Annotated in this window: 39 protein-coding genes and 2 tRNA genes; 24 read left to right on the forward strand and 17 right to left on the reverse strand. The window is 42.0% G+C overall.

What is annotated here, in order from left to right:
* Nucleotides 1-643 precede the first annotated feature (643 nt).
* Both FRX45_RS13905 and FRX45_RS13910 read right to left on the reverse strand, forming a co-directional pair.
* Complete coding sequence (locus tag FRX45_RS13905) at nucleotides 644-1,378, reverse strand: hypothetical protein (RefSeq protein WP_152269043.1); 735 nt, start codon at nucleotides 1,376-1,378, stop codon at nucleotides 644-646.
* Between the two features lie 353 nt (nucleotides 1,379-1,731).
* Nucleotides 1,732-1,805 (reverse strand) — tRNA-Asp (locus FRX45_RS13910).
* 254 nt (nucleotides 1,806-2,059) lie between these two features.
* Between FRX45_RS13910 and FRX45_RS13915 the strand changes: the two genes are divergently transcribed.
* The gene (locus tag FRX45_RS13915) at nucleotides 2,060-2,368 is read left to right on the forward strand and encodes a DUF3592 domain-containing protein (protein WP_152269044.1); all 309 of its coding nucleotides are present in this window, start codon (nucleotides 2,060-2,062) and stop codon (nucleotides 2,366-2,368) included.
* 140 nt (nucleotides 2,369-2,508) lie between these two features.
* Here the strand turns inward: FRX45_RS13915 and FRX45_RS13920 are convergent, their stop codons facing one another.
* From FRX45_RS13920 to FRX45_RS13930, 3 genes are all read right to left on the reverse strand, one after another.
* The gene (locus tag FRX45_RS13920) at nucleotides 2,509-5,367 is read right to left on the reverse strand and encodes a PVC-type heme-binding CxxCH protein (protein ID WP_152269045.1); all 2,859 of its coding nucleotides are present in this window, start codon (nucleotides 5,365-5,367) and stop codon (nucleotides 2,509-2,511) included.
* A gap of 180 nt (nucleotides 5,368-5,547) precedes the next feature.
* On the reverse strand, nucleotides 5,548-7,923 hold the full coding sequence (locus tag FRX45_RS13925; RefSeq protein ID WP_152269046.1) for an outer membrane beta-barrel family protein: 2,376 nt from the start codon (nucleotides 7,921-7,923) through the stop codon (nucleotides 5,548-5,550).
* A 261-nt stretch (nucleotides 7,924-8,184) separates the two neighbouring features.
* Nucleotides 8,185-12,015, reverse strand: a complete 3,831-nt coding sequence (locus tag FRX45_RS13930) for a PVC-type heme-binding CxxCH protein (RefSeq protein WP_152269047.1) — start codon at nucleotides 12,013-12,015, stop codon at nucleotides 8,185-8,187.
* Between the two features lie 191 nt (nucleotides 12,016-12,206).
* On the opposite strand from FRX45_RS13930, the gene FRX45_RS13935 reads away from it, so the two are divergent.
* On the forward strand, nucleotides 12,207-12,479 hold the full coding sequence (locus FRX45_RS13935) for a DUF4342 domain-containing protein (protein WP_152269048.1): 273 nt from the start codon (nucleotides 12,207-12,209) through the stop codon (nucleotides 12,477-12,479).
* A gap of 68 nt (nucleotides 12,480-12,547) precedes the next feature.
* Here the strand turns inward: FRX45_RS13935 and FRX45_RS13940 are convergent, their stop codons facing one another.
* From FRX45_RS13940 to FRX45_RS13955, 4 genes are all read right to left on the reverse strand, one after another.
* A complete protein-coding gene (locus FRX45_RS13940) occupies nucleotides 12,548-12,979 on the reverse strand; it encodes a hypothetical protein (RefSeq protein ID WP_152269049.1) in 432 nt (143 codons plus the stop codon).
* A 148-nt stretch (nucleotides 12,980-13,127) separates the two neighbouring features.
* Nucleotides 13,128-15,473 carry a glycoside hydrolase family 95 protein gene (locus FRX45_RS13945; RefSeq protein WP_193311700.1) on the reverse strand — a complete coding sequence of 782 codons (2,346 nt, stop codon included), beginning with the start codon at nucleotides 15,471-15,473 and terminating at the stop codon, nucleotides 13,128-13,130.
* 310 nt (nucleotides 15,474-15,783) lie between these two features.
* Nucleotides 15,784-16,389 carry a GTP cyclohydrolase I FolE gene (folE, locus tag FRX45_RS13950; protein ID WP_226805377.1) on the reverse strand — a complete coding sequence of 202 codons (606 nt, stop codon included), beginning with the start codon at nucleotides 16,387-16,389 and terminating at the stop codon, nucleotides 15,784-15,786.
* A 5-nt stretch (nucleotides 16,390-16,394) separates the two neighbouring features.
* Nucleotides 16,395-16,769, reverse strand: a complete 375-nt coding sequence (locus FRX45_RS13955; protein ID WP_152269052.1) for a hypothetical protein — start codon at nucleotides 16,767-16,769, stop codon at nucleotides 16,395-16,397.
* A 106-nt stretch (nucleotides 16,770-16,875) separates the two neighbouring features.
* Between FRX45_RS13955 and FRX45_RS13960 the strand changes: the two genes are divergently transcribed.
* A complete protein-coding gene (locus FRX45_RS13960) occupies nucleotides 16,876-17,517 on the forward strand; it encodes an RNA polymerase sigma factor (protein ID WP_152269053.1) in 642 nt (213 codons plus the stop codon).
* Between the two features lie 36 nt (nucleotides 17,518-17,553).
* Here FRX45_RS13960 and FRX45_RS13965 read toward each other — a convergent pair whose 3' ends face one another.
* Nucleotides 17,554-18,204, reverse strand: a complete 651-nt coding sequence (locus FRX45_RS13965) for a response regulator transcription factor (RefSeq protein WP_152269054.1) — start codon at nucleotides 18,202-18,204, stop codon at nucleotides 17,554-17,556.
* Nucleotides 18,205-18,241: 37 nt separating this feature from the next.
* Complete coding sequence (locus FRX45_RS13970; RefSeq protein ID WP_152269055.1) at nucleotides 18,242-19,084, reverse strand: sensor histidine kinase; 843 nt, start codon at nucleotides 19,082-19,084, stop codon at nucleotides 18,242-18,244.
* 423 nt (nucleotides 19,085-19,507) lie between these two features.
* Between FRX45_RS13970 and FRX45_RS13975 the strand changes: the two genes are divergently transcribed.
* On the forward strand, nucleotides 19,508-19,870 hold the full coding sequence (locus FRX45_RS13975; RefSeq protein ID WP_152269056.1) for a hypothetical protein: 363 nt from the start codon (nucleotides 19,508-19,510) through the stop codon (nucleotides 19,868-19,870).
* Here FRX45_RS13975 and FRX45_RS13980 read toward each other — a convergent pair.
* Entirely contained in the window at nucleotides 19,826-20,206 is a 381-nt protein-coding gene (locus tag FRX45_RS13980; RefSeq protein ID WP_152269057.1) for a hypothetical protein, read from the reverse strand. The two genes, FRX45_RS13975 and FRX45_RS13980, sit on opposite strands and share 45 nt — an antisense overlap.
* Before the next feature lie 769 nt (nucleotides 20,207-20,975).
* Here FRX45_RS13980 and FRX45_RS13985 point away from each other — a divergent pair.
* From FRX45_RS13985 to FRX45_RS13995, 3 genes are all read left to right on the forward strand, one after another.
* Entirely contained in the window at nucleotides 20,976-21,641 is a 666-nt protein-coding gene (locus tag FRX45_RS13985) for a response regulator transcription factor (RefSeq protein ID WP_152269058.1), read from the forward strand.
* Nucleotides 21,642-21,799: 158 nt separating this feature from the next.
* Nucleotides 21,800-22,474, forward strand: coding sequence for a response regulator transcription factor (locus tag FRX45_RS13990; protein ID WP_152269059.1), 675 nt, complete (start codon nucleotides 21,800-21,802; stop codon nucleotides 22,472-22,474).
* Nucleotides 22,475-22,514: 40 nt separating this feature from the next.
* Nucleotides 22,515-23,360, forward strand: coding sequence for an aminotransferase class IV (locus FRX45_RS13995; protein ID WP_152269060.1), 846 nt, complete (start codon nucleotides 22,515-22,517; stop codon nucleotides 23,358-23,360).
* Nucleotides 23,361-23,366: 6 nt separating this feature from the next.
* Here FRX45_RS13995 and pnuC read toward each other — a convergent pair whose 3' ends face one another.
* The 3 genes from pnuC to mqnB are packed head-to-tail and all read right to left on the reverse strand — an operon-like array spanning nucleotide 23,367 to nucleotide 25,626.
* Nucleotides 23,367-24,056 (reverse strand): nicotinamide riboside transporter PnuC, encoded by a 690-nt coding sequence (pnuC, locus tag FRX45_RS14000; RefSeq protein ID WP_226805379.1) that lies wholly within the window; start codon nucleotides 24,054-24,056, stop codon nucleotides 23,367-23,369.
* Nucleotides 24,057-24,079: 23 nt separating this feature from the next.
* Nucleotides 24,080-24,937, reverse strand: coding sequence for a 1,4-dihydroxy-6-naphthoate synthase (locus FRX45_RS14005; protein ID WP_152269061.1), 858 nt, complete (start codon nucleotides 24,935-24,937; stop codon nucleotides 24,080-24,082).
* Nucleotides 24,938-24,966: 29 nt separating this feature from the next.
* Nucleotides 24,967-25,626, reverse strand: coding sequence for a futalosine hydrolase (gene mqnB, locus FRX45_RS14010; protein ID WP_152269062.1), 660 nt, complete (start codon nucleotides 25,624-25,626; stop codon nucleotides 24,967-24,969).
* Between the two features lie 100 nt (nucleotides 25,627-25,726).
* Between mqnB and FRX45_RS14015 the strand changes: the two genes are divergently transcribed.
* The 6 genes from FRX45_RS14015 (at nucleotide 25,727) to FRX45_RS14040 (ending at nucleotide 30,280) form a co-directional block, all read left to right on the forward strand.
* Entirely contained in the window at nucleotides 25,727-26,137 is a 411-nt protein-coding gene (locus tag FRX45_RS14015) for a 6-pyruvoyl trahydropterin synthase family protein (protein WP_152269063.1), read from the forward strand.
* A gap of 6 nt (nucleotides 26,138-26,143) precedes the next feature.
* Nucleotides 26,144-26,560 (forward strand): 6-pyruvoyl trahydropterin synthase family protein, encoded by a 417-nt coding sequence (locus FRX45_RS14020; RefSeq protein WP_152269064.1) that lies wholly within the window; start codon nucleotides 26,144-26,146, stop codon nucleotides 26,558-26,560.
* 39 nt (nucleotides 26,561-26,599) lie between these two features.
* Nucleotides 26,600-27,196, forward strand: a complete 597-nt coding sequence (gene folE, locus FRX45_RS14025; RefSeq protein ID WP_152269065.1) for a GTP cyclohydrolase I FolE — start codon at nucleotides 26,600-26,602, stop codon at nucleotides 27,194-27,196.
* A gap of 74 nt (nucleotides 27,197-27,270) precedes the next feature.
* On the forward strand, nucleotides 27,271-28,206 hold the full coding sequence (locus tag FRX45_RS14030; RefSeq protein WP_152269066.1) for a glycoside hydrolase family 43 protein: 936 nt from the start codon (nucleotides 27,271-27,273) through the stop codon (nucleotides 28,204-28,206).
* A gap of 115 nt (nucleotides 28,207-28,321) precedes the next feature.
* Nucleotides 28,322-29,212: an ACP S-malonyltransferase gene (fabD, locus tag FRX45_RS14035; protein WP_152269067.1), complete on the forward strand. Its 891-nt coding sequence runs from the start codon at nucleotides 28,322-28,324 to the stop codon at nucleotides 29,210-29,212.
* 51 nt (nucleotides 29,213-29,263) lie between these two features.
* On the forward strand, nucleotides 29,264-30,280 hold the full coding sequence (locus tag FRX45_RS14040) for an LLM class flavin-dependent oxidoreductase (protein ID WP_152269068.1): 1,017 nt from the start codon (nucleotides 29,264-29,266) through the stop codon (nucleotides 30,278-30,280).
* A 77-nt stretch (nucleotides 30,281-30,357) separates the two neighbouring features.
* Here FRX45_RS14040 and FRX45_RS14045 read toward each other — a convergent pair whose 3' ends face one another.
* Entirely contained in the window at nucleotides 30,358-30,792 is a 435-nt protein-coding gene (locus FRX45_RS14045; RefSeq protein WP_152269069.1) for a helix-turn-helix domain-containing protein, read from the reverse strand.
* Between the two features lie 518 nt (nucleotides 30,793-31,310).
* On the opposite strand from FRX45_RS14045, the gene FRX45_RS14050 reads away from it, so the two are divergent.
* Entirely contained in the window at nucleotides 31,311-31,784 is a 474-nt protein-coding gene (locus FRX45_RS14050) for a hypothetical protein (RefSeq protein ID WP_152269070.1), read from the forward strand.
* Between the two features lie 32 nt (nucleotides 31,785-31,816).
* A complete protein-coding gene (locus FRX45_RS14055) occupies nucleotides 31,817-32,689 on the forward strand; it encodes a HEPN domain-containing protein (protein WP_152269071.1) in 873 nt (290 codons plus the stop codon).
* Between the two features lie 85 nt (nucleotides 32,690-32,774).
* Here FRX45_RS14055 and FRX45_RS14060 read toward each other — a convergent pair.
* A tRNA-Arg gene (locus tag FRX45_RS14060) sits at nucleotides 32,775-32,846 on the reverse strand.
* Between the two features lie 66 nt (nucleotides 32,847-32,912).
* On the opposite strand from FRX45_RS14060, the gene FRX45_RS14065 reads away from it, so the two are divergent.
* The 9 genes from FRX45_RS14065 (at nucleotide 32,913) to FRX45_RS14105 (ending at nucleotide 46,446) form a co-directional block, all read left to right on the forward strand.
* Nucleotides 32,913-33,362, forward strand: a complete 450-nt coding sequence (locus FRX45_RS14065; RefSeq protein WP_152269072.1) for a VOC family protein — start codon at nucleotides 32,913-32,915, stop codon at nucleotides 33,360-33,362.
* A 79-nt stretch (nucleotides 33,363-33,441) separates the two neighbouring features.
* Complete coding sequence (locus FRX45_RS14070) at nucleotides 33,442-34,092, forward strand: tetratricopeptide repeat protein (RefSeq protein WP_152269073.1); 651 nt, start codon at nucleotides 33,442-33,444, stop codon at nucleotides 34,090-34,092.
* A gap of 289 nt (nucleotides 34,093-34,381) precedes the next feature.
* Nucleotides 34,382-37,585: an ATP-dependent helicase gene (locus FRX45_RS14075; protein WP_152269074.1), complete on the forward strand. Its 3,204-nt coding sequence runs from the start codon at nucleotides 34,382-34,384 to the stop codon at nucleotides 37,583-37,585.
* 95 nt (nucleotides 37,586-37,680) lie between these two features.
* Complete coding sequence (locus FRX45_RS14080) at nucleotides 37,681-39,126, forward strand: Ig-like domain-containing domain (RefSeq protein ID WP_152269075.1); 1,446 nt, start codon at nucleotides 37,681-37,683, stop codon at nucleotides 39,124-39,126.
* An 85-nt stretch (nucleotides 39,127-39,211) separates the two neighbouring features.
* Entirely contained in the window at nucleotides 39,212-39,829 is a 618-nt protein-coding gene (gene recR / locus FRX45_RS14085; RefSeq protein WP_152269076.1) for a recombination mediator RecR, read from the forward strand.
* A gap of 243 nt (nucleotides 39,830-40,072) precedes the next feature.
* Nucleotides 40,073-41,077: a homocysteine S-methyltransferase family protein gene (locus FRX45_RS14090; protein WP_152269077.1), complete on the forward strand. Its 1,005-nt coding sequence runs from the start codon at nucleotides 40,073-40,075 to the stop codon at nucleotides 41,075-41,077.
* A gap of 160 nt (nucleotides 41,078-41,237) precedes the next feature.
* Complete coding sequence (locus FRX45_RS14095; RefSeq protein ID WP_152269078.1) at nucleotides 41,238-41,774, forward strand: ORF6N domain-containing protein; 537 nt, start codon at nucleotides 41,238-41,240, stop codon at nucleotides 41,772-41,774.
* Nucleotides 41,775-41,925: 151 nt separating this feature from the next.
* On the forward strand, nucleotides 41,926-44,601 hold the full coding sequence (metH, locus tag FRX45_RS14100) for a methionine synthase (RefSeq protein ID WP_152269079.1): 2,676 nt from the start codon (nucleotides 41,926-41,928) through the stop codon (nucleotides 44,599-44,601).
* A 201-nt stretch (nucleotides 44,602-44,802) separates the two neighbouring features.
* Nucleotides 44,803-46,446, forward strand: coding sequence for a UxaA family hydrolase (locus tag FRX45_RS14105; protein ID WP_152269080.1), 1,644 nt, complete (start codon nucleotides 44,803-44,805; stop codon nucleotides 46,444-46,446).
* Nucleotides 46,447-46,602: the final 156 nt, after the last annotated feature.

The following is a 46,602-nucleotide window of genomic DNA, read 5'->3' on the forward strand; positions in this document are numbered from 1 at the left end:
GCAGTATGGCATAAATCTTATGCGTTTAAAGTAAAGGTTGAATCAAAATTGAATGGATTTAAAGGACGCTGGCAGGGATCACTGGCCAGCCAGATTAAGGACTTACCGGAGTTTGATTTGGTGGTGAGAGAGTTAAATAAACATTTCGGAAAATATAGAACATCGTCATACTAAAGAAGTTTCCCTTGTTAAATGTACCTTGTCGAGGCACGGTCGTTGCTAAAAGCGTTTTTTACTTACCCTGCTCCAGTCTACACTAAAATTACGAGCATCTTAATTGGCTCAGAGCCCGCCGTTAGTTGTTTATCCAGTCTGTTGTGGTGTATTCACAACCATATAAGTAGTTTGAACAACCATAAAATTTATATGTATTTCCGTTTCTAGCAGTTCCTGATTTTCTTAATACAATGTCAGCAGTTTTACAAGTTGGACATTTTTTATTCGGAGATTGCTCACTTTCAATTTCTAACTCAGCAATGAATTTTGATTTAAAGGAACTGTCTGCTATACAAGCCTCTATAGTTTCCTGATGATCTTTGTTTTATGAGTAACAGTGCGGCATTTTTTATCGCATGTTCGTCTGAACATATGGTAGCTTTTCAATAAATTATTGTTCTATGTTTCGAAAGAAGTCGAATTAGATTTATTTCTCTTGATAATATACTGATTCTAACGACCTTAGTTTTTTATCTATTTCATTACTTAAAAACCGAAATTTTGCTTTTCTAAAAATACCTGCCAAATTTGTAAGGGTTACAATTAACTGCTTGCGTTCTCCTTCATTTTTAAATTCATACAACCCTTTATTCCGACAATCTTTCAATTGCTCAATCCAGGAATCTTTGCTCTTACCAGTAATGGCACATAAAAGTTCAGCCATGGAATCAAATTTATTAGGCCTGGTAAAATCAATTTTCTCCACCTTACCAGTTTCTGCAAGCAGATCAAAAAGGATAAGTATTTGCTTTTTGGAAAATACTCCTTTCTCCTTGCCCTTTATTCCAGCAGCTGCATTAACCGTCGTGTACTCATTAAAATAATGAGAGCTATTATGATAGTTATTGAATTCATTCCGGATTTGGAGAATAACAGCGGATTGATTTACTTGATAAAGGTTATTCCCTGATTTCTTTCCAAAATCAGGAGATATGATTTGCCGGACAACATGGGACAATGCTTCTTCAAAATTATTATCTGCTTCAGTTAAGAATGACTGTAGAATATGCGCATAGTTATTAACCAGTAACTTATTAATCCCTTCCGTTTGCAAAGGATAATAAGGCTTGCCAAACGATCCTATGTAATACAAAATGCCGGTAATCCGGGAAAGCAGGTATTTAAAACTATGGGAAGCCCGGTAATTTACAATATAGGCCAAGGGTTGAGGCAGCCCAGTATTGGCTTTGCTTTCCTTTTTAAATAGCTGATAAAGCCTGTAATGACCTAATAACCGCTGATAAATATCCTGGTTATACCAACCTGTCCACTCGAGGAACCGGCAATCCAGATGGCCGGTTAAACTGTTCAATTTGTCTTTCCATACATAATCCCTGTCCGGCAGCGGATGCCGGTGCAACACACTCAAATCCATACTCACGATTTTCTACTTAAATTTACGGAAAGTCGTGTGAAGACGCGTAGGGAAATGCCAATAAAATGATCGCAGATAGAGTAAAAAATAGAGTAAAAACAAGAAACCCGCGACTATCGCGGGTTTGAGGTCTAATTATGCGGACCGGACGGGACTCGAACCCGCGACCTCCGCCGTGACAGGGCGGCATTCTAACCAACTGAACTACCGATCCAAATTAACCATCCCCAAACTTTGGTATTGCTACCTCATTTTTCAGGACGGCAAAGATAGGATTTTTGGCTTCTTCCCAAAAAGTTTTTTAAAAAATAGGACAAACCGGCAACAGCCGAAAAGTTATCCAAAAAAATACCCACGGTATATTGTAGTTAAAGCACTTTCGGGAGATATAACATTTTTTTACCTCCCGACTGTATTAATTTGGCAGGATTGAGTTTGTTCCTGCCGCTTACTCCCAACAAATGCTATATGATCATCAAAAGAAATCATTTCTTTCTTATGCTCTTTCTCCTTATGGTAGTACCCATTATTGCAGCTAAACTTTACTGGGTATCCTCATCATCAAAAACAAAGGGAGTGATGGCATTTGAAGGCAAGGAAATTTCCGGGCAACTCCGGCGTACCTATGCTGTAATAACGTTCTCTGCAACAGGTAAGGATACCGTTTTTTTTAATTCCGCCGATGATGAGTCTTTCAGCCCGGGGCAAAGCGTACCGGTGTTGTATCAACGCAGTCGGCCCACCGAGGCTAAAGTGGATACATTTACCGGTTTATGAATGGACACCGTTATCTACAGTGGTTTATTTTTTCTTTTCATTGCTGTTGTTTTCTTTCATCCCCAAATTATTCCCTACCGGGCCAGGGTTCAGTTGCTGTTGAAGCGGCCTTTTATAAAACTGGTATAAGCATTCTAAAATTATTTTTTCAACGCCTTCCCAATCAACATCAGTTCCTCATGATAGCGGTGCTTACCCGCAGGAGTATTTAATTTTTTTGCCAGCGCTGTCAATATTTCTTTGGATTCAGTACTGCCAATCGCACCGACACGTTGTATGGTAAACGCCAATGCTTTTGGCAATTTTGAACGCATCGTAATATCAATAGCTTTGTTCATATCAGTCGGGACAAGCGGCTCAAGGGCGTACCAGCACATAAAAGGCAGGTTTTGATCGGTAGAATCTTCATCGTGCCCGTATAAACCATCAATGATATCCCAACGTTTTACCAGTGGCGTACGCTGCAGTGCGGATCCTAAGTAGAGTCTTACCATTGCAGATTCATCCGACTTCGCCATCACCGAAAATTTTGTCAGTGCCGCATCGGAAGGATTGCTGTCTTCTGTGAGTAGTTGTATCGCCCAGCTCCTGATGTATTCACTTTCATGATCCAGCAAGCCGGTCAGCTCGCTTTCACTTAGTCCTTTTGTAACATGCAGGGCCCACAACGCACGTAACTTACGGGTAACATCGGGATTTTCATGGAGCATTTTTTTAAGCGCTGCGTGTACCGCTGCATTTCCGCCACGCTGCTGTAAAATAATTCTTGCCTGGCGTACATACCAGTCATTGCGGCTGAGTTGGTATTCCACCAGTTCCATATCTGTCGCTTTCTGCAAATCCACCTGTACCCACTGATCCTTTGTATTGCTGATCCTGAAGATGCGCCCCATGGTCTTATCGTGTACATCGGGGTTTGGACTATGACATTGATTTTTATCATACCAGTCAATCGCATATACGGAACCGGTAGGGCCATAGCGGAAGTTCAACCACTGCGACCATGCATCATTGGTGAGCAGGAAATCTTTGCCATGGGTGCCGGTGTAACCCGAGCCTTTCCGGATGAGATGATCGGTATTAACCCTGCTGCCATGAATGCTGTTCATGAAGATATCATTGCGGTATTCCGCCGGCCAGTTATCGCCTCCAAGATAGATCATGGCGCCGGCATGCGCATGTCCGCCGCCCTTGCTTGCCGACCGGAAATTGCCGGCATGAGGTCCGCGGTCGCCGATCCAATGCACATGATCTGCCATCGTTTTAATATCGTCAAATGTATATTCCGGATGCGGACGGGCCTGGCGGGTATACCTGCCGCCCTGGAAAATATGGTACAAATGCGGAACCACGCAGGCGGTGATGAACGCATGACCGTAATCGTTGAAATCAATACCCCATGGGTTGCTGGTACCTTCGGCAAACAATTCAAATTTTTTGGTTACCGGGTGCACGCGCCATACTCCACCATCCAGCTTCACCCGCTCTTTATCGGGTGCACCTGGCCGGCCCACATTTGAATTGGTAAACACGCCATGCGTACCATATAACCAGCCGTCCGGTCCCCAATGCAAACTGTTGAGTGTTTCATGGGTATCGTGGTAACCCCATCCGTCAAGGATAACCTGTGCAGGGCCCGCGGGCTTGTCGGTTTTTTCATCAATAGGAATAAACAGCAGGTAGGGCGCAGCGCCTACCCACACTCCGCCCATTCCTACTTCAATGCCGCTAACAAGGTTAAGCGTATCTGTAAATATTTTTTTACTGTCCAGCTTCCCGTCGCCATCGGTATCTTCAAAAATATAAATGCGGTCTTTACCCTGTCCTTCGGGTGCCCGTACAGGATAGGTATGTGATTCCACTACCCAAAGCCTCCCGCGCCAGTCTAAAGTAAAAGCAATGGGCTTTATGATCTCCGGTTCAGCGGCTGCCAGTGTAACCGAAAATCCTTCGGAAAGACTCATTGCCTGAGCGGCCTTTTCTCCCGAAAGTCCAGCATAAGGGGTTACATCCAATGGTGGAAGTACAATAACATCGCTGGGTTTGAGTTCATTTGAAAATACAGGCCGTTTAACGTAAAATTTAAAGTCATCAAAGTTCAGGTGCGCCCATGTATCCTTACCAATATAAGGTATAGGCGAAACCCCCGTTTCATTATCAATGAGCCGGATATATATTTCTTTGTTCAGCAGCTTTCGCAGGTCCGCTACCACCGGCCGCAATGGAGCGCGACCGGTACCGGGAATCTCGAAGAAAACACTGTCGTTATCCGCACGTACCAGCTCAACCCTTGTATCCTGTAATGCCCCGCCGGATATTTTAAATGCCGCCCAGGGTTGTGTTACTTTAAAAGAGACAGAGGTTAATGTACCGGTTTTATCATGTTCCGTATTGCCGCCGCTGCTTACAAAAAAACGTCCTTCCTTACCAATGCGTGTATCTTTTGCATGTTTTGGGGAAGGATCTAAGGAGATAAGCCCATTCTGAAAGGCATCGCCTTCGGCTGTCCAGTCCTTTAAGGTGCCGGTTTCAAAATTCAGGTTTAGCGGTTTGCCGTTCTTTACCGGCAGCAGGCCTTTTGCCGTTATTACCCGGGCATCAGCGCTGGCGGTGACCACAAATTTTCCTACCATGCCTGCCTGTCTGTGACCAGGAATCGTGCAATAATAAGTATCACTGATGCTGGCTGTAAAGCTGATGGATGTACGCTGTCCTTTTTCGTTCAGCACCTTGCTTTTGGTTTTCCCTTTCTCCATCGCAATATCATGCGTCATCAGTTCGGTATTTACAATCGTTATGCGCACCCTCTCGCCCTTTTTGGCTTTCAGTACAGGATTCCGGGTTCCGTCTTTTGCTATATAACCCAGCATGGTAGCTTCCAGAACAAATTCACGATCCATTTTAACGGGCTTTTTGACTGGGGTTTGTTGTGCAGGGCTGAGGTTCACGATCAGCATACAAAAGAAAAAATGAACAGTGGATAAAGCGATTTTCTTCATACAGCTTAAAATATGAAAAGATTAATTTTCTAAAAATAATGTTTTTCATCCGACTTATTGTGATGTGATGTCTTCCTTTATTCAGTGTGGCTCCGGTATTAAAATGTTTTTACAAAATGCTCTTTTCTGTAAAAGGGGCGGCTGGCAAAAGGATGTTATTTGATATGCCATTTTCTGCAATCAATCATCATGTTCCACCTGCCTTATCTCCTGGTTTTTGATTTGGGTCTTGCCCAGCTTCCACGAAAAACCCAGGCTGATATACCGGTTCTGGTAACGAAAGGTTTGCAACTGGCGAAAGGAATTTGTTGCCAGTTCTTCATCAATATAGGTGAAAGGCGTAAGGAAAGCATCCATCTTCAGACTAATATTAAACCGTTCATTTTTCCACTTTTTGCTGACCGTTATGCTGTAATATTTCCAGCCTGAACGGTATCCCTGCAAACGCAGGTTCCTGTTGTTGAAAAAACCGTAAAAATAAATGCTATAGCCTTTCTGAAATGCATAGGTGCTTCTTATCACCAATTCTCCTGTGAGGCCTTTATTGGTAATACCCAGCGCCCTACTTTTTAACCATGTATACCGTGCAGTAAAAGTGCCTCCTATATCGAGTGCCGCTGTTGGTTTACAGGTAAGTGATGCAACCAGTCCCAACTGTTGGTTTTGCCCGATATTTTTCCAGGTGCTTTCAAAAACGCTGCCGGGTAATGCGGTGCGGATATTTTCAATCGTATTGCGGTTGTCGTTAAAAAACAATGTAAGGTCTTTAAATCGTTTCGTATCATTTGCGGTGAAGCTCAACTGGTAACGATTGGTGATTTCAGGTTTTAAATATGGGTTTCCAAACTGGATGGTAAGTGAGTCGCTGTTGTTAACCGTAGGGTTCAGGTACGAAAAATAAGGACGCAATATTTTCATGTTGTAAGATAATTTCAAGCTGGTCTTTTCATCGAACATTCTGCTCACCAAAATTTGGGGTACCATGTTACTAAAAGCAGGAATGCGGAGTGAGACCTCTTTGAAAACAGCATCCAGCTCTGTTCTTTCATAACGGACCCCACCTGTGAGACCCCATTTTTTTAGTTTCAGGGTGAGATTATTGTACAGCGCATAAATATTACTCCGGTAAGAAAAATGGGTTGACCTCAAAGCATCCGGTATATAATGCGCATCCAAGAAATCGTACACGTTAAACCGGCTTTCGCTTTTCAATTGTTTCAGTGTTAGTTTTATCCCGGACTCCCACTTCCAACGCTTATTAAAGGATTGGGAATAATCGCCCTGAATGATAAAATCATGGTTATGCGTTCTGCTGCCAAAATTTTCAAGGTAGTCAATAACATCATTGCGTACCTGCTCAAGCTGGTAATCGTTGGTCCCTTTGAACAGAAAATACATAGCCAATAAAGAGAATTCTTTTTTGCCATTTTTTGAAGTTCGGGTATATCCTGCATTAAAAGTATTGCCCTTGTTTGTATTTGGCGTTCGTGTATGACGTAAAAAGGAAAGGAATGGCATTTCATTTTTAACCTCGTAGCTTTCTAAAACATTGCTGGTAACATTGGGTGATATTCGTGCCCGGTAGCCTATGCTGAGCGTATTAAGTGAATCGGGGCTATACAGTATATTGGCTCCTCCAAAAAAATAATCTCCCGATTGTTTGGATTCGTTCTTCTGAAGAAGCTCCGAACTGCCTGTTTCCCGTTCCAATACAGATCCATTCCTGTTCCAATATTTTTGATAAAGGGCATCCGCATTAAAAAGCCATTTGCCATATTTGCTAAGCATATCGCCCATTGTATTTTCACTGCGATTGCCTAAAGCCACACTTAGATTCCCGCTGCTGCCATTGGTTTTTGGTTTTCTGGTAATGATATTCACAACGGCATCCGTTCCTTCCGCATCATATTTGGCAGAGGGATGTGTTATCACTTCAATTTTTACAATATTTTCCGCACTTATTGCTTTAAGGGCACCTGCTACTGACGGGGCATACAGCTCAGATGGCTTACCATCTATAAACACCCTGATATTTGAATTTCCGTTTACCGAAAGCCCCCCGGAAGGGTCAACGCTTATCATCGGCACTCTTTTAAGTACATCCGAGGCATTTAAGCCGGCGATGGATGAAAGACGCTCTGTATTGAATACAATACCATCAACCCGCTGTTCAATCAGCGGCTTTTGACCCCGGATAATGACTTCTTTAAGATTTACCAACTCAGGTATAACCCATATCGTTCCAAAATCTAAAACTGTTTCATCGTCTCGCAGCACTTTTGGTTTACTTTGTAAAGAATGATAACCCACCATACTGAACCTGATTAAATATGTGCCGCATATAAGGTGTCGCATCTCAATCCGGCCAACACTATCGGTGAATGTTCTTTTTATAAGCTTATTGTTTTTATATAAGGAAACAGATGCAAAAGGCACTGTTTTTTTTGTGAGGGAATCTAAAAAAACAGCTTTTACCGTAATATGGTTATCGGGCGACTGTGCTCTTAAAGCGGGAAGAAAAATACAGCAGAACATTATGAAGAAAATGTATTTCATATGCTGTTGATTTGATGATCAGAACAAACCAACTGAATCGTTTCATCTCTTCAAAAAATAGTATATCAACAACAGGAATAATAGACATGCGGCATCTTGCCTGCATTACCTGTTAAATTGCAGGTGCATTGGAATTGCAAAGCATTTATATATATTGAACTGCTGACAACTTAGCAATTCGAATTATATTCGTATTTCTATTTCAGGATAGCATGCTAAAATAATTTTTTGAAGACCGATTATTTTAATTGCTTCTAAAATCTATTTGCTTGCTTTCTGCAGGTAAGATAGCAGGTCAATTATCTCCTTATCCGTTAATGTGTTCAATAATCCCTGGGGCATCATGGAAACAGGGGTTACCTCTTTAGACTGAATAGAAGATTTATTGATCACTACATCATTCTGTCCTACCACGCGCATGGTTACCTGGCGTTGATTCTCTCCAACCAGGTTTCCGGAATAAGTTCTCCCATCGCGGGTGGTAATCACTACCATTTTATAAGCATCCTGAATTTCCTCGCTGGGACTTAATATGTTGAAGAGCAGGTAATCAATATTAGACCTGTTTGAACCCGTAAGATCAGGGCCGATTTCGCCTCCCTGTCCATATATGGTATGGCAACTTCCGCAGGTTCTCATAAACAACTTACCGCCATTATTTAGATCGGGGTTTCCTGCAGCCTGGCTGCTTAAAAGATTTTTATATTTGGCATATTCTTTATTATCGCGGGGCTTATCGTCAATAGGTCCCCACACTTCCACAAAGCCGCTTCCCACAACTCTTCGCAACTGCCTGGCTACATTGGCAGATACATCCCTTTTCGGCACTGCATTTTCTTTCAGCGCCCGGGTAAGTATCCACCCATACACCGGACGGGAGGAAAGCGTTTGAATAGCGGAGGATTTTTCCGTCTCATTGAAATTTTTATATTTTTTGATCAGTAGTGATCCGAGATTTTTATCGTCAAAAGCTGCAATGGACTTTATAACGTCTATGCGTAATGGTGGTTCTTCCAGCAGGGCGGGAAGCTCAGGTAATAATTCCTTTCGTTGCTGCGCCGCAAGCGCCTGTAATGCTTTTTTTCTCAGGTCAATCCCTTCATTCTTATTTTTAAGTGTGGCCAATGAACGCTGCGCGGCTTCCGTATCACCGAAGAGCCCGGCAATCTCAGCCGCCAATTGTGCAGTCCGGTCATTTCGTTTTTTTAATACAGCATATACCTGCTGCCACGCGGCTGGTGGTTTGAGATCTGTGCGGCCCTCCATTCCATTCCGCATTCCTTCCAATAAACTACCAAGGGTTTTCGGTTGGGTTGCTATTGTTTTAACCAGGTCGTCCATTGCACCGCCATCCACAGCACGGCGTGCAGTATAACGGGCAATCAATGGAATATTTGATTCAGATGCGATTTGTAGCGCCCGTGCAGGTTCTTCTCCGGCCAATGGTTCAAATCCATACCAGATCATTTTGGGAAGATTGTGGTCACTGATATCTTCTGAATGTTTTACCAGTTCGCCGGCTATCTTCCAGCTTGTGGTTTTTGCAAGCCGTTGCATCGCTGAAGCCAGGTAAAGTCTAACCACAGGAGACTGATCCTTTGCAGCCATTGCAATAAATTGATCAGCAGCTTCGGCAGTAGGTGAGCGGTCTTCACACAATAGTTGTATTGCCCAGGCGCGGATATATTGATCTTTGTCGCCAAGCGCTTTTAAAAGCATACCGGGGTTTAGTCCTTTTGTTATGTGCAGGGTCCACATGGCTTTCAACCGCAGATCAGTATCAGGGTTGGACTGGTAGATTTCACTCAGCAGGCTGTATGCTGCTGCATCTAAGTTTCCTTTAGCAGCCCTGCCCTGCAGTATAACTCTTGCCCGGCGCGCATGCCAGTCGCTCTTACTGGTTTGAAGCGCTGCCAGTTCCTTATCGCTCATTTTGGTGAGGTCCGAATACCTGCCCGGCCAGTTTACGGCTCCCGATTGCTCCGGAACAATCCTGAATATGCGGCCTGTTTCACTATTCAATACCTGTTGTCCGCATATATCGGCATCATGCCAGTCAAGAACATAAAGCCCGCCATCAGGACCAACTTCCATACTAAATCCAACCCACTGTGCATTATTGGCCATCATAAAATCATCACCATGGCTTGCCACAAAACCTGAACCCTGCGGTTCCAGTATGTCGGAAAGAACAGCATGTTCGTGTATATTGGCCATGAATATCCTTCCTTTCTGTGATGCCGGAAATGCATCGGATTGATAAATGCGTGCGCCGCCATGGGCAGACCTATGGCTGTGGTTGGTTATTGTTTTGATATCATCATACACATAGGGGTTAAAATGCTGGCCACCCTGGCGGTGGTAAATGCCTCCGGGAACTACATGCCACATGTGCGGAATTACACAGGCGCTGATAAACAACTGGCCTTTGGCATCATAATCAATTCCCCAGGGGTTACTGAATCCATGGGCAACTACTTCAAATTTATCTTTGGTTGGATGATACCGCCAAACGCCTCCATTGATATCGGTTCCTTCTCCTTCAAGGATATCTTCAGGAAAAGGATCTTTATGTTTGTACAGGCGACCCTTTCCTTTTGGCTTTCTTACTTTCGATGGTGTTGCGAATCCCTGGCAGCCATATAACCATCCGTCAGGCCCCCAATGCAAGCTGTTAAGGGTTTCATGGCGATCGCGTATACCCCATCCTGTTAGACGGACTTCTATGTCTTTTATATCTGCAACATCATCGTGATTGCGATCCGGAACAAAAAGAAGGTTGGGAGGAGCGCCAATAAAAACGCCGTCAAACCCTGCAGCAATGGCCGAGGGGAAGGCTATTCCCTCCATGAACACCTTCCGGGTGTCGGCTGTGCCATCGTGGTTGGTATCTTCCAGGATAAGTATCCGGCTTTCACCTGAATTTGAAAATCCATGTCCTCTCGATTCATAATCCTTATTTTCTGCGATCCACATCCGACCCCTGTCGTCCCAGCAAAAAGCCATAGGCTGGGTCATCAGTGGTTCTGCAGCCCAGGCATTTACCTTATAACCCGCTTTTATCGTCATAGCTTTAACAGCCTCTGCAGGTGTCAGGAATTTAGCCCTGAGCCCTTCCTGCTGCGCAATTTTCCACATCTCCGCACCGGCATAAAGAGGATTCCCGTTGCCGGAAAATGCAACCCACTCTTCATTTAGTTTTACATCATTAAGATCACCCGTGTAAACAATTAATTGGTGGCGGATCACTTCCGTTTCGCCATTTTTTATTTGCCAGTCCCCTTCCCTGGAGCGTGCAGGACCAATGCCCAGTTGACCATCTACACGCCAGGGCTGCGGGTAACCTTTATTTTCGGGATGATCAAATACTGCAATGTGCGCAAGATCATCCCTTCCTTCTACCTGCATACCAACATCCACCCAGGTGGCGTGTTGACCTTCTGCATGCTCATTGCGTTGCCTCGCCCCGTTTATTACTTCCCCTTTGATTCCTTCTTTCCATGGCATCCTTATAAATAATCCGCCATAATCATATTTTCCGATCGTAATATCGGTTTTAGCTTCTCCCCTCCATTCAAGAGTGATCACAAACTTTCCACTGTCATTTCGCATACTCCATTTCTGGGTTTCAGTAAGCATTGCATTGCCCTTCTCATCCAGCATGTCATATACAGTTTGCCATTTCACTTCGCTTCCTTCCTTTTCTGTTATATAGGCTGAAACTTTTTTCCAGTAATCACTGCCAGGGTTATGAAAAAAGTCACGGCCATTAACACGGGTGAAGCCCCAGTAAATACCGGTTTGATGCTTATGATGTGCCGGGCTGTATTCGGTTAGCACCCCTTTGCCATCGGGGGCAGAAAGCGGATGAAGATAGGGACGGAAACCTTCTTTTGCATTTTGTACCAGGACAGGTTTTTTTGAACCTTCCCGAAAAACGGAAATGGCCCCGGATTGTTCATCCTGGCTTACAAAAAGATTACTGCTGCCGGTTGTCGCACTTCCCCCCTCAGATTTTTTATCAGCATCCGCGCAGGCTATAAAATAAAATGCCACTATACTCAGAATGATTTTCCAACACTCTTTTTTCATATTGAATCAATAAAAATTTTATGGTAAATGGAAGGCAATGCATGTATTTTAGCCGGGTATCTTTCATCAGCGCATGTCGCTGCTGTTAAGATACACAATCTCATCCGGATCAAAAGCAACGTCTCCCAACTTCTTTATTCGCCAGGTTGATTGAAGTTTTTAACTTTACTTCATCTAAATACCGGCATTATATGACAACAAAAGAAACCTTCACCCTGCATGGTGAAAATTTGCTTAAAAAAATAAAGGAACTAATAGCTGAAGGAAACATCAGGAAGATCACCATTTCTGATAAATCCGGGAAAGAACTGCTGTCTTTCCCGTTAACGATAGGAGTGGTAGGCGCTTTGCTGGCGCCCGTGTTTGCCGCTATTGGCGCATTGGCGGCTTTAATTGGCGAATGCTCCATTACGGTGGAAAGAGAGGAAGCCAAAGATGAAAACGAGCCCGGGCCTAAAGCTTAGGTTATTGAAAAGGGGTGCAAAAGCACCCCGAGAGTAGTATTATATATATATATATAACCGGCTTGCTGTTATTTAAAAAGTTCTTTAAAATCAGTCTTAAATTCCTGCCATTGCTTATCTGCCTTGTCCAGTGCTTTATCAACGCCTTGTTTGGTTTCTTCCCAGGCTTCTGCCGAACTATTTTTTATTTCTTCTAATTTTTTATCAAGATCAGCACGCGTGGCTTCCAGCTTTTTACGGGCCTCGGCACTTTTCTTATTGCTGTCTTTTTTAAGCGCTTCAATTTTTTCGTCTATTTCTTTTTTGCGGGCATTAATGGTTTCCGATGCTTTTTCTTTTTGTTCTTTGAGGTATGCGCCTGCGGTATCCGCTTTCATCTCAGCTCCTTCCCTGATATCTTCTGCACCTTCTTTTAATTTTTTATCTGCAGCATCATTATTGGTATTGTTGCAAGCCATAAACACCATCGCGGAAAGCAGGAAAAAATATTTTTTCATCATCGTGTTTTTAGTTTAAGAATGAAAGGTTTAAAACTGCTGTTTTCGGAAGACAAACATCGTTCCAAATTAAAAAGAAATTACCGTTTGGCAGAGGGTCGTTGTTTCGTCAGCATGCCTTGGATGAATTATTGTTCATGAAAATGTTGAGCTAATCAAACGAAATCGCATTATCCCCTTTCTTTAAAAGCGTTTTCAATACTTTGGTTCCATAACGGATGCTGTGTGTTCCTGCTTTGTCGGCAGTAACGATAAGCTGCGTTAGTTTACCCGATTGCCAGCTTATAGTTATGGTATAACCACCCCTTGCACGCAGCCCTTTTATATTTCCGCTTGACCAGGAGGAGGGGAGTGCCGGTAGTATCTGTATCTCATCGTTTTGTGATTGCAATAGCATTTCGGCGATCCCCGCTGCACCGCCAAAATTACCGTCAATCTGAAAAGGCGGATGTGTACTTAACAGGCTGATCAGGGTACTGTTTTGGAGCAATGACTGCACCTGTTCACCGCATTTTTCACCATCCTGTAAACGGGCATAAAAGTTAATGATCCAGGCCTTGCTCCATCCCGTATGTCCGCCACCGTTAGCCAGCCGGCGTTCAATCGTTTTTTTAGCGGCGGTATATAAGTCTGGCGTTTGCGGCGATATAAGGTTCAGGGGATATAGTCCGAGCAAATGCGACATATGGCGGTGACCAGGTTCTGTTTCTTCAAAGTCTTCTATCCATTCCTGTATGGTACCGTTAGCGCCAATTTTAATGGGAGGAAGCTGCTGTTGTGCTGCTTTTACCTTATTCACGAGGTCGGCATCAGCATGCAGCAGCGTGGCGGCATTAACAAAATTATTGAACAGGCCGTGAATGATCTCTATATCTATAGTGCTGGCATAGCACAATTGTGAACTTTCTTTGCGGTTGGTGCCGGGTATAAAAAAAGAGTTTTCAGGCGAGTGGGAAGGATTGGTGACCAAATAACCCTTTGGAGACCGGATTAAGAAATCCAGTACAAATGCTACGGATCCTTTTATAACCGGGTAAGCAGTATTGCGCAGGTAATTTGTATCGCCAGTAAATTCGTAATGGCGGTACAGCGGAAATGTCATCCACGGGCCGGCCATGGGCGATACCCCCCAAACGCCGTCTGCTACACCGGTTCTGCCAAATGCATCGGTTAAATGATGCAGCGTCCATCCTTTGGCATCATACATCTCTTTGGCTGTAACCCCGCCGGGAACAGTAAGCTTTTCCATAAAATGCGCAAGGGGTATAGTGGTTTCAGAAAGATTACCGGTTTCCGCTGGCCAATAATTCATTTGCAGGTTAATATTGGTATGAAAGTCGGCATTCCAGGGCGCATTATACGCTTCATTCCAGATGCCCTGTAAATTTGCGGGCAGCCTTCCGGGCTTGCGCGATGAACCCATTAGCAGGTAACGGCCGTACTGGTAGTACAGTACAATAAGACCATGATCTGTTGTGCCGGACTTTACACGTTCCAGTCGTTCATTGGTGGGTATTGTCTTCAGTGCATTTTCATCTTCACCCAGCGTAAAGCTTACGCGGTCAAAAAATGACCGGTGATCTTTTACATGTACTTGTTTTAAAGTGGCGGCAGAAAGGCCGGCAGCCTTATTGATTTTTGTTTTGCAAACAGCCAATGGATCAATGGCAGCATCAAAATTTAATTTATCAAAATTATAATCAGTAGCACCCGTTACCAGCAGCACAATATTTTTTGCTGACTTTACCCGGTAGCCTGCAGATGAATCGGTTACCAGTGAACTCGTTTTCCCGTCAGTATGGATGATCTTCATAGTGCCTGAGAAACGCATGTGCTTTCCGCCCGGGCCTGCAAGGGAATCCTCTTCGTCTTCAATTTGCCCGCTGAACCAGGCCATATTTTCTTCACTTTTATATTCATGCGTATCCTGCTCACGCGAAAGGAAAAATTCCGTATCAAAAGGGCGGGTAGCGCTAATACTTACTACGATAACATCCTGCGGGGCAGAAGCATATACCTCCTGTACTATTTTATTGCCATCCACTATATATTCCGTTGCCGCTATGCCTGTATTAAGGGTTAAGGATCTTTTATATTGCTGCACTTTTTCTTTCCAGGCATAGTTAATAAAGAGGTTGCCCAGGGGTTGGTAAGAACGCACCCTTGGTGGTGTGCCTACAAGGTATTGGGTTGAAAGATCGAGCGCATCTTTATACGCTCCTTTAAATAAAGCCGCTTGTATTTGTGGCAAATGCGCTGATGCCCGGGGATTGTTGTTATTGATTTTACTTCCGGCCCACACGCTTTCTTCATTCAGTTGAATGCGCTCATGATCATATTTTCCAAATACCATGGCCCCTAAACGGCCATTGCCAATGGGCAGGGCATCTGTCCATTGTTTTGCCGGGCTGTTGTACCATAATTGCAGATCTTGCTGGGCTATACCGGGGAGTTGAGAGAAAAGCGCTGCAAAAATCAATAATTTTTTGAATGACATGTACATGATTTTAAAGGAGGTGAGCTATTCCTGTTGGTAAATATTTTAAGGAACAATATAATGAATTAATCAAACTACAGTATGGACGCCTGTAATAATAAAAGACCGCGGGATTGAAAAGCCGGTTTGCTTATTAAAATGTGGAAGAACTATTGACTAAGAAGTGGAAATACAGTGCGAATCCCAATACCGTATTGAAAATGGTAAGAAATAACCAGGCAGATAAATAGTTCCGTACCTGGTTACTGTAAAATGGAAGGATAATGTATTAACGTTACGTGAATTTTAGGAACAGGATGTATTTTGCTGATCAAAGTTTTAACAGTTGAATCAATTCACTTTTTTTCTCAGCTCCCAGCCTGCCATGATAGCTGCCGGTAATAGTAGTGCTGCCTGCATCTCTTATACCGCGTGAAGCGATGCACAAATGTTCGGCTTCAATAATAACAGCCACATCTTCTGTATGAAGCCTGGCTTTTAAAAAATCAGCGATTTCCGTAGTCAGGCGTTCCTGTACCTGTGGACGCCGGGAAAAATAATTGACCACCCTGTTGAGTTTAGATAATCCTGCTATTTTACCATTGGCAATATAGGCCACATGTGCCTTGCCAATGATTGGCACAAAATGATGTTCGCAATAGGAATATACCGGAATATTTTTTTCCAGTATGATCTCATTGTAGTTGTATTTTTTTTCAAAAAGGGTAACCTGCGGTTCATTTGCAGGGTCAAGGCCGCTGAATATTTCTTTTACATACATTTTGGCTACCCTGCCGGGTGTATCTTTCAAACTGTCATCGTCCATATCAAGTCCCAGTAAGCGCATGATCTTTTCAAAATGCTGTGCAATAAGTTTTATTTTGCTGTTTGCAGACAGATTTTGTGTCGAAATAACCTGCTCAAGCATATCTTCCATTTCCATTATTTGTGTTTTTGGCTTTTGATGATAGTGAGTTGCGACAGGGTATATGCGCCAATGGCCATTACCAGGTCGCGAACTGCTACATCAAAATATTGCCCGCTGATAATGAGTTGTAATGCAATGCAAATCAACCATATCATTACTATATAAGCGCCTTTAAGCGGGTTAACCAGTACGATGATCCCTGCAATAATTTCTATAATTCCCACTATTTTCATAAACAACATCGGATCTACCGGCAGCATGCTGGCATTGCGGCCTAAGTAATCCGCCCAGTTTGTGAGCAGATTGGTAAATTTGTCTAACCCCGCAACCACAGGCACGATGCCATACGTAATTTTTAATGTGTTTTGTAATTGATTGATCGTTGACATAATAATGTTTTTGTATACAGGTTAGATTCATAAGTGACGAAAGGGTTACAAAAATATTTTTGATAAAAATTGTAACGTTTTATTGTTTGCGTAATCTAATAAGCAAATGAATCATCAAGCCACTTTGCCGCCAGCCCAACTTTCCGATACGGAACTGGTAGACAGGATACTTGCCGGGGAGAAGCAATTTTTTGAATGGATCATGCGACGCTATAATCAACGCCTTTTTCGCGTGGGGGTAGCCATACTGGGCAATGATACGGAAGTAGAAGACGCTATGCAAAACGCATACATAAAAGCGTATCAGCATTTGAATAAGTTTGAGCAAAGAGCCTCATTAAGCACCTGGCTTGTAAAAATATTAATGAATGAATGCCTGGCGCAGAAAAATAAAAAAGCACGTTTCAAGCTCACAAATATTGAATATCATCCCGAAAATATGGGCAGTATGAAAACTCCCTCTAATATTTTAATGAACAAGGAGATGGGTATTGCGCTGGAAACGGCTATTGCGCAGCTTCCCGAAAAATACCGTCTTGTGTTTATGCTGAGGGAAATTGAAGAACTGCCTGTAAAGGAAACCGGGAATATACTTGGCATTGAGGAAGCGAACGTAAAAGTGCGCCTCAACCGTGCCAAAGCCATGCTGCGTCAAAACCTGGGCAATGGAATTAAAGAACATGTATACGCTTTTCACCTTACCCGTTGCGACCGCCTGGTAAACCACGTGCTGAATTGCATAGTGTAGCCTGTAATAATGTACGCTGTACTAAGCATAAAATACTCAATCAATTAAATTATTCTTCACTGCAAAAAATACAAGGCCGGCGGTATTTTTAACGTTGTATCTTTCCATCATCCTGTCTTTAATGGCTTCTACTGTACGGGGGCTGATCTCCATTTTTTGTGCGATTTCAGTGGCTGTAAACTCCATACACAATAGCCGCAGCACTTCTCTTTCTTTGTCGCTTATTACCACTTCATTGGTTAATGAAGGGATGGATTTCGTGCGGGCATGCGATTTTTTTAGCAATACCTTATTCACGAAATTGTTCAGGTAATAGCCCCGGGCCATTACTTCCACAATGGCTTTTTTAATTTCAGCCGGGTCGGCACTTTTGAGCAGGTAACCATTGGCGCCATTTTCCATAAGATGAGATACAAATCTTTCATCTTCATACATGGTAAGCACAATTACATGAAGGTTGGGATACTGTTTGCTTATTGTTTTCGTTGCCTCTATGCCGTCTTTAACCGGCATGCGCAGGTCCATGAGTACAACATCCGGTTCTGCCGCGGGCAAACCCATTAGCAGTTCCTCACCGTTTTCGGCCTCCAGTACAAATTTGATATTGGTATACTGCCGTAAGGAAAGGATCACACCTTTTCGGAATATTTTATGATCATCAGCAATAGCAACTTTAATGATACTCATGACTTAGCTTGGTTTTAACGATAAAGGATGAACTTTTTTACGTAATCATTTCATATTCCTCCACAGGAACTTCCAGGGTAACTTTATAATAGGTTTGCGACATATCTTTCTCAAAATCAATCTTGGCCTGCAATACCCGTGCCCTGCTTTGAATATTCTTTAGACCAAGACCCAGGGCGCTTTTGTTAAGCCTTTCTACATCTGCCTGTGTAATACCTCTTCCATCATGATGCAAACGAATGAAAAATTTGTCGGCATTATAATTTTGTGTGACATGGATAAAACTGGCATTACTGTGTTTTAAAATATTGTTTACCAGTTCCTGTATAACCCTAAACACCAGCAATTCCTGCTCTGGTCTTAGCCTTTGCCGGTAATCATGAAACCTGCTGCTGGCATTCATGCTGCCCGAGCCGGTGATCTTTTGGAACAAATCATTTACAGCAGACTCCAGTCCAAAGTTTTTTAAGGTGGGCGGCATCAGGCTGTGTGAAATGTTACGGATAAGCTGTATGGTATCATCAATGATCTGTTTGGCATTGTAAATGGCCTGTAACTGGGTATTAATGTCCTGTTTCACCAGGTTTTCATTTAAATACAAGCGGGCTGTAGCCAGTAAGGGCCCGGCATCATCATGCAAATCGGCGGCTATTCTTTGCCGCTCTTCTTCCTGCCACCTGATAGAAGCATTCAACAGTATTTTTTGCTGTTCTTCTTCCATTTCCTTCAACTGCAACTGGTACCGGATCACCCTGCGCTGGTGAAAGATAATAAAAAGCACCAACCCTATGGCAAGAGCCAGCATCCCCATAGTGCCAAAAAACAGCACACCGGAGATATTCAGCGGGTTGGATTGATTTTTTATCTGTAGGAGTATCATTGGTTCATCAACGTGAGTTTAGGGACAAAATTATTTTACTTTTTTTTATTCATTGTATAAGAAGATTTAACGGTCTTGTCGCTAATAAGCATGGCAGCACCAAACAGAAAATTTTTTATAACGTAAAGTGTTGAATGAATTAACTTATATTCCTGATTAAAATCCGGTTTATTTATATAATTCTGAGCATAAATAAATGGGAAAAAAGTACCTGCCGAATAAATAATAATTGCTACAACTACCCAAAACGCAGGTGAGGAGTATAAAAAAAGCGAGGTGGGGTCCTTTACCCTTTCAAAAAGATAGAAAATACAATAGAAAAAAAATAGCATTGCGGTAATGCCTGATGGAACAGAATCAAAAGAATTATTTGAAAAGGTGATCAGGGAGTAAATCAGGTATACAGCCATTAAAACTGATATAATGAGCATTCCTTTTTTAAAAATCCTGGATTCAATTATCCTGAAAAAAAATAAAGAGAATAATGAAAATTCAACAATAGTGGTTATTCGGCCAATTAAAAAGGAATATTGCCATAATTGCCTGTTGGATAAAATGAAGAAATTGACAAAAATGCTATATATAGCAATGAAAAAGACCACCCTTAACCCAATATTTTTTTTTGACTTTGCAAAGAAAATAAAGAGGATTAAGGGTAGCAGATCGGATAGAATAGCGATATTTCGCAGAACAGTTGTTATAATGGTATGTTTTTCCAAATATAACAACTATAGGGGGAAATTAAAAACTCCATTCAAACCAGCCTTCTCCTGGTTCAGGAGGTAAAAACTTATTAGCTACCATGCCGATTTCTTTAGACAGCGTGCCATTATCATTTACAACAGTATATTCCAGGATGGCTTTACCGCGGTTATCAACCCCTACAAAAACATAGGTTTGTTCGCTTTTGGCGTTAAGGGCTTTATACATGTTTATACCTATGCAATCGGGCTGTGCAAGTATTTTTTCAATAATATTACGTCCAACAAAATGGCAACTGTTTTCGCCAAAGCTGTCGTAATAGTCTTTTACCATTTTGGCTCCCATTTCAAAGCCGATGTGTTCGCCAATGTTTTCGTGTAAGCGTTGGTTTTGTTGTACAAGTACATCATTTTTTGTCATAGTTGTAAAGTTTTGTGGTTTAAGAAAAATAAGGATTGATGTATGTCAAAAATGAACGCTAACGAGCAGATTCCCAAGGGTCTGGAAAATGTTAATAACTAATTTTTATCCTGAAATATAGGTGGGGATTGAATTTGACGGAGAAACACGAATCTGTTTTCTGGGAAAATAAGGTAATTTTACTTTTGTAAATTAGTATTTTTACTATATTTTTAGACGTAAAATTTCCATTTTTGGGGAATGCAACTTCTTACAACCTGCTTTTGAGAATCAGGAAACAAGAAGATTTACTTCTGTAAGGGAATGTTTAATTGGTAAGGAGTAAAAGAAAATAAAAATAAAAAAACCAGTTTAAAATTAGGTTAATGGATTTAAAACGGGGCCTTATATAATTTGTTTAAAAAAAATGAAAGTTGATTGGACATTGGATTTTGCGTTTGGTTCTTCACAGACATTGGAATAAATTATTGGACGGTTTCAGGACATTGGATTCATTTGAGGTTGCTGAATCCCCGCCAATCAACTTCAAAACAAATGTAAGACAGCCTCTTTTCTTTTACAAGAGCAGTTTTGCTCTTTTTGTTTCTTTCGGTAAATACTTAATGATTGATTGTTATACTTGGGCTGTGCACGTGGAATAAATTAGGACACCCGTATTTTAACTAAGTGCAATTACTATAGTATAGTTCTTGTGATTTACGAAGTTTGCAAGTAATTTAATTCAGTATCAGGCGTTAATAAAAAGTAACTTATACCAATTTAATATCCCATGGCGATAACCAACAATTATGAGATTAAAGTAGCTATTGCTGATGATCATAAAATTTTCAGGGATGGTATAAAAATGGCCATGGGCGGTAAGAATTATCTTAAGATAATTTGGGAAGCGGAAAATGGAAAGGATCTGATGCACAAAATGAAAATTAAAATGCCGGATGTGCTGCTGATGGACATCCGAATGCCCGAAATGGATGGGGTAAACGCCATTTCACTGATCAGAAAGGAGTATGAAGTTGTAAAGATTATTGTGCTTACCATGTACGATGACCAGGAAATGATCTCTAAAATGATGGAAATGGGAGCCAATGCCTATCTCACCAAAACTACCGACCCTGAAGAAATATATAACGCCATATTAACCTGCATGAATGATGATTTTTACTTTAATGATCTTGTAAACAAAGCTGTTTTATTAAAGCTTCAGCATAAAAAGCAGGTAAAGCAGTATTATCCCAATCCTGTTAAATTCAATGAAAAAGAGTTAAAAATATTGAAATTGATCTCAGAAGATAAAACAACAGAGGAAATATCGAAAGAAGTATATCTCAGTCCGCGTACCATTGAAACTGTAAGACAAAACATGAAAACCAAGGTGGGTGCTAAAACCATAGCCGGGTTGGTCATGTATGGAATGCGTAACAGGTTGATTGATTGATACTTGAGGAAATACAAATTTTGGGGAGGGAAGGGATGAGTAAATTTACGGTAAGTTTAATTGAGTACTTATACAATAGTAGTTTTCCTTTTTTGTTATAAAATTGCACATATACTTAAACCTGCACCTTAAAGAAAGAAAGTAAAAGAAATATTTGAATGAAAATCCAGGATTCCGAAGCCAGCCTTAAAGTAATTATAGCCGATGATCATGTTTTGTTCAGGGCCGGCGTAAAAACAGCACTAAGCCTTAAAAAAGACATCCGTATAATAGGTGAGGCAGATAATGGCCAGCAGTTATTGCATCTTCTCAAACATCTTCAACCCGATGTTATTTTGCTGGATATTCAAATGCCGATAATGGATGGTATTACCGCACTTCCGGAAATAAAAAAATTATATCCCGAAATCAGGATTATCATGCTAACCATGCATAATGATCATTCTATGATTTCCAGGCTAATGGAATTGGGTGCCAACGCCTACCTTACCAAAAATTCGGATTCTGAAGTCATTTACGAGGCTATTAAAACCTGTTATACCAACGAATATTATTTTAATGATCTCACCAATAAAGCGCTTCTTGACGGGCTGCGTACCAAGCGTAATGCAGATACTTTTGCTCCTGCAGAAATAAAATTAAGCGACAAGGAAAAGCACATATTAAAGTTAATGTGCGAGGAAAAAAGTACGAAAGAGATCGCTGATATGGTAGATCTCAGTCCGCGTACAGTTGAAGCAATAAGAGATAAGCTCAAATCTAAAACGGGCGTAAAATCAATGGCCGGACTGGTAATATATGCTATTAAGTCTGGTATCATTGAGAATAAGTAATTTTATCTTTTTTTGGATACTTACTTAATTGCTTTGTAGTATGCCTGGTTATTTTGTTCATAATGGTCAGCTTTTCCGGGAAGGGAAAGCCGTTATTTCCCCTGATAACCGTTCTTTCAGGTACGGCGATGGGCTATTTGAAACCATACGCATCATTAACGGTAATATCCTGCTGAAGGAATTACATTTCGAAAGATTATTGCGGGGCATGAAGTTGCTGCAATTTGATATTCCTGAATTTTTTACCGCAGCTCAGCTTGAAGAGGATATTATATCGCTGTGCACAAAGAACAGGATAGAAAAAGCCGCTGTTATACGACTGGTGGTATTTCGCAGTGATGGCGGAATATACGACCTGGAAGATATGCGCCCCAATTATATTATACAGGGGATGGCTTTGCAACGATATCCGGCAGTGCCCGATGACAATGGCGGGCTTGTTGTGGATGTGTATCCCGATGCATCAAAGGCATGCAATATTTTTTCTGAGGTTAAGTCTAATAATTTTTTGCTGTATGTGATGGGTGCAATGTACGCACGGCAAAAAGGATTGGGCGATTGCTTTATTCTGAACCAGTACGGGCGGATAGCTGATGCTACCGTGGCTAATATTTTTTGGATTAAGAACGAGCAAATACATACACCTCCGTTATCGGAAGGGGGTATAGCGGGTGTTACCCGTAAATTTTTGCTGCAAAAACTTCCAGGTGCTGGTTATACGGTAAATGAAAAAGCATTAAAGGTGGATGATATTTTATCGGCCGATGAAATATTTCTCACAAATGCAGTGAGGGGCATCCGCATCGTGGGTAAATTCAGAGATCAAAGCTATTCATCCACCATCACCAAAGAAGTTCGTCGCCTGCTGATGGATGAATGGACCTGAGACCGGTTATTCAATTTGTTGTGGATTCCGCACTGCGGCAACCGTGTAGCTTTTGTATTCTTTTATCCAGTGCCATAAGCCAAATGCAGCAATTAAAGTAAATATAAAATACTCCACACTGTAAAACTTTACTCCTTTTATAAAATAAAGGCAGGCGGCCACCATATCCACCAGTATCCATATTATCCAGCATTCGATCTTTTTCTGTATCATGTAAAAAGTGGTTACAATACTCATTACTGTAATAAATGAATCAACATATGGATATGCACTGGGTAAGGCAAAAGCAGTGGGAAACCAATGATGCAGGTTGCTGGCTAAACTTCCCAGGATAAAAGTGCCGGCAATGCCCACAATTACTGTTAACAGGATCTGACCCTTTTTCATATAGCTCACTTTCAGTTCCTGCTTCCGGTCTTCTTCTCCCGGTTTGGGGTTATCCCAGCGCCACCACCCCAGGATATTGGTTACAAAAAAAAAGGCTTGTAAAAACATATCGGGGTAAAGCTGTACCTGGTAATAAAGCAAAAAGGCCAAAACAACATTAACAATGCCAACCGGCCAGCTCCAGATATTGGCCTTTGCCGAAAGCCACACTGCAAGCAAACCAAATGCCACTCCAAAAAATTCTATATAGCTCATGGAATAGCCGAGCACCTTAAAAAATTCGGTGTTAACATTAAAGAGATGGTTCACGCGCAGTAATATTTTATAGGTGGTTAGATTTTTATAAAGATATCATTCACTCCTGTTGATACATTCTTTCCCTGTTCGTATATTTCAATGAATCGCTCCACGGCCATCCTGCCGTTTGCTCCCAAATCCAAAGAATAATCATTTACATACAGGTCAATATGCTGTCGCATGATGGCTTCCTCCATTTCCTGTGCATGTTGAATAACATAAGGGGGCAGTAAAGGATAATTATTGAATGCATACTCAATACTTTTTCGGATCAATGTGTTGATCTTTACCTGTAATGCCGGGCTAAAATTTCTGCGCATAACAATGCCGCCTAACGGAATGGGATAACCGGTTTGTTTCTCCCAGTATTCACCCAGGTCCATTAGCTTTATCAACCCCTTTTTTTGATAGGTAAAGCGATTCTCATGAATAATTACACCGGCTGTTTTGCCTGCCGGATGAGGGCTGTTCAGGACGAAGTCTTCAATTTCACTGAAAACCTTAAATATTTTTTTCTTTGCATTGGGAAAGGCCAATGAAAAAAGCAAATGAGCTGTAGTGTTTTCTCCCGGGATAGCTATTGTATAATCATTTATGTTGGGATAATCTTTACCGGGTGCGGCAGGCTGAGCGGATATTAATAGCGGCCCAACGCCCTTTCCAAGTGCGCCGCCGCTTTGCAGTACCCTATAATGTTGCAGCATCAGGGGCAATGCGCCATAGCTTACCTTGGTCAAATCCAATTTGCCTTCCATTGCCCACCGGTTAAGGGTTTGTACATCTTCCAGCAGTACCTCAAAATTCAGCCCTTCTGTATCAATTTTGTGATTGACCAATGCATCAAAAATAAAGGTATCGTTGGGACATGGAGAAAATCCAAGTGTAAGTTTCATCTGTAGTGTGGTCTTAAATTAACTTTTGCTCAGCTCAGGAGCTGATGTATCAATAAAATCAGTTCGCGGTTTAAATGATCAACAGCTTCTTCCATCCGCCACTTTGTTTTATCTCTTTCGCCAACAAAATTGGAAACGGATCTTAACTGGATAAACGGAATGGCCTCCTGCAGGCAAACATAATGCAAAGCGGCGCCTTCCATAGATTCAATCATCACACCATACTTTTCTATAAGTTGCTGCATCCTTGTGGCATCTGTGGTTATTTCATTAATGCTTACGCCTCTTACCGCGGGCAGTTTTATTTTTTCCAATACCTGCCGGTGGGGGTTTACCAGCATTTTTCCTGAGAAAGGGAATATATTTTCTTCTGCCAGGTTCAGATCAAAAATATCATTGAAGCCGTTGTCTTCTTCTACTCCCAGATCCCCCATTACTTCTTCGCGGATAATAACAACAGAACCCGGCGGATAAAAGGGATGCAGGCTGCCGCCAATGCCTGCCTGGATAACGATGTTGGGTTTGGTTTTACTTAGATGCTTGGTAAGCGTATATGCGGTATTCAACAAACCCGCGCCTGTTATCAGGATACTGGTATTACAGTTTTTGCGGTAATACATTTTTTCGGCGAGATATTCCCTGGTGATTTGAATTTCGCCCGGGGTAGCCGCTGTTAGCAGGATATTCATTATGCAAATGTCTGCATTTCAGTAATGCAATATGAGCATAATGCGGAGTTTTTACCGGGCTTGCCTGCTATGTCCTAACTTTGCCAAAATTTTTGAAGCTATGGTGTATCTCACCCGTGTGGAGCATTTTAATGCGGCTCATAAGTTATTTAATCCTGCCTGGAGCAGGCAAAAGAATGAAGATGTATTTGGTAAATGCGCTAATGAGAACTGGCATGGCCATAATTATGAATTATATGTAACCATTAAGGGGCAGCCCGACCCTGAAACCGGCTTTGTGCTTGATGTTAAAAAATTAAGCGAAATCATTAAAGAGCAGGTACTGGAAAAATTAGATCATCTTAACCTGAATGTGGATGTAGATTTTATGCAGGGTAAAATGTGTTCAACCGAAAACCTGGCAATAGCCATATGGGAACAGTTAGAACAATTTCTTCCGGAAAGTGTACAATTGCATTGCGTTAAATTGTATGAAACCCCACGGATATTTGTAGAATACTATGGAAAATAAATGTATATGAATAAAAAAAAAGTAGCGGTATTCCGGAAAGAGCATTTTAATGCAGCTCACCGTTTGTATAATCCTGATTGGGATGATGCGACCAATTTCCGGATATTTGGCAAATGCAGTAACCCGCATTATCACGGCCATAATTATGAGCTGGAAGTAAAGGTAACCGGGGAACCGCAGGCAGATACGGGATTTGTGATGGATATGAAAGTGCTTTCTGACCTTATTCAGCAATACGTAGTGGAACGCTTCGATCACAAAAATCTGAATCTTGATACCGTTGAATTCAAAAACCTTAACCCCACCGCAGAAAATATTGCGGTGGTGATCTATGACCTGTTGCGGCCTCATGTTAACGAAAAGCAGGACCTTCGGATAAGGTTATATGAAACACCACGGAATTTTGTTGAATACCCTGCGTGAGCTTCAATGTATTTTTGATTGAAATTTTTAAATTAAGATATGGGATATAAAAAGGTTGAGCAGTACGATGAAGAATCTACTTCATTATTGACAGAAAATTACAAAAGAACATTGGCATTATTGGGAGAGAACCCGCAAAGAGAAGGATTGTTAAAAACACCCGAGCGCATGGCAAAAGCCATACAATACCTTACACAGGGCTATAGCATGAACGCTGAGCATATTCTTAATTCTGCCAAGTTTCATGAGCCGATCAGCGAAATGATCATAGTAAAGGATATTGAAATATACAGCATGTGCGAACATCATATGCTGCCTTTTTTTGGTAAAGCGCATGTTGCCTATATACCCAATGGCTGGATAACCGGACTGAGTAAAATTGCAAGGGTTGTAGATGTATATGCCCGCCGCCTGCAGGTGCAGGAAAGACTGACTACACAAATTCTGGATGCTATTAAAACCGCCCTGCAGCCTTTGGGCGTGGCCGTGGTTATTGAAGCTTCTCATTTGTGCATGATGATGAGAGGGGTTCAAAAACAAAATTCTGTAACCACCACATCGGCATTTTTTGGTGAGTTCGAAAAAAACGAAACCCGCAGCGAATTCATCAGGCTGATAGGTTCAACGCTGCATTAAATCTGCATTTTGGTAAATTATAAACCAGGAACTTTCTTGTGATGCACCTCAGTATCCCCGATTTCAAATCCATTATGAAGCAGCTTGTAATTTTTTGTAACATTATTGTGCTGAGTATTTCTTTTGCAAAAGCGCAGGACAATGAAGTGTATATATTTTCTTATTTTAAACACAATGGAGAAGACGGCTTACACCTTGCATATAGCAAAGACGGATACCGGTTTACCGCGCTCAGCAAGGACAGTTCCTTTTTAAGGCCCCGGGTGAGTAAAGATAAACTCATGCGCGACCCCTGTATTATACGCGGGGCAGACGGGTTGTTTCATATGGTATGGACGGTAAGTTGGGGTGACAAGGGGATTGGTTATGCCTCATCGCCCGACCTGCTGCATTGGAGTGAACAGCGGTACCTGCCTGTAATGCAGCCCGAACCCGGTGCGCTCAATTGCTGGGCGCCCGAAATTACCTATGATGCAAAGCATAAGCAATACATGATTTATTGGGCAAGCACTGTACCCGGTCGTTTTGCGGCAACCGATTCTTCCGGCGATGAAAACTATAATCATCGCATATACTACACAACTACAAAAGATTTTATTGAGTTTTCTCCTTCAAAAATATTATACGATAAAGGGTTTAATGTAATTGATGCTACTGTTCAGCAGAGCGGCAAAAAGTATATCATGTTTTTGAAAGATGAAACAAAAAGACCCACACCGCAAAAAAATATCCGTATAGCCCTGAGTAATAAGATCAGTTCGGGGTATAGCGCTCCATCAAAATCCATTACAGGTAATTATTGGGCAGAGGGGCCAACCGCTGTAAAAATTAAGGGGCAATGGATCGTGTATTTTGATAAGTATACCCACCACCGGTATGGAGCTGTTATTTCATCCAACCTGGAGCATTGGACCGATATTTCCGATAAGATCTCTTTTCCGGAAGGCGCAAGGCACGGAACGGTATTTGTTATTACGCAAAAAGAATTCGAATCTTTTTTTGTCCGGTAATTTTATATTATCCGACACCCAATAAGTTCAGTATAGTTTACAAAATCCCTTTATTTTTGGAAGGTCAAACCGATACAATTATTACCGCCGGTTAAAACCTGTAAAATATTTACCAATGAAGCATGCTTATGTATTTCCCGGACAGGGGTCGCAGTTTGCGGGAATGGGGAAAGAATTATACGAAACAAATGCCACTGCAAAAACATTATTTGAAAGCGCCAACGATATAGCCGGCTTTCGCATTTCAGACATCATGTTCAATGGCACCGATGAAGATCTGAAGCAAACCAAAGTAACCCAGCCTGCGGTATTTCTGCATTCGGTTGTACTGTTTAAAACATTAGGGAACATTAGGCCGGATATGGTTGCCGGTCATTCGCTGGGCGAGTTTTCGGCATTGGTGGCCAATAAAACCCTGTCGTTTGAAGATGGGTTGAAACTGGTTATCGTTCGTGCACAGTCTATGCAAAAAGCATGTGAACTGCAGCCTTCGGCAATGGCGGCGGTGCTGGCCTTAGATGATGCCAGGGTAGAGGAGGTATGTGCCCTGATACAGCAGGAGACCGGCGAAATTGTTGTGCCGGCCAATTACAACTGCCCCGGACAAGTGGTAATAAGCGGATCGGTTAAAGGAATTGAAATAGCCTGCCAGCGCATGAAAGAAGCCGGGGCTAAAAGAGCATTGCCCCTGCCTGTAGGCGGCGCATTTCACTCCCCCTTAATGGAGCCGGCCAAAGCAGAACTTGCCGCGGCTGTTGAGGCTACGGTTTTTAATAACCCCTCCTGCCCGGTATACCAGAATGTAACCGGTTTGCCGGTAACAGACCCGGCAGTAATTAAAAGAAATCTCGTAGATCAACTAACCGGCGCCGTTAGGTGGACGCAGAGCGTACTGAAAATGATAGCCGATGACGCTACGGAGTTTACCGAAGTAGGGCCCGGGAAAGTATTGCAGGGATTGATTGTAAAAATTGATAAATCGGCAGTAGTAAATGGACAAAGCTAAGCCATAGTACCTTTGCGCAGGAACTGAACAACAGTATATAAATTGTAGCGCATGGCAAAGATCAAATTAAGCATACTCGATCAATCGGTTATTCATCATAATGGAAACGCCAGGCGGGCAATTGACGAAACCATCGCTACAGCAAAATTGGCCGATCAATTGGGCTATACCCGGTTTTGGGTTTCGGAACATCACAACTCCACTTTTATAGCGGGCACCGCCCCCGAAGTGCTGATGGTTAAGCTGGCCGATGAAACAAAGCATATCCGCATTGGCTCGGGAGGAATTATGCTGCCTAACCACAGTGCTTTTAAAGTTGCAGAAAACTTTCGGATGCTGGAAACGCTGTTTCCCGGTCGTATTGACCTTGGTATGGGAAGAGCCCCGGGCGGCGACCGCATTACCGCGTCCATTCTTAATCCATCCAACGATTTTAGCGAGGAAAGCTATTTGCGTCAACTGGAGCATTTACAACATTTTTTCAGGGATACGGCCGGAACACAACACGGTCCTGTAATTGCCGGTCCGCAGGCTCCGGGTGTGCCACTGCAATGGATACTCAGTTCAAGCGGTGGAAGCAGTTTAATTGCGGCAAAGTTTGGTATGGGGCTGGCAGTTGCCCGTTTTATTAACGGACTGGCACAGCCGGATGTGGTGGAAACCTATCGTAAAAACTTTGTTCCCTCTTCGCAATTTGAAAAGCCTCATGCGGTTTTATCTATCGCCGTACTTTGCGGTGAAACGGAAGAAACCGCCGCTCAAATGCGCAAATACCTTAATTATATTCATCTTCAGTTTGAGAAAGGTAATTATCAGAGCTTCGGTGATTATAACTCCATTAAAGAGTATGAATTTTCACCGGCAGAGCTGGAACGCATCGGCTATAACAGCGGCAGGGTGGTTTCGGGAACGAAAGAACGGGTAAAATCGCAATTAACCAGACTGGCAAATGATTTTGAAGTAGATGAAATTGTTGTAACTACCATTACAGATAATGCAGCCGACAGGCGGCGATCTTTTGAGCTGCTGGCGGAGGCTTTTGAACTTGAAGGAAAAAAAAGTAATTGAAAATATAGTTGAATAGTATTCGAGATGGCAGTTTGAGCCAGGGTTATTGTAAAAATGCCTCGAGGAGCCGGTTTAGGCTATTCTCCCTGCCCCGGATCCCGCAACCTGTCTACTTTTTTATTCAAATCCCGCAACTGCAAATCAATATGAGTTAAACGGCCATAAACAGCCCACATTGGTACGGAATCATCCTCTTTTACCAGGCTCAATTCGTCTTCCGTGTTGAAAGTTGATTCTTTTGATGTAGGCACACTGCTATCCGCATTATCGGTTTTGAGCCTGCCCTCTACTTCACTTAGACTGCTATTTTCAAAATCGAATAGGAGAAGATCATCTATAGAAACCCTAAGAACATTTGATAATTTTATAAGAATGTCAACATTGGGACGACTTCTGGCATTTTCATAATTGGACAGCACATTTTCCTTAAGACCGCATTCGGCTTCTATTTCAGCCTGGGTAAGCTTTCTTTTCTGGCGTAGAAATCTAATATTATTAGCAAGATGATTCATTTGTGTCAAAATTTTTTTTAAAAAAACAAAATAATATCTTGAAAGTTAAATTTTCTTTTACTATCTTGCGTACACAACAAGCGCAAAAGGAAATTATAGCCAAATATAGATATGAAATATATTCTTTTTTAAGAACAACTTTTAGTATCAATAAAGAAAACTAATTATTCATCTTCTAAAAATAAAAATTATGAAGCACTTTCACAACCTATACGGAGATGTACACAATAATGACCTTTTCCCGGAATCTTCCCAAAACAGTGAATCATATCATCTTAACCAGGAGCCTGTTGCATCGGATGGATAAGCAGGCAAACGGGCATACTGCTGCTGTTCATGCCAGCCTTTAACCTGTTTGAGACTTACTGGCATCCACCGTTGAACACGTAGCGTATTTTTCTGATCCTGTATCGCATTGATGATACGGCTATACAATTGATAACTGTATTTATTAGCACTGGCAGGGAACAGGATATTGCCAATTTTCTAACCTATTGAATAAAATAAACGTATTGGAAATGAGAAAATCAACCAATCCGGTACAAAAGGAAAAGCTACCTCTGGAACCCAAATTAAAGTGGCAAACCGGCGATTATGAACGTCACACCGAATTTAATCTTACACTTCCTTATCCATTTCTTTTATTATGCAGGCTAATGGATATTACACCTGAACAGATGGTGCGCGACTTTATGGATAATCTTTCCTGCGGTAGCTGGAACCGGCAGGGAAGAGACAAAGCAAAAGAACACCTGATCAATTATTTTATCGAACATGGTTATGGTCAGCATTATTATAAAGAAGATGATGTCCGGGAGATATTTAAAGAAATGGATGCGATAGGGCTTTTGTTCCCCAATAACGGGAACAGCAAAATGGTTGATCTGTATGCCAAATGGCGCGATAAGCATCAGACTTATTGGTTTAAGCAATGGTTCAGAAAGCCCAGACGAAAGCCGTCAAATAAAGCGAGCACCGTAAAAGGTGTGTAAGATCGCTTCATTAAAAAATAAAGCATATACAGATGAAGCCATTTACCCTGTATCATTTATGCCGCGATGCTTTTTCTTTTGTTCAGCAGCCTTTGGTTGATATTATTGTAAAGGCCGCAAAACCCGATATGATTTTCCTGCTGGGAGCATCTTTGAACCGGAGAAGAAGTGAAAGTATATTTAATGAAACGGCTCCCGCTTCCGGGCACATTTCGGGTTGCTGTTTTCTGATATTAATTCCAGACCTCTCTAATAAAGAGCTCTATGAATGGCAGGATAAAATAGAAAACAACTGCAAGCCCCTAATGCCTGTAGCAACCATTGTTTTACAAAGTACCACTTTTCAAGCATGGCTGAAAACGAGTGACAGATTTGCAGTGGCTGTGTGGCAATCGGCAGTGCCTGTATATGATTCCGGGAACCTTTCCCCGGTGGTTCCTTTAGATCTCCCCAACACATTTGCCGACAAAGACAACAAAAAGCAATATACCGACGGATTAACGAAAGCAAAAGAATTTTTGGCCGGATCGGAACTCTACAGGGTTAGAAAACAGCATGCTATGGCGGCCTTTATGCTACACCAGTCAGCAGAGCAGGCATTGCGTATACTATTAAAAGTAGGTACAGGCTATTATGCCAATACCCACAGCATTGACAGATTAATTCGTTACGCAGGTCTTGTATCCTGCCAATTGCCAGATATTTTCCCGCAGGAAACGGATCAGGAAAAGCGTCTTTTTGATCTTTTACAAAAAGCCTATATAGACACCCGTTATAAAGAGGATTATAAAATCAGTAATGATGATCTGTTATGCCTTACGGAAAAGGTCAGGCGTATCCATAAAATAGTATACGAGTTTGGGAAAAGCACGTTCAATACAGCAGTCTTATCATCAATACAATGAAATGAAAGAGAGAAAGACAATGATGAAGCGATTTCTATCGCAGTCAAAAAAAAGCCTGCCTTCGCTAAAGCTTTGGCAGGCGATGTGGTCCCGACAAGAATCGAACTTGTATCTAGAGTTTAGGAAACTCCTATTCTATCCATTGAACTACGGGACCAATATCTAATTGGGTTGCAAAAGTAACAGTTTTAGTGATTATCTTTCCTTTTCAAATGGGAACATTATGAAAAAAATGCTACTGGTGGTTATTGTTTTATTCTACTTTGCGAAAAATTATGGACAAAACCAGCAAAAGCCCCTGCTCAACCACATCGCTCAGTATGTTGTTGACCTGAAAACAAGTACCACTTTCTATACAGATATCGTAGGACTTGACACGATTCCCGAACCCTTTCATGATGGCAGGCATACCTGGTTCAGTGTTGGGCCCAAAAGTCACCTGCACCTGATACAAGGAGCTAAGGAAGCGGCAGCACACGATAAAAACACTCATTTATGTTTTACGGTTGCTTCTGTGCAGGAATTTATGACAGTCCTTAAAAAGAATAACATATCATACGAAAACTGGGCCGGCGAAAAAAATGCCGCGACCAACCGTGTGGATGGAGTTAAACAAATTTATTTCCGCGACCCTGATGGTTATTGGCTCGAAATCAACGATGCCAAAGATTGAACCCCAATCATGTGCGCACCTCATATTTCTTTATCTTTCCCATTCCCCTTCCTTATCTTTGCACCCCTAAAATGTGCGTATGAAGTTTTACACTCTGATTATAAAATACAGGCTGCCTTTGGGTTTTTTAGCGCTGGCATTGGCTGTTGTGGTAAATATTTATTCAGGATTTTGGCCTGCATTTGCTTTATATTTTGTTGCGCTGGTTGCCGTAGTGAGTCATTTCCTGTTTGGACCCATGCGTTTAATACAAGGGTATATGGAAGATGGCGACATTGATGGCGCCCAAAAAATATTGGATTCCATACGTTTTCCCAACCTGCTCATCAAACCCGTTCGCAGTGTATATTATTTTTTGAAATCGAACCTGGCCATGTTTAAACAGGATTTTGACGGCGCAGAAACCATGATGAAGAAGAGCCTGAGCCTGGGCATGCCCATGAAAGAAACTGAAGGTGCTGCTTATTTTCAGCTGGGAACCATAGCCATGCAAAAAAGCAATATGAGGCAGGCGGAAGAATACATTCGCAAAGCCATCCGCATAGGCCTGCCGGATAAGGAAAATACGGCCGCCGCTTACCTGCAAATGTGCCAGATTTTTATCAATAAAAGAGAGTTCCGCGCTGCCAAGGATTATTTTCGCCGGGCAAAAGAGCTGAAACCAACAACATCGCAGGTAGTAGACCAGATCAAACAGATTGAAAAATACATCAGCAGGATACCCGGGTAATGCAGGCCGGTTTCCATTGTTATAAAAAAAGCCGCAAACAGAAATGATGCGGCTTTTTTGCGGAAAAACAGTTTTTACTTTAAGGAGTTATTATGTTTATGGTATGTTAGCGCTCCTAAAGTGGCTTGTGCTATTCAATTGGTACAACGGCTGAAGTGTTCAATGCAACTAAGTAAATTTATTATAAACCCGTACATCCGCCAATACTACAAAGTGGTTATATACATGAGTTCAGTATTAGTAAACCTTCGCAATGGAAATACATTTATTCATTGATTAACTTTGGTTCATGTCATTTTTAAAAGAAAAGCTGCATATAAAGTTTAAGGAAGAGTACGATAAACTTAACGAACAGCAACGGAAGGCTGTGGATGCGATTGAAGGACCAGTAATGGTAATCGCCGGACCGGGTACTGGCAAAACCCAGATTCTCGCCAGCCGTATTGGCAAAATATTATTGGAAACCGATACTGCGCCTGAAAATATTCTTTGTCTTACCTACACCGATGCAGGCGTGGTGGCTATGCGTAAAAGATTACTGCAGTTTATTGGAGCCGATGCCTATAAGGTGAATATTTATACTTTTCATGCTTTTTGTAATGACGTGATACAGGAAAATCTTTCGCTGTTTGAAAAAACAGTACTTGATCCCATCTCGGATCTTGAAAAGATTGAGCTTTTCAAGGAATTGATAGACTCTTTTCCTAAAAATCACGCACTCAAAAGATACCGGGGCGATGTATATTTTGAAGTAAATAACCTGCAATCGTTGTTCAGTACAATGAAACGTGAAGGCTGGACTCCCGAAAACATCACTCAAAAAATAGACGACTATATAAAAAGCCTGCCAGACAGGGATGAATACAGGTATAAAAAGAAATACCGTGGGTTTAATGCCGGGGATATTAAGGTAGATAAAATGGATGAGGAAGTGGAAAAGATGGAAAAATTGCGTGCAGCGGTAAATGAATTTGATCGTTTTCAACAACTCATGAGAAAAAAGAACCGGTATGATTTTGATGATATGATCAATTGGGTCATCCGGGCTTTTGAAGAAAATAAAAGTCTCCTGTCCAATTACCAGGAACGTTTTCAATATATACTGGTGGATGAATACCAGGATACGAGTGGCACGCAAAACAGGCTGGTGCAATTGCTGATCAGTTATTGGGATAAGCCGAATGTATTTGTGGTAGGTGATGATGACCAGAGCATTTATCGCTTCCAGGGCGCCAATGTGGAAAATATGCTCCGGTTTGCAGATAATTATAAAAACGACCTGCTTACAGTAGTGCTTACCAATAATTACCGGTCTACCCAACCCATTTTAGATATTTCAAAGTCGCTTATTGACCGCAATGAGGAGAGGCTGGTAAAGCAAATCGAAGGGTTGAGTAAACAGCTCATTTCTTCCAATCAGCGCATCAGTCATCTTACCCACCATCCCCAGATATATGAATACGAAACCCAGCGTCAGGAAATGGTGGGCATAACAGTGCAGGTGGAAAAATTAATACTGAATGGTATACCACCGGGGCGTATCGCTGTTATTTACAAGGAAAACAAGTATGGGGAAGAATTGTCCCAATACTTTACACTACGCCATATACCGGTTTACAGTAAGCGAAAATTGAACATTTTAGAATTGCCATTGGCTAAAAAAATTGTGCTGTTGCTTAAATATATTGCTGCAGAACATGATATAGCTTATAGTGGAGATGAAATGTTGTTTGAAATTTTACATTTTGACTGGTTCAATATTCCGGCAATAGAAATTGCAAAGATTAGCATTGAAGTTGCAGACAGAAGGTATGGAGGTAATAAAACCTCTATCCGCGAAATCTTACCGGAAAAAGCAAAAACTCCTGCCAAAGACCTTTTCAGTACCGGGTTGCACGATGGATTAAAACAAGCCTCAATAGTAATTGAGAACCTTATTGCCTCGGTACCCAATGTAACGCTGCAGCAATTGTTTGAACAGATTATCCGTGAAGGCGGTGTTTTGCATCATATTATGCAAAGCACAGACAAACACTGGCAGTTACAGGTTTTAACCGGTTTATTTGATTTCCTGAAAGATGAAACACACCGCAATCCATTGCTTAACCTTCAGCAACTGGTAAATCTTATTGAATTAATGGAAAAAGAAGGAATTGCCTTACCGTTGGTTCAGGTGAGTGGAAGTGATAAAGGGGTAAACCTGTTAACGGCCCATGGTTCAAAAGGACTTGAATTTGAACATGTATTATTTGCCGGCTGCAATGCCAACGCATGGGAGAAGAAGAGAAAGCCGGGGGGAGGATATAGCTTGCCCGATACTATGTTTACTTCACAACCCAAACATAAAGAAGATGAGGAATTAAGAAGATTGTTTTATGTGGCTTTAACAAGGGCCGAGCTGCATCTGTATATTTCTTACAGTAAATTTAAAAACGATGGTAAAGAGCTTGAGCCTTCTATGTTTATAGCCGAAATCCAGGAGCAGCAGAATATACCGGCAGAGCAGGTAGTACTGGATAATGAAGTGTTGTCGGACTTTGCCGCACTTGCTTTTATGGAACCGGACGCGCCTGAAATTGAAAAAATAGAAGAAGCGTTTGTAAGCCGGTTGCTCGAAAAATTCGTAATGAATGTTACAGCGCTGAATAATTACCTTAAATGCCCGCTGCAATTTTATTTTAATAACCTTATCCGCATTCCTTCTCCCAAAAATGAAGCTACAGAATTTGGGTCTGCGGTGCATGATGCGCTTGAAAAACTATTTCGTAAAATGTCCGCCCGGCCAACCCATTCTGACGGGCAGGAAGGAGGCAAAGCGCAATTTCCGTCTAAAGAAGAGTTCATCACTGATTTTGAAGAATATATGCATCGCCACCGCGAAAGTTTTACCAGGGAGCAGTTTGCCCGGCGGATGGAATACGGGCAGGAAGTGTTGAGCAATTATTACGATAAGTATATACATCAGTTTAATAAAATTGTTGCCATAGAAAGGAATATCAGAAATGTTGTTGTGAAAGAAGTTCCTTTAAAAGGAAAATTGGATAAACTGGAGTTTGAAGGCAAATTGGTTAACGTTGTAGATTATAAAACGGGCGACCCGGATAAAGCCAGTACTAAATTGAAAGGCCCCAACGACAAAGACCCTAATGGCGGAGACTACTGGCGCCAGGCTGTTTTTTATAAATTGCTGGTTGAGGAATCGAAAACGAATAATTGGGAAGTTATAAGTACTGAGTTTGATTTTATAGAACCTGATAAAAAGAAAAATTACAGGAAAGTAAAGCTGATCATTAATCCTGCGGATATTACCACTGTTACTGAACAGATAAAATCAACCTGGGAAAAAATTCAAAACAGGGATTTCTATACCGGCTGCGGTAAACCCGATTGCCACTGGTGCAATTTTGTAAAAAACAATAACCTGGCAGTAGCTTTGCATGAAATAGTAGAAGATGATAATAATGATACTTCATACCTGATACCTGAGGCCTGATACCTTATACTTTAAGGCATTATTAATAAAACAATACGCTGCAAAAGCTACAAACCTGCTAAGTTTGCAGATTTGAAAGGGATAAGCGAACATCAATGAAAAAAGTCTTCTGCGCCGTTGTTATTATACTGCTCCTTTATAAATTGCTGGTATTTACATCGGGCTGTGCGCAAATTATACCACCTACCGGCGGACCAAGGGATTCACTTCCACCGGTAATGCTTGGCGCTGTGCCTAAAGATTCAACGCTTAATTTTACAGGCAATAAAATAACCCTCACTTTTGATGAATATATTCAATTAGACCGGCCCGAAGAACAATTGGTTATTTCACCGGTACCCAAAGTATCGCCGCTCATTGAAGCAAGATTGAAGGAAGTTACCATCCGCATTAAAGACACGCTGGAAGAAAATACAACCTATAGCATCAATTTCGGAAAATCGCTGAAGGATATTAATGAAGGCAATCCTGCAAAGCAATTCACCTACCTTTTTTCTACCGGTACATATATTGACAGCAGCACTCTTTCCGGGAAAGTTATTGTGGCTGAAACCGGGCGCCCCGACAGCACTTTAATTGTAATGCTCCACCGCAATTTCGATGATTCAGTGGTTTCAAAAGAAAAGCCAAGATATTTTACACGGTTAGACAGTGCAGGCCGTTTTATTTTCAATAATATTGCTCCCGGCCGCTATAATATTTTTGCATTGAAAGACCAGGGCGGACAAAAAATGTATATGCGCAACAGTGATCTGTTTGCCTTTTACGACAGCATGGTAACAGTGGGCGATAACAACATACACCCGGTATTGTATGCCTTTGCAGAAGAACCCGAAGAACAGAGACCCGGCGGCAAGCGGCAGGCGGTGGCCACATCAAAAACTGCCGCTGCAAAAAAGGAGAAAAAGCTCAGCTACAGTACCAGTCTTGAAACCAACCAGCAGGATTTACTTGGTGATCTAACCCTTACTTTCAGCGAACCACTGCAATTCTTCGACAGCACCAAGCTCCACTTTACCGATACCTTATTTCAACCGGTAAGTGGCTATAGCCTTGAAGCGGATTCTGTAAATAAATCATTTACCCTTACTTATCCCTGGAAGGAAGAACAGGACTTCCGGCTGGTATTAGAAAAAGATATAGCCAAAGACTCCTCCGGAACGGAACTGGCAAAGGCAGACACTGTACGGTTTAAAACAAAAAAGAACAGCGACTATGGCAGGTTAAAAATACGGCTGCAGAACCTGGATACGGCTCAGCATATTGTATTGGTTTTTTATAAGGCCGATAAAATAGAAAAGTCGCAGCCTGTAACCGGCAGGGAAGTGAATTTTACATTATTCCACTCCGGTGATTATGAGATTCGCATTCTGTATGACCGCAATAGCAACAGTAAATGGGATACCGGCAATTACTGGCAAAAGGTGCAGCCTGAAAAAATAGTGTCCGATGGGAAAAAATATACAGTGCGGCCGAATTGGGATAATGAAATTACCATTGAACTTCCTGTACAGCCGCCGGGTGATGTAACAGGTGGATGATTGGTTGAATAGTTGTTGCACAACCTGCAACCTTGTACCCTGGAACTTGTACCTTTCACCCTGCAACTTGTTATATCTTTGCGCTATGCAAATTTCTTCTTCCTTACTTGAAAATGCTGTTAATGAATTTGCCCGCTTGCCCGGCATTGGAAAAAAAACGGCGCTGCGCTTAGTATTGCATTTGATTAAGCAGAGTCCCGAAGATGTACAAAGGTTCACCAATACCATTGACCGGATGAAAAAAGAAGTGCTGTTTTGTACGGTATGCCATAATATTTCCGACAGTAATTTGTGTAATATTTGCGGTAATCCTTCCCGCAAAAAAGAAACCATTTGCGTGGTGGAAACCATACGCGATGTAATTGCGGTGGAAAGCACCCAGCAATACAATGGCTTATACCATGTTTTGGGTGGCATTATTTCACCGTTGGATGGTGTTGGGCCCGATCAGTTAAATATTGAGACGCTTTTGCAACGCATACAAAAGGGTGATGTAGAGGAAGTGATCTTTGCGCTTAGTCCCAATATCCAGGGCGATACCACTATTTACTACATACAGAAAAAGCTTGGGTCAGGCCATGTAAAGGTTACTACCATTGCCCGCGGCATTTCATTTGGCGGCGAGCTGGAGTATGCCGATGAGCTTACTTTAGGCAGGAGTTTGCAGAACAGGATGCCGGTTGAAAAGTACGTCTCGCACTAAGGCTTTTTATTTTCAATATACTATCGTACATTTGCGCCACATATACAGGCAGATTTGTTTATTGTTCAGCCTGATTAAAAAACAGAACTAATAAACGCTAAGAAACCCCCATCATTAAAGTTTCCCAACGTTTTGTAGTTCAATAATAATTTTTTGGAGGCAGCGGACATGCTGTTGTTAAGCATGCTCATTAATACCGGGCGCCGCACCCTTCTAATGTTGTTTAACTTAAATAAGGGAAGCATGAATGATATCCGCGATATACTAAAGCAACGTATTCTTATTATAGATGGCGCCATGGGCACCATGATACAGCAGTATAAACTTTCGGAAGCAGATTACCGTGGCGAACGTTTTAAAGACTGGCCTTCCGATGTAAAGGGTAATAACGATCTCCTGAGCATTACACAACCGCAAATCATTACCGAAATTCATAAACAATACCTGGCCGCCGGTGCAGATATTATTGAAACCAATACTTTTAGCAGCACCACAATTGCGCAGGCCGATTATGATATGCAGTCGCTGGCCTATGAGTTGAATGTAGCTGCCGCTCAATGCGCTAAGGAAGCGGTTAAGCAATCGGGTAAACAAGCCTGGGTAGCAGGTGCTATGGGACCCTTAAATAAAACGCTCAGTCTTTCTCCCGATGTAAATAATCCCGGCTTCAGGGCCGTAACGTTTGACCAGGTAGTAGCCGCTTATTATGAACAGGTAAAAGGTTTGTCCGATGGAGGTGTTGATATATTATTGGTTGAAACCATTTTTGATACGCTCAATGCCAAGGCTGCCATTTATGCTATAAAGCAATTTTATCACGATCATCCCCAATTACAGCCTGCGGAAATCATGATCAGCGGCACTATTACCGATGCTTCGGGCCGTACCCTGAGCGGGCAAACCTTAGAAGCTTTTTATACTTCAGTAATGCATGCAAAGCCGTTAAGTATAGGTTTGAATTGCGCATTAGGCGCAAAAGAAATGCGTTCGCACATAGAAGAGCTGTCGCAGATGGCATCCTGCTACGTGTCTGCATATCCTAATGCCGGCTTGCCCAATGCCATGGGCGAATACGATGAAACGCCCGATGAAACGGCGCATTTTTTGGAAGAATGGGCGGAGAGAAGATTTGTGAATATTGTAGGCGGATGCTGTGGTACAACACCCGATCATATTAAGCATATAGCGGATTCTGTAAAAAGGTTACAACCCAGGGTTTTGCCCGTAGTGGAGAAGGAGTTGGTTTGAATAATTTGATAATGTGGGAAATGAATTTGAAAATATGTGGATTTGAAAATTTGAAAATGCAATGTCCGGCTCTATATTATCACAATCTGCGACTTCAAGTTGAAGAAGACTATGGCACTGAAAGCTGATCGCATTAAAACGCTAACCAAAAATTACACATATGAAAGCACAAAAGCAGGTGCCAGATATAACAACCAATGAAATTGTAGATAAGATTTACGTGGTGAGAGGAGTGAAGGTTATGTTAGATAAAGATCTGGCAGAAATGTACGGAGTTGAAACGAGAGTATTAAACCAGGCGGTTCAAAGGAATCTTTCACGGTTTCCGTATGATTTTATGTTTCAGTTGACGGAAGATGAATTTAAAAACTTGATATCACAATTTGTGATATCAAGTTGGGGTGGCACCCGCAAAATGCCTTATGCATTTACGGAGCATGGTGTTGCAATGCTTTCATCCGTCCTGAGGTCGGAGCAAGCTATTCAGGTAAATATCCGGATTGTAAGAGTGTATACAAGGATGCGGCAACTCATACTGGATAATAAAGAACTTTGGTTGAAAATTGAAAAGATAGAACAATCGCTGGCAAAAAAAGACGAAGAGGTGCAGGCTATTTTTAAAGTGTTGAAAAGTTTACTGGTGAAAGAAGAGAAACCAAGGGAACCTATAGGTTTCAAAATCTCCGGGAAGAAATGAAATTATATAAGAAATAAGGGCGACAAACTTGATATTGCAAATTGCGACTTCAAGTTTGCTAAAAGCTAAATAATGAAAGCTGATAATAGACAACTGAAAGCTGACTGCTCGCGGCTGATGGTCCATAGCTAACCGCTAAAACTAAAAAACCATGTCTGAACCTGTAGTTATAAAACCATATCTCCGTTTATCGGGCCTCGAGCCCTTAGTGGTTCGCCCCGAAACAAACTTTGTAAATATAGGTGAGCGTACAAATGTTACCGGCTCAAAAAAATTCGCCCGTTTGGTGAGGGATGGCAAATATGAAGAAGCGTTAAGCGTTGCCCGGCAGCAGGTCGAAAACGGCGCCCAGGTCCTGGATGTAAACATGGATGACGCCATGCTGGAAGGTATAACGGCCATGACCACCTTCCTTAACCTTCTGCAAAGCGAGCCCGATATCGCCAGGATCCCCATTATGATTGATTCTTCCAAATTTGAGATCATTGAAGCAGGATTAAAATGTGTGCAGGGCAAGTGCATTGTTAACTCCATCTCCATGAAAGAAGGAGAAGAGAAATTTATCCGCCAGGCGGAAATATGCAAAATGTTTGGCGCTTCGGTTATTGTAATGGCTTTTGATGAGCAGGGACAGGCTGATACAAAAGAGCGAAAGATAGAGATAAGCCATAAAGCATATAAAATCCTTACCCAAAAAGTAGGATACGATCCGCAGGACATCATTTTCGATCCTAATATTTTTGCCATTGCTACCGGCATTGAAGAGCACAATAACTATGCGGTAGATTTTATTGAGGCTACAAAGGAAATAAAACGACTGATGCCGCTAACCAGAATAAGCGGTGGCGTAAGCAATGTATCCTTTTCTTTCCGCGGTAATGATCATGTGCGGGAAGCCATGCATTCCGTTTTTTTATATCATGCTATTAAGGCCGGAATGGATATGGGTATTGTAAATGCCGGTCAATTGGTTGTGTATGATGAGATAGACCCCAAATTGCGGCAATTGTGCGAAGATGTAATATTGAACAGGAACAATGATAACAATGAAGCAACGGAAAAGCTCATCGCTTTTGCTGAAACGGTAAAGGCAAAAGGAAAAGAAGTTGTTAAAGATAATGCATGGCGCAATAGCTCTGTTGAGGAACGGCTTACACATTCACTGGTAAACGGGATAACTGATTTTATTGATATTGATACGGAAGAAGCGCGGCTGAAGTATCCTCGTCCATTAGATGTTATTGAAGGTCCGCTGATGGATGGCATGAATGTGGTGGGAGATTTATTTGGTGCGGGAAAAATGTTTTTGCCACAAGTGGTAAAATCGGCAAGAGTGATGAAAAAATCCGTTGCTATACTAACGCCTTATATAGAAGCCGCAAAATCCGAAGTATCTGATGCACCTACTATTTTGCTGGCAACAGTAAAAGGAGATGTACATGATATTGGTAAAAATATAGTAGGTGTGGTACTGGGCTGCAATGGCTATAATATAAAAGACCTGGGTGTGATGGTACCCACTGATAAAATATTGGATGAAGCGGTAAAATGCGGAGCCGCCATGGTAGGAGTGAGCGGTTTAATTACCCCATCGCTCGATGAAATGGTTCATGTAGCGCATGAAATGAAACGGCGGGGTATGAACCTGCCTTTGCTGATCGGCGGCGCTACCACTTCGCGTATGCATACAGCCGTTAAAATTGCACCCCAGTACGATCATGGGGTGGTACATGTGCTGGATGCCAGCAGGAGCGTAACGGTTGCGGGTGCATTACTGAATGAGCAAAAAGAAAAATTCCTGGAGGGGATCAGTGCCGAATACCAGAAACTAAAAACCGATTTCGAAAATAAGAAACCGGTTAAACAGTATATTTCTTATGAAGCCGCACAGTCCAATAAAGTAAAAATTGATTGGGAAAATTATGCTGCTCCCGTACCTTCTTTTACCGGCACAAAAATATTCAGAGAGTATGATCTGAAGGAAATACGACAGTATATTGACTGGAAGCCATTTTTTATAGCATGGGAACTGCATGGCAATTTTCCGCAAATATTAACAGACGAAAAAGTAGGTGTTGAAGCCACTAAGTTATTCAACGATGCAAATGCTTTGCTGGACCAGATCGTTGCTGAAAAAGGGGTAACGGCTCATGGTGTTATCGGCTTTTGGCAAGCCAATACCACTACGCCGGATACCATTGAAGTAAAGAACGGTGGATCAAAAATAAGATTAGAATCCCTGCGGCAACAAATTAAGAAAGCGCCCGGACAGCCCAACCTCTCCCTGGCAGATTTTATTGCTCCACAAACTACCGGTGTGCAGGATTACATGGGTGCTTTTTCCGTTACTATAAAAGGAATAGAACCTCATATCAAAAAATTTGAAGCGGAGCATGATGATTATAATAAAATAACGATGCAGGCCTTGTGCGATCGCTTAGTAGAGGCTTTTGCGGAATGTTTGCACCAGCGGACAAGAAAAGAATTCTGGGGTTATGTAAAAGAGGAAGCATTGAGCAATGAAGAACTGATCAAAGAAAAATACCAGGGTATCCGTCCCGCGCCGGGTTATCCCGCCTGTCCCGATCACTTAGAAAAATATAAGCTGTTCAACCTGCTGGGCGGCGAAGAGGCAACAGGCATTCATCTCACAGAATCTTTAGCTATGTACCCCGCATCATCGGTATGTGGCTGGTATTTCAGTCACCCGCAAAGCCAGTATTTTGGCGTGGGCAAAATTCAGCAGGATCAGTTTGAAGATTATGTAAAACGAAGCGGTTCCGGTGAAGAAGAAATGCAAAGATGGCTGAGACCGGTGCTTGAATGATTAAGAAAAGTTGGAAACCATGAAGAATCGTAATAAAATATACGGGTTAGCGGAACAAAAAAATGCCGGGAGACAGGTTAATGCAAGGCATACTCACCTTCCTTCGTCTAAATTCAATTTTTATTATCAACGCTCATTTCAATAATTTTGCTTTCCGTTTTATTGCATAAACCCCGGATATTACACTAATCATTTGGAACAATGAAAGCAAGAGTACTCAAAATACACAAGAAAGATAATGTGCTGGTGGCACTTACCAATTTAAAGAAAGGCGAAAGTATTGAGCATAACGGTGTTGCCTATACGTTGGTTGACGATGTAGATGCAAAGCATAAGTTTTTTATTGGAGACATGAAAGCCGGTGACCCGGTATACATGTATGGCGTATTGGTAGGCAAACTACAGTTTGACGTGCCCCAAGGCGGGCGGATGACAACCGATAATACCAAACATGCGGCCGACCCTTATGATTACCGCGGCGTAAAATACGAATGGCATGCGCCGGATGTGTCTAAGTTTAAGAACAGAACCTTTAATGGCTATCACCGCAGTGATGGCAGGGTAGGCACGGCCAATTACTGGTTGTTTCTTCCTACGGTTTTTTGCGAGAACCGCAACTTAGATGTAATTCGGGAAGCATTACACAATGAATTAGGGTACGCGGTAACGGATAAGTATAAGTCGTATACCAAATACCTTGTAGATGCATATAAGGAAGGTGGGGATATCAATAATCTTCAGATCGCTGATGTGGAGCCAGACCCTGTCCAGCGCAGGGTATTCAAAAATATTGACGGCATAAAATTCCTCAATCACCAGGGGGGCTGCGGCGGCACGCGTCAGGACGCGGCTACGCTGGGAAGGCTTTTAGCAGCTTATTCCGATCATCCCAATGTAGGCGGCGTAACAGTTTTGAGCCTGGGTTGCCAGAATTTACAGGTACAGGATTATCTCAAATATCTTAAAGAACGTAATCCCGGCTTTGATAAACCCTTATATATTTTTGAACAGCAGCAGTCGCAGAGTGAGGAACAATTGGTTGCGGAAGCCATTCGTAAAACCTTTACCGGCTTAACAGAATTAAATAAAGCGGAAAGAAAACCGGCTCCTCTTACCGAATTGTGCATTGGCGTAAAATGCGGGGGGAGTGATGGCTTTAGTGGAATATCTGCTAATCCCGCTGTTGGGTATTGTGCCGATCTTGTAGTAGCACTGGGCGGTAAAATTTTGCTGGCCGAATTTCCCGAACTGTGCGGCGCTGAGCAGGAACTGATAGACCGGTCGGTTGATGAACCTACAGCCCGCAAGTTCATGCATTTAATGAGAAGTTATGATGAAATGGCGCACAAGGTAGGTTCGGGATTTCATATGAATCCTTCACCCGGCAATATCAAAGACGGATTGATTACCGATGCTATAAAATCCACAGGTGCAGCAAAAAAAGGAGGCACTTCACCGGTGGAGGATGTGCTGGATTATACGGAAAAAGTAAGGAAGCCTGGTTTGAGCTTAGTTTGTACACCCGGTAATGATGTGGAAGCCACTACCGGTAAAACAGCATCGGGTTCAACACTTATTTTATTTACTACAGGGCTGGGCACGCCAACGGGCAACCCTGTTTGCCCTACCATTAAAGTAGCTACCAATTCATCGCTTGCAAAACGGATGAAAGATATAATTGACATTGATACCGGTCCTGTTATTGAAGGAGAAAAAACAATTGAGGAAATGGGTGAAGAGATACTGGAGTATTGTATTAAAGCCGCCAGTGGCGAAGTGATACCCAAAGCGGTGCAATTAAACCAGGATGATTTTATTCCGTGGAAAAGAGGGGTGTCTTTGTAAAGTGGTAAGTGCTAAGTGAGAAGTGAGAGGTTGTGTATGCCTAAAATAGGTTGACAAAAAACAGTCACTTATGCGGCAAGTTAACTCAAAATTAGAAATCCGTGAGCATCGGATTTTCTCTGAGGAATTAAAAAAGAAAGCGATTAAGGAATTAGT

It is taken from the genome of Agriterribacter humi (assembly GCF_009192765.1).
GTDB classification, from domain to species: domain Bacteria; phylum Bacteroidota; class Bacteroidia; order Chitinophagales; family Chitinophagaceae; genus Agriterribacter; species Agriterribacter humi.

Excerpts from the sequence above, each read along its gene's own strand:
- FRX45_RS14075 (WP_152269074.1), top strand. The coding sequence starts at position 34,382 with ATGTCATTTTTAAAAGAAAAGCTGCATATAAAGTTTAAGGAAGAGTAC.
- FRX45_RS13915 (WP_152269044.1), top strand. The coding sequence starts at position 2,060 with ATGATCATCAAAAGAAATCATTTCTTTCTTATGCTCTTTCTCCTTATG.
- FRX45_RS14055 (WP_152269071.1), top strand. The coding sequence starts at position 31,817 with ATGAAGCCATTTACCCTGTATCATTTATGCCGCGATGCTTTTTCTTTT.
- FRX45_RS13970 (WP_152269055.1), bottom strand. The coding sequence starts at position 19,084 with ATGATACTCCTACAGATAAAAAATCAATCCAACCCGCTGAATATCTCC.
- FRX45_RS13935 (WP_152269048.1), top strand. The coding sequence starts at position 12,207 with ATGACAACAAAAGAAACCTTCACCCTGCATGGTGAAAATTTGCTTAAA.
- FRX45_RS13945 (WP_193311700.1), bottom strand. The coding sequence starts at position 15,473 with ATGTCATTCAAAAAATTATTGATTTTTGCAGCGCTTTTCTCTCAACTC.
- FRX45_RS14020 (WP_152269064.1), top strand. The coding sequence starts at position 26,144 with ATGAATAAAAAAAAAGTAGCGGTATTCCGGAAAGAGCATTTTAATGCA.
- FRX45_RS13975 (WP_152269056.1), top strand. The coding sequence starts at position 19,508 with ATGAGCATTCCTTTTTTAAAAATCCTGGATTCAATTATCCTGAAAAAA.
- FRX45_RS13990 (WP_152269059.1), top strand. The coding sequence starts at position 21,800 with ATGAAAATCCAGGATTCCGAAGCCAGCCTTAAAGTAATTATAGCCGAT.
- FRX45_RS13995 (WP_152269060.1), top strand. The coding sequence starts at position 22,515 with ATGCCTGGTTATTTTGTTCATAATGGTCAGCTTTTCCGGGAAGGGAAA.
- FRX45_RS14090 (WP_152269077.1), top strand. The coding sequence starts at position 40,073 with ATGAATGATATCCGCGATATACTAAAGCAACGTATTCTTATTATAGAT.
- FRX45_RS13925 (WP_152269046.1), bottom strand. The coding sequence starts at position 7,923 with ATGAAATACATTTTCTTCATAATGTTCTGCTGTATTTTTCTTCCCGCT.
- FRX45_RS13955 (WP_152269052.1), bottom strand. The coding sequence starts at position 16,769 with ATGTCAACGATCAATCAATTACAAAACACATTAAAAATTACGTATGGC.
- FRX45_RS13930 (WP_152269047.1), bottom strand. The coding sequence starts at position 12,015 with ATGAAAAAAGAGTGTTGGAAAATCATTCTGAGTATAGTGGCATTTTAT.
- FRX45_RS14065 (WP_152269072.1), top strand. The coding sequence starts at position 32,913 with ATGAAAAAAATGCTACTGGTGGTTATTGTTTTATTCTACTTTGCGAAA.
- folE (WP_152269065.1), top strand. The coding sequence starts at position 26,600 with ATGGGATATAAAAAGGTTGAGCAGTACGATGAAGAATCTACTTCATTA.
- metH (WP_152269079.1), top strand. The coding sequence starts at position 41,926 with ATGTCTGAACCTGTAGTTATAAAACCATATCTCCGTTTATCGGGCCTC.
- FRX45_RS13940 (WP_152269049.1), bottom strand. The coding sequence starts at position 12,979 with ATGATGAAAAAATATTTTTTCCTGCTTTCCGCGATGGTGTTTATGGCT.
- FRX45_RS14050 (WP_152269070.1), top strand. The coding sequence starts at position 31,311 with ATGAGAAAATCAACCAATCCGGTACAAAAGGAAAAGCTACCTCTGGAA.
- FRX45_RS14030 (WP_152269066.1), top strand. The coding sequence starts at position 27,271 with ATGAAGCAGCTTGTAATTTTTTGTAACATTATTGTGCTGAGTATTTCT.
- folE (WP_226805377.1), bottom strand. The coding sequence starts at position 16,389 with ATGGAAGATATGCTTGAGCAGGTTATTTCGACACAAAATCTGTCTGCA.
- FRX45_RS14015 (WP_152269063.1), top strand. The coding sequence starts at position 25,727 with ATGGTGTATCTCACCCGTGTGGAGCATTTTAATGCGGCTCATAAGTTA.
- FRX45_RS13985 (WP_152269058.1), top strand. The coding sequence starts at position 20,976 with ATGGCGATAACCAACAATTATGAGATTAAAGTAGCTATTGCTGATGAT.
- FRX45_RS13960 (WP_152269053.1), top strand. The coding sequence starts at position 16,876 with ATGAATCATCAAGCCACTTTGCCGCCAGCCCAACTTTCCGATACGGAA.
- FRX45_RS13980 (WP_152269057.1), bottom strand. The coding sequence starts at position 20,206 with ATGACAAAAAATGATGTACTTGTACAACAAAACCAACGCTTACACGAA.
- fabD (WP_152269067.1), top strand. The coding sequence starts at position 28,322 with ATGAAGCATGCTTATGTATTTCCCGGACAGGGGTCGCAGTTTGCGGGA.
- FRX45_RS14005 (WP_152269061.1), bottom strand. The coding sequence starts at position 24,937 with ATGAAACTTACACTTGGATTTTCTCCATGTCCCAACGATACCTTTATT.
- FRX45_RS14070 (WP_152269073.1), top strand. The coding sequence starts at position 33,442 with ATGAAGTTTTACACTCTGATTATAAAATACAGGCTGCCTTTGGGTTTT.
- recR (WP_152269076.1), top strand. The coding sequence starts at position 39,212 with ATGCAAATTTCTTCTTCCTTACTTGAAAATGCTGTTAATGAATTTGCC.
- FRX45_RS13965 (WP_152269054.1), bottom strand. The coding sequence starts at position 18,204 with ATGAGTATCATTAAAGTTGCTATTGCTGATGATCATAAAATATTCCGA.
- FRX45_RS13920 (WP_152269045.1), bottom strand. The coding sequence starts at position 5,367 with ATGAAGAAAATCGCTTTATCCACTGTTCATTTTTTCTTTTGTATGCTG.
- FRX45_RS14080 (WP_152269075.1), top strand. The coding sequence starts at position 37,681 with ATGAAAAAAGTCTTCTGCGCCGTTGTTATTATACTGCTCCTTTATAAA.
- mqnB (WP_152269062.1), bottom strand. The coding sequence starts at position 25,626 with ATGAATATCCTGCTAACAGCGGCTACCCCGGGCGAAATTCAAATCACC.
- FRX45_RS14045 (WP_152269069.1), bottom strand. The coding sequence starts at position 30,792 with ATGAATCATCTTGCTAATAATATTAGATTTCTACGCCAGAAAAGAAAG.
- FRX45_RS14095 (WP_152269078.1), top strand. The coding sequence starts at position 41,238 with ATGAAAGCACAAAAGCAGGTGCCAGATATAACAACCAATGAAATTGTA.
- FRX45_RS14040 (WP_152269068.1), top strand. The coding sequence starts at position 29,264 with ATGGCAAAGATCAAATTAAGCATACTCGATCAATCGGTTATTCATCAT.
- FRX45_RS14105 (WP_152269080.1), top strand. The coding sequence starts at position 44,803 with ATGAAAGCAAGAGTACTCAAAATACACAAGAAAGATAATGTGCTGGTG.